Annotated in this window: 49 protein-coding genes (2 of these 49 only partly in view); 26 read left to right on the top strand and 23 right to left on the bottom strand. The window is 63.3% G+C overall.

Annotated elements, in window-relative coordinates:
• Window positions 1-510, top strand: partial view of an amidase gene (locus NKI35_RS04505; protein ID WP_352738776.1) — the 3' end only. Its footprint begins 864 nt before the window's first position; the window shows 510 of its 1,374 coding nt (coding positions 865-1,374); the start codon falls outside the window, past its left edge; the stop codon is at window positions 508-510.
• Here the strand turns inward: NKI35_RS04505 and NKI35_RS04500 are convergent.
• The gene (locus NKI35_RS04500) at window positions 504-1,577 is read right to left on the bottom strand and encodes an NAD(P)/FAD-dependent oxidoreductase (RefSeq protein WP_352738774.1); all 1,074 of its coding nucleotides are present in this window, start codon (window positions 1,575-1,577) and stop codon (window positions 504-506) included. The genes NKI35_RS04505 and NKI35_RS04500 overlap by 7 nt on opposite strands.
• Window positions 1,578-1,715: 138 nt before the next feature.
• Here NKI35_RS04500 and NKI35_RS04495 point away from each other — a divergent pair, with 138 nt between their 5' ends.
• Entirely contained in the window at window positions 1,716-3,308 is a 1,593-nt protein-coding gene (locus NKI35_RS04495; RefSeq protein ID WP_352738772.1) for a peptide chain release factor 3, read from the top strand.
• Window positions 3,309-3,487: 179 nt separating this feature from the next.
• Here the strand turns inward: NKI35_RS04495 and NKI35_RS04490 are convergent, their stop codons facing one another.
• Window positions 3,488-3,958 carry a VOC family protein gene (locus tag NKI35_RS04490; RefSeq protein WP_023672886.1) on the bottom strand — a complete coding sequence of 157 codons (471 nt, stop codon included), beginning with the start codon at window positions 3,956-3,958 and terminating at the stop codon, window positions 3,488-3,490.
• Window positions 3,959-4,228: 270 nt separating this feature from the next.
• Between NKI35_RS04490 and ilvD the strand changes: the two genes are divergently transcribed.
• Window positions 4,229-6,073, top strand: coding sequence for a dihydroxy-acid dehydratase (gene ilvD, locus NKI35_RS04485; protein WP_031246581.1), 1,845 nt, complete (start codon window positions 4,229-4,231; stop codon window positions 6,071-6,073).
• Between the two features lie 67 nt (window positions 6,074-6,140).
• On the opposite strand, the gene NKI35_RS04480 is transcribed toward ilvD, so the two are convergent.
• Complete coding sequence (locus NKI35_RS04480) at window positions 6,141-7,898, bottom strand: ABC transporter ATP-binding protein (protein ID WP_352738769.1); 1,758 nt, start codon at window positions 7,896-7,898, stop codon at window positions 6,141-6,143.
• 175 nt (window positions 7,899-8,073) lie between these two features.
• Here NKI35_RS04480 and NKI35_RS04475 point away from each other — a divergent pair, with 175 nt between their 5' ends.
• Together NKI35_RS04475 and NKI35_RS04470 are read left to right on the top strand one after the other, a co-directional pair.
• Complete coding sequence (locus NKI35_RS04475; RefSeq protein WP_352738767.1) at window positions 8,074-9,354, top strand: amidohydrolase family protein; 1,281 nt, start codon at window positions 8,074-8,076, stop codon at window positions 9,352-9,354.
• 72 nt (window positions 9,355-9,426) lie between these two features.
• Window positions 9,427-10,350: a DMT family transporter gene (locus NKI35_RS04470; RefSeq protein WP_352738765.1), complete on the top strand. Its 924-nt coding sequence runs from the start codon at window positions 9,427-9,429 to the stop codon at window positions 10,348-10,350.
• Between the two features lies 1 nt (window position 10,351).
• Here the strand turns inward: NKI35_RS04470 and NKI35_RS04465 are convergent, their stop codons facing one another.
• Window positions 10,352-11,254 carry a phosphotransferase gene (locus NKI35_RS04465; protein ID WP_352738762.1) on the bottom strand — a complete coding sequence of 301 codons (903 nt, stop codon included), beginning with the start codon at window positions 11,252-11,254 and terminating at the stop codon, window positions 10,352-10,354.
• A gap of 106 nt (window positions 11,255-11,360) precedes the next feature.
• Here NKI35_RS04465 and NKI35_RS04460 point away from each other — a divergent pair, with 106 nt between their 5' ends.
• Entirely contained in the window at window positions 11,361-11,993 is a 633-nt protein-coding gene (locus tag NKI35_RS04460; protein ID WP_352738760.1) for a class I SAM-dependent DNA methyltransferase, read from the top strand.
• Between the two features lie 12 nt (window positions 11,994-12,005).
• Here NKI35_RS04460 and NKI35_RS04455 read toward each other — a convergent pair whose 3' ends face one another.
• Both NKI35_RS04455 and NKI35_RS04450 read right to left on the bottom strand, forming a co-directional pair.
• Complete coding sequence (locus tag NKI35_RS04455) at window positions 12,006-14,459, bottom strand: GcvT family protein (protein WP_352738758.1); 2,454 nt, start codon at window positions 14,457-14,459, stop codon at window positions 12,006-12,008.
• Window positions 14,456-15,340, bottom strand: coding sequence for a phosphotransferase family protein (locus NKI35_RS04450; RefSeq protein ID WP_023732493.1), 885 nt, complete (start codon window positions 15,338-15,340; stop codon window positions 14,456-14,458). The genes NKI35_RS04455 and NKI35_RS04450 overlap by 4 nt, the downstream gene beginning before the upstream one ends.
• Before the next feature lie 420 nt (window positions 15,341-15,760).
• Here NKI35_RS04450 and NKI35_RS04445 point away from each other — a divergent pair, with 420 nt between their 5' ends.
• The 10 genes from NKI35_RS04445 (at window position 15,761) to NKI35_RS04400 (ending at window position 25,470) form a co-directional block, all read left to right on the top strand.
• Window positions 15,761-16,525 carry a DeoR/GlpR family DNA-binding transcription regulator gene (locus tag NKI35_RS04445; protein ID WP_023685103.1) on the top strand — a complete coding sequence of 255 codons (765 nt, stop codon included), beginning with the start codon at window positions 15,761-15,763 and terminating at the stop codon, window positions 16,523-16,525.
• Window positions 16,526-16,919: 394 nt separating this feature from the next.
• Window positions 16,920-17,531 carry a DedA family protein gene (locus NKI35_RS04440; protein ID WP_023755747.1) on the top strand — a complete coding sequence of 204 codons (612 nt, stop codon included), beginning with the start codon at window positions 16,920-16,922 and terminating at the stop codon, window positions 17,529-17,531.
• Window positions 17,532-17,611: 80 nt separating this feature from the next.
• Window positions 17,612-18,523: a LysR family transcriptional regulator gene (locus tag NKI35_RS04435; protein ID WP_023715588.1), complete on the top strand. Its 912-nt coding sequence runs from the start codon at window positions 17,612-17,614 to the stop codon at window positions 18,521-18,523.
• 209 nt (window positions 18,524-18,732) lie between these two features.
• Window positions 18,733-19,887 (top strand): ABC transporter substrate-binding protein, encoded by a 1,155-nt coding sequence (locus NKI35_RS04430; protein WP_031244882.1) that lies wholly within the window; start codon window positions 18,733-18,735, stop codon window positions 19,885-19,887.
• A 206-nt stretch (window positions 19,888-20,093) separates the two neighbouring features.
• Window positions 20,094-21,092 carry an ABC transporter ATP-binding protein gene (locus NKI35_RS04425; RefSeq protein WP_023745236.1) on the top strand — a complete coding sequence of 333 codons (999 nt, stop codon included), beginning with the start codon at window positions 20,094-20,096 and terminating at the stop codon, window positions 21,090-21,092.
• Between the two features lie 220 nt (window positions 21,093-21,312).
• Window positions 21,313-22,278: an ABC transporter permease gene (locus NKI35_RS04420; protein WP_023685099.1), complete on the top strand. Its 966-nt coding sequence runs from the start codon at window positions 21,313-21,315 to the stop codon at window positions 22,276-22,278.
• Window positions 22,268-23,083, top strand: coding sequence for an ABC transporter permease (locus NKI35_RS04415; protein WP_023673416.1), 816 nt, complete (start codon window positions 22,268-22,270; stop codon window positions 23,081-23,083). The genes NKI35_RS04420 and NKI35_RS04415 overlap by 11 nt, the downstream gene beginning before the upstream one ends.
• A gap of 105 nt (window positions 23,084-23,188) precedes the next feature.
• Window positions 23,189-24,616, top strand: coding sequence for a gamma-aminobutyraldehyde dehydrogenase (locus NKI35_RS04410; protein WP_023831166.1), 1,428 nt, complete (start codon window positions 23,189-23,191; stop codon window positions 24,614-24,616).
• A gap of 153 nt (window positions 24,617-24,769) precedes the next feature.
• The gene (locus NKI35_RS04405) at window positions 24,770-25,096 is read left to right on the top strand and encodes a hypothetical protein (protein WP_352738754.1); all 327 of its coding nucleotides are present in this window, start codon (window positions 24,770-24,772) and stop codon (window positions 25,094-25,096) included.
• Window positions 25,087-25,470, top strand: a complete 384-nt coding sequence (locus NKI35_RS04400; RefSeq protein WP_352738751.1) for a hypothetical protein — start codon at window positions 25,087-25,089, stop codon at window positions 25,468-25,470. Before NKI35_RS04405 ends, NKI35_RS04400 begins: the two co-directional genes overlap by 10 nt.
• Before the next feature lie 28 nt (window positions 25,471-25,498).
• Here the strand turns inward: NKI35_RS04400 and NKI35_RS04395 are convergent, their stop codons facing one another.
• The 10 genes from NKI35_RS04395 to NKI35_RS04350 form a co-directional block, all read right to left on the bottom strand.
• Window positions 25,499-25,813 (bottom strand): hypothetical protein, encoded by a 315-nt coding sequence (locus NKI35_RS04395; protein ID WP_352738749.1) that lies wholly within the window; start codon window positions 25,811-25,813, stop codon window positions 25,499-25,501.
• Between the two features lie 55 nt (window positions 25,814-25,868).
• Window positions 25,869-26,231, bottom strand: a complete 363-nt coding sequence (locus NKI35_RS04390) for a nuclear transport factor 2 family protein (protein WP_023688799.1) — start codon at window positions 26,229-26,231, stop codon at window positions 25,869-25,871.
• A gap of 76 nt (window positions 26,232-26,307) precedes the next feature.
• Window positions 26,308-26,787 (bottom strand): carboxymuconolactone decarboxylase family protein, encoded by a 480-nt coding sequence (locus tag NKI35_RS04385; protein WP_023688798.1) that lies wholly within the window; start codon window positions 26,785-26,787, stop codon window positions 26,308-26,310.
• A gap of 110 nt (window positions 26,788-26,897) precedes the next feature.
• The gene (locus tag NKI35_RS04380) at window positions 26,898-28,451 is read right to left on the bottom strand and encodes an alpha/beta fold hydrolase (RefSeq protein ID WP_352673658.1); all 1,554 of its coding nucleotides are present in this window, start codon (window positions 28,449-28,451) and stop codon (window positions 26,898-26,900) included.
• A 134-nt stretch (window positions 28,452-28,585) separates the two neighbouring features.
• Complete coding sequence (locus NKI35_RS04375) at window positions 28,586-28,900, bottom strand: formate dehydrogenase subunit delta (RefSeq protein ID WP_023688796.1); 315 nt, start codon at window positions 28,898-28,900, stop codon at window positions 28,586-28,588.
• Window positions 28,890-29,720: a formate dehydrogenase accessory sulfurtransferase FdhD gene (gene fdhD, locus NKI35_RS04370; protein WP_352738747.1), complete on the bottom strand. Its 831-nt coding sequence runs from the start codon at window positions 29,718-29,720 to the stop codon at window positions 28,890-28,892. The genes NKI35_RS04375 and fdhD overlap by 11 nt, the downstream gene beginning before the upstream one ends.
• A gap of 388 nt (window positions 29,721-30,108) precedes the next feature.
• Entirely contained in the window at window positions 30,109-33,021 is a 2,913-nt protein-coding gene (fdhF, locus tag NKI35_RS04365) for a formate dehydrogenase subunit alpha (protein ID WP_352738744.1), read from the bottom strand.
• Between the two features lie 10 nt (window positions 33,022-33,031).
• Complete coding sequence (locus NKI35_RS04360; protein WP_023703520.1) at window positions 33,032-34,588, bottom strand: formate dehydrogenase beta subunit; 1,557 nt, start codon at window positions 34,586-34,588, stop codon at window positions 33,032-33,034.
• Window positions 34,585-35,064 (bottom strand): formate dehydrogenase subunit gamma, encoded by a 480-nt coding sequence (locus tag NKI35_RS04355; protein WP_023738147.1) that lies wholly within the window; start codon window positions 35,062-35,064, stop codon window positions 34,585-34,587. The genes NKI35_RS04360 and NKI35_RS04355 overlap by 4 nt, the downstream gene beginning before the upstream one ends.
• Window positions 35,065-35,256: 192 nt before the next feature.
• On the bottom strand, window positions 35,257-36,156 hold the full coding sequence (locus NKI35_RS04350) for a LysR family transcriptional regulator (RefSeq protein WP_023688790.1): 900 nt from the start codon (window positions 36,154-36,156) through the stop codon (window positions 35,257-35,259).
• A gap of 158 nt (window positions 36,157-36,314) precedes the next feature.
• Between NKI35_RS04350 and NKI35_RS04345 the strand changes: the two genes are divergently transcribed.
• The 3 genes from NKI35_RS04345 (at window position 36,315) to NKI35_RS04335 (ending at window position 39,232) form a co-directional block, all read left to right on the top strand.
• On the top strand, window positions 36,315-36,956 hold the full coding sequence (locus NKI35_RS04345) for a DUF47 domain-containing protein (protein WP_023673429.1): 642 nt from the start codon (window positions 36,315-36,317) through the stop codon (window positions 36,954-36,956).
• A gap of 3 nt (window positions 36,957-36,959) precedes the next feature.
• Window positions 36,960-37,964 carry an inorganic phosphate transporter gene (locus NKI35_RS04340; protein ID WP_352738741.1) on the top strand — a complete coding sequence of 335 codons (1,005 nt, stop codon included), beginning with the start codon at window positions 36,960-36,962 and terminating at the stop codon, window positions 37,962-37,964.
• A 77-nt stretch (window positions 37,965-38,041) separates the two neighbouring features.
• The gene (locus NKI35_RS04335; RefSeq protein ID WP_027049316.1) at window positions 38,042-39,232 is read left to right on the top strand and encodes an Mrp/NBP35 family ATP-binding protein; all 1,191 of its coding nucleotides are present in this window, start codon (window positions 38,042-38,044) and stop codon (window positions 39,230-39,232) included.
• A 160-nt stretch (window positions 39,233-39,392) separates the two neighbouring features.
• On the opposite strand, the gene NKI35_RS04330 is transcribed toward NKI35_RS04335, so the two are convergent.
• On the bottom strand, window positions 39,393-39,851 hold the full coding sequence (locus NKI35_RS04330) for an SRPBCC family protein (protein ID WP_352738739.1): 459 nt from the start codon (window positions 39,849-39,851) through the stop codon (window positions 39,393-39,395).
• Window positions 39,852-39,994: 143 nt separating this feature from the next.
• Between NKI35_RS04330 and NKI35_RS04325 the strand changes: the two genes are divergently transcribed.
• From NKI35_RS04325 to NKI35_RS04315, 3 genes are all read left to right on the top strand, one after another.
• Window positions 39,995-41,800 (top strand): IlvD/Edd family dehydratase, encoded by a 1,806-nt coding sequence (locus NKI35_RS04325; protein ID WP_352738737.1) that lies wholly within the window; start codon window positions 39,995-39,997, stop codon window positions 41,798-41,800.
• A gap of 332 nt (window positions 41,801-42,132) precedes the next feature.
• A complete protein-coding gene (locus NKI35_RS04320; protein ID WP_023682062.1) occupies window positions 42,133-43,614 on the top strand; it encodes a flavin monoamine oxidase family protein in 1,482 nt (493 codons plus the stop codon).
• 74 nt (window positions 43,615-43,688) lie between these two features.
• A complete protein-coding gene (locus NKI35_RS04315; RefSeq protein ID WP_023725813.1) occupies window positions 43,689-44,087 on the top strand; it encodes a hypothetical protein in 399 nt (132 codons plus the stop codon).
• A gap of 17 nt (window positions 44,088-44,104) precedes the next feature.
• On the opposite strand, the gene NKI35_RS04310 is transcribed toward NKI35_RS04315, so the two are convergent.
• Together NKI35_RS04310 and pdxR are read right to left on the bottom strand one after the other, a co-directional pair.
• Window positions 44,105-45,724 carry a trimethylamine methyltransferase family protein gene (locus NKI35_RS04310; protein ID WP_023732476.1) on the bottom strand — a complete coding sequence of 540 codons (1,620 nt, stop codon included), beginning with the start codon at window positions 45,722-45,724 and terminating at the stop codon, window positions 44,105-44,107.
• 208 nt (window positions 45,725-45,932) lie between these two features.
• Window positions 45,933-47,426, bottom strand: coding sequence for a MocR-like pyridoxine biosynthesis transcription factor PdxR (pdxR, locus tag NKI35_RS04305; RefSeq protein WP_023669484.1), 1,494 nt, complete (start codon window positions 47,424-47,426; stop codon window positions 45,933-45,935).
• Window positions 47,427-47,854: 428 nt separating this feature from the next.
• Between pdxR and pgi the strand changes: the two genes are divergently transcribed.
• Both pgi and NKI35_RS04295 read left to right on the top strand, forming a co-directional pair.
• Complete coding sequence (pgi, locus tag NKI35_RS04300) at window positions 47,855-49,498, top strand: glucose-6-phosphate isomerase (protein ID WP_023746665.1); 1,644 nt, start codon at window positions 47,855-47,857, stop codon at window positions 49,496-49,498.
• A complete protein-coding gene (locus tag NKI35_RS04295) occupies window positions 49,495-50,226 on the top strand; it encodes an HAD family hydrolase (protein WP_023703515.1) in 732 nt (243 codons plus the stop codon). Before pgi ends, NKI35_RS04295 begins: the two co-directional genes overlap by 4 nt.
• A 94-nt stretch (window positions 50,227-50,320) precedes the next feature.
• On the opposite strand, the gene NKI35_RS04290 is transcribed toward NKI35_RS04295, so the two are convergent.
• The 4 genes from NKI35_RS04290 to NKI35_RS04275 are packed head-to-tail and all read right to left on the bottom strand — an operon-like array spanning window position 50,321 to window position 55,067.
• Complete coding sequence (locus NKI35_RS04290; RefSeq protein WP_352738734.1) at window positions 50,321-51,253, bottom strand: hypothetical protein; 933 nt, start codon at window positions 51,251-51,253, stop codon at window positions 50,321-50,323.
• A gap of 40 nt (window positions 51,254-51,293) precedes the next feature.
• The gene (locus NKI35_RS04285) at window positions 51,294-52,283 is read right to left on the bottom strand and encodes a hypothetical protein (protein ID WP_352738732.1); all 990 of its coding nucleotides are present in this window, start codon (window positions 52,281-52,283) and stop codon (window positions 51,294-51,296) included.
• A gap of 56 nt (window positions 52,284-52,339) precedes the next feature.
• On the bottom strand, window positions 52,340-53,047 hold the full coding sequence (locus NKI35_RS04280) for a class I SAM-dependent methyltransferase (RefSeq protein ID WP_352738730.1): 708 nt from the start codon (window positions 53,045-53,047) through the stop codon (window positions 52,340-52,342).
• 28 nt (window positions 53,048-53,075) lie between these two features.
• A complete protein-coding gene (locus NKI35_RS04275) occupies window positions 53,076-55,067 on the bottom strand; it encodes a long-chain fatty acid--CoA ligase (protein WP_352738728.1) in 1,992 nt (663 codons plus the stop codon).
• 475 nt (window positions 55,068-55,542) lie between these two features.
• Between NKI35_RS04275 and NKI35_RS04270 the strand changes: the two genes are divergently transcribed.
• Window positions 55,543-57,141 (top strand): ABC transporter substrate-binding protein, encoded by a 1,599-nt coding sequence (locus NKI35_RS04270; RefSeq protein ID WP_023669491.1) that lies wholly within the window; start codon window positions 55,543-55,545, stop codon window positions 57,139-57,141.
• Window positions 57,142-57,188: 47 nt separating this feature from the next.
• Window positions 57,189-57,671, top strand: the beginning of a protein-coding gene (locus NKI35_RS04265; RefSeq protein WP_023669492.1) for an ABC transporter permease subunit. It continues 525 nt past the right edge of the window; only the first 483 of its 1,008 coding nucleotides appear in the window; it begins with the start codon at window positions 57,189-57,191; the stop codon falls past the right edge of the window.

Here is a 57,671-nt window from a genome sequence, read left to right as displayed (position 1 = left end):
AAGCGGTTGCAATCAGCAGGGGTGATTGTGGAAGAAGCGAACTTGCCTGAGATCGATCTGCATGACGATCTGGAGCAGGGCGGCGATCTGATCGGCATGATGCTGGAGGCAGCGCAGCCCGAACCGCCGGAGCAGCCAACGCCGATCACCAATTGGTTCGAGGCGCTCGCTCGCCGCGACCGCTCGATCCTGGCCTGGGACAGGTTCTTCGAAACCTGCGATGCCTTGCTGTGCCCGGTCGCCATGACCACGGCCTTCGCGCATTGTGAGCCCGGCACGCCGATCGAAGTCGACGGCAAGGAGCAAAGCTATTGGATGCTACCGGCCTATGGCGCGGTCTTCAATTATTCCGGCCATCCGGCACTCTCGCTGCCCTGCGGGCAAGACCGCGACGGCCTGCCTATCGGCCTGCAACTGGTCGGCAAGCGCTGGTCGGAATCGCGGCTGCTCGGCATCGCCAAGGCGATCGAAGCGCTGACCGGCGGCTTCAAGCGTCCGCCGGGCTACTGAGCAAACCGACCCAACCCATAAGGCGTCAGCAGCGGATCACGCTCGCCGTCGAGAATTTCGCGCGTGGCGAACAGCCCGACCGCGGGCGCCAGCGTTATGCCGGAATGCATGACGGCGACATAGAGACCTTCCGTGCCCTCGGCGCGGCCGATGATCGGAAAGCCGTCGATCGGCGTCGGCCGGTAGCCAACCGTGTGGAAATCGAATTCCAGTTCGTCGGCGCCGCGCAAAGCCGCCTTCATTGCTGCAAACAGCTCGCGCGCCGTGGCGTCGGGATTCTCACCGGGATCGCTCCCCGCGAAATCCGAGCCGGCGATGATGCGGCCCTCCGCCGTCTGGCGCATATGCAGCTTTTCGGCATGCACCAGCCCGTTGAGGAGCTTCTTGTAGGGCTGCGAGTGGACGATCAGACCGGGCGGCGTCTCGATTGGCAGCTTCATGCCGGCGGTAGCGGCAATATCGGGCGCCCCGACACCGGCTGCGATCACCACCTCTTCGGCTGGCATCAGCCCATGCGATGTATCGACACCGGCAATCCTGCCATCGGTCTGGACAAGTGCGGTTACAGAACTGGAGAGAACGCGCGCACCTTGCCGTTCTGCGTGGGCCAGCAGCGCCTTGGCCGCTGCGACCGGTTCGGCCACGCCTTCCTCCGCGACATAGACAGCGAATTCCGGCGGCTCGACGAGATTGGGCTCGATTTGCGCTGCCCGCCCGGCGTCGACGCGTTCGATGCCGTAACCCCAGCAAGCGTGCTCAGCCGCGTAGGCTTCGAGCCTGTCGGCCTGCAGATCCCAGCACAGCCCGCCGCACCAGGCGAGCGGCAGGCCGGGCAGCTCGTTTGCCAGCCGCTTCCATTCGGCCATCGCACGGATGCGCAGCCGGAAATAGATTTCGGGATTGCCCCAGCTGGCGTTGATCCAGGCAAAGGAGTTTGGCGTGGCGACGCCGCCGGCACCACTATCGGAAATCACAGTCACCCGCGCCCCGGCCTTGGTCAGGTGCCAGGCGATGGACGCCCCGATAATGCCGGCGCCAATGACGATGACTTCTTTAGCGCTGCTCATACCGGACCTCTCAGAATGGGCTCCTCTGATGCCACCGTAACGATTCAAGCTCAAGTGTGGTCGGCCTGCCGGCCCGAAACTGTCGACAGGCCAGCAATGCGCTGCTAGAAGCCCGCGCCACAGACAGGATTCCAGAAATTGGCTGAAGACATCGAACAGGCGGTATCGCGCCGCCGCACTTTCGCGATCATCGCCCACCCCGACGCCGGAAAGACGACGCTCACCGAAAAGCTGCTGCTGTTCGGCGGCGCCATCCAGCTTGCCGGCGAGGTCAAGGCCAAGAAGGATCGCATCCAGACCCGGTCCGACTGGATGAAGATCGAGCGCGAGCGCGGCATTTCGGTCGTCACCTCGGTGATGACCTTCGAATATGAGGACAATGTCTTCAACCTGCTCGATACGCCCGGCCACGAGGATTTTGCCGACGACACCTACCGCACCCTGTCGGCGGTCGATAGCGCCGTCATGGTCATCGACGCCGCCAAGGGTATCGAGCCGCGCACGCTGAAACTGTTCGAAGTCTGCCGGCTGCGCGACATCCCGATCATCACCTTCATCAACAAGATGGACCGCGAAAGCCGCGACCCCTTCGAGATTTTGGACGAGATCGAGCAGAAGCTGGCGCTGGACACTGCCCCCATCACATGGCCGATCGGCCGCGGCAAGACTTTTGCCGGCACCTACCACCTGGCGCTCAACGCTGTGCGCAAGGGCGATGCAGAGAAAGACCGCACACCGGTCAACGGCCCCGACTCCAACCGCGTCGCCGGCCTGTTGCCGGAAAACGAGCGCGAGGCCTTCATAGAGGAGCTGGAGCTCGCGCGCGAGGCTTGCCGCCCGCTCGACATCGACGCCTTCCGCGAAGGCCATCTGACACCGGTCTATTTCGGCTCCGCGCTGCGCAATTACGGCGTGCGCGACCTGATCGAGGCGCTCGGCGCCTTCGGCCCGCCGCCGCGTGCGCAGGACGCAGACACCCGCAAGGTCGAGGCGGCGGAGGAGAAGATGACCTCCTTCGTGTTCAAGATCCAGGCCAACATGGACCCCAACCACCGCGACCGCATCGCTTTCGTGCGTGTCTGTTCGGGCAAGCTCGAGCGCGGCATGAAGGCCAAGCTGGTGCGCACCGGCAAGCCGATGAGCCTGTCGGCGCCGCAGTTCTTCTTTGCCCGTACCCGCGTCACCGCCGACGAAGCGTTTGCCGGCGATGTCGTCGGCATCCCCAACCACGGCACGCTGCGCATTGGCGACACGCTGACCGAAGGCGAGGAGATACTGTTCCGCGGCGTACCTAACTTCGCGCCGGAAATCCTGCGCCGTGTGCGCCTCGGCGACGCGATGAAGGCGAAAAAACTCAAGGAAGCGCTGCACCAGATGGCCGAGGAAGGCGTCGTGCAGCTGTTTTCGCCGGAAGACGGCTCGCCGGCCATCGTCGGCGTTGTCGGCGCGCTGCAGCTCGACGTCTTGAAGGAAAGGCTGAATTTCGAATACACGCTGCCGGTCGAATTCGAAATGTCGCGCTTCTCGGTCTGCCGCTGGATCTCTGCCGACGACAAGGCCGAAACGCTTCGCTTCATTGAGGCGCATCGCGGCGACATCGCCCGCGATCTCGACAACGACCCGGTGTTTCTGGCCCAGAACGCCTTCTCGCTGAACTACGAAGCCGAACGCTGGAGGGCGATCCGCTTCGCCACCATCAAGGACTACCAGGTCCGCGACAAGGCGGCGTAAGGCGCCCCTTTTCCTTCTGCCCGCTTACGCGGAGAAGGTGCCCGAAGGGCGGATGAGGGGCAGCGCCGACCTTGAAGGGTCAATTGGCTCCAACGCGCGCCGGCCGTTCGCATGGCTCAGGGCGTTCGAAGCTCGAAAAGCCAAGCAATTGGCTTTTCGTCCGCTACGCGGACCCCTTCTCACCCCTCCGCAGCTTCCTCGATCTTGGCAATATCGATCTTGCTCATCTGCATCATCGCCGACATCACCCGCCCGGCCTTGGCCCGGTCCGGATCCAGAAGCAGGCGCGGCAGTTGCTCCGGCACGACTTGCCAGGAGACGCCGAACTTGTCCTTCAGCCAGCTGCATTGCGACGGTTCGCCGCCGCCTTCGATGAGCTTGTCCCAGAAATAATCGACCTCTTCCTGGGTCTTGCAGTCGATCGACTGTGACATCGCCTCGTTGAACTTGAATTGCGGTCCGCCGTTGAGTGCCTGGAACTGCACGCCGTCGAGTTCGAACGTGGTCACCAGCGCCTTGCCGGCATCGGCATGGCCTTCGGGCCAACGCAGCACGCTCAGTACCTTCGAGTTCTTGAAGATGGAAACGTAGAAATTCATCGCCTCTTCGGCCTGGCCATCGAACCACAGGCAGGTGGTGATCTTTTGCATGTCATGCTCCTCGGTTGTTTGGTTGCGGTTACAGGTGAAGCTGCTGACTTATTGAAATGGTGCCATTCCCTTGCCGTCGTCCCAAGGACGGATGCCGGGCTAGCGATCCGACACTGGCCGGCAATCTTTTTCGAAACCCTGATTTCAGCGAGACTCTGGCGCATTGCAAAAATGTGGCCAGACCATACTTGCCGGTCTATAAACCCTGCGATCCAAATCCAGCGCCGCCACGCTCCGCGTTGAGCGCAGCCAGCCAGCCAAGGAAAATTTATGCCTGCCTATCGCTCCCGCACCACCACCCACGGCCGCAACATGGCCGGCGCCCGCGGCCTGTGGCGCGCCACCGGCATGAAGGATTCGGATTTCGGCAAGCCGATCATCGCGGTGGTCAATTCCTTCACCCAGTTCGTGCCGGGTCATGTCCATCTCAAGGACCTTGGCCAGCTGGTGGCGCGCGAGATCGAGAAGGCCGGTGGTGTCGCCAAGGAATTCAACACCATCGCCGTCGATGACGGCATCGCCATGGGCCATGACGGCATGCTCTATTCGCTGCCGTCGCGCGAGCTGATCGCGGACTCGGTCGAATATATGGTCAACGCGCATTGCGCCGATGCCATGGTCTGCATCTCCAATTGCGACAAGATCACGCCCGGCATGCTGATGGCCTCCTTGCGCCTCAATATCCCAAGCGTCTTCGTCTCCGGGGGGCCGATGGAAGCCGGCAAGGTGGTGCTCGCCGGCAAGACACAAGCGCTCGACCTGGTCGACGCCATGGTTGCCGCCGCCGACGACAAGATCTCCGACGAGGACGTCAAGGTCATCGAGCGCTCGGCCTGCCCGACCTGCGGCTCGTGCTCGGGCATGTTCACCGCCAATTCGATGAACTGCCTGACCGAAGCACTGGGGCTCTCGCTGCCGGGCAACGGCTCGACGCTGGCAACCCACGCCGACCGCAAGCGGCTGTTCGTCGAGGCGGGTCACCTTATCGTCGATCTCGCCCAGCGCTACTACGAGCAGGATGATGAGACGGCGCTGCCGCGCAGCATCGCCTCGAAGGGCGCCTTCGAGAACGCCATGACGCTCGACATCGCCATGGGCGGCTCGACCAATACGGTGCTGCATATCCTGGCCGCCGCCCACGAGGGCGAAGTCGATTTCACCATGGAAGACATCGACCGGCTGTCACGGCGGGTTCCGGTGCTATGCAAGGTCGCACCGGCCAAGTCCGACGTGCATATGGAAGACGTCCACCGCGCCGGCGGCATCATGGCGATCCTCGGCCAGCTCGACAATGCCGGGCTGCTCAACCGCGACCTGCCCACGGTGCACACGGCGAGCCTCGGCGAAGCGCTCGACCATTGGGACATTTCCCGCACCTCCAGCCAAAGCGTCCGCGATTTCTTCCTCGCCGCTCCGGGTGGCGTGCCGACACAGGTCGCCTTCAGCCAGGACCGCCGCTGGGACGAGCTCGACCTCGACCGCGAGAAGGGCGTCATCCGCTCAGCCGAGACGCCGTTCTCGAAAGACGGCGGCCTTGCCGTGCTGAAAGGCAATCTGGCGCTCGACGGCTGCATCGTGAAGACGGCCGGGGTCGACGAGTCGATCCTGAAGTTCACCGGCCCGGCCCGCGTGTTCGAAAGCCAGGACGCTTCGGTGAAGGCGATCCTGTCCAACGAAATCAAGGCCGGCGATGTCGTCGTCATCCGCTATGAAGGGCCGCGTGGCGGCCCCGGCATGCAGGAAATGCTCTACCCCACCAGCTATCTGAAGTCGAAAGGCCTCGGCAAAGCCTGCGCGCTGGTCACCGACGGCCGCTTCTCCGGCGGCACATCAGGCCTGTCGATCGGCCATGCCTCGCCCGAAGCAGCGGAAGGCGGCACGATCGGACTGGTGCAGGAAGGCGATACGATCGAGATCGACATCCCCAACCGCACGATCCGGCTTGCTGTCAGCGACGCTGAACTCGACGCGCGCCGCGCGGCCATGGAGGCGAAGGGCGCCATGGCCTGGAAGCCCGAGGAAAAGCGCAAGCGCAAGGTGACGACCGCGCTGCGCGCTTACGCCGCCTTCGCCACCAGCGCCGACAAGGGCGCGGTGCGGCACGTACCGGAGTGAGGGGTGCGGCGCCGACCCCCACCCCGCTGCTGCGCAGCGACCCTCCCCACAAGGGGGAGGGTAAAGCTCACGGCATCAGCTGATATTCGTAAAGCTTCTGATACAGCCCGCCCTGGTTGAGCAGCGTGCGATGCGCGCCGCTTTCCACCACCTTGCCGGCCTCCAGCACCACGATCGTGTCGGCCTGGTGCACGGTCGACAGGCGGTGGGCAATGACGATGGTGGTGCGCCCGACCGTCAGCTGCTGCAGCGCGTCGCGGAAAAGCGCCTCGGATTCGGCGTCGAGCGCGCTGGTCGCCTCGTCGAGCAGCAGGATTTCGGCATTGCGCAGCATGGCGCGCGCGATCGAGATGCGCTGGCGCTGGCCGCCTGACAGCAGCGCGCCATTCTCGCCGACATCCGTGTCGTACCCTTTCGCCTGGGCGCTGATGAAGTCATGTGCATTGGCGGCCCTTGCGGCGGCCATTACTTCCTCGTCCGTGGCGCCCTCGCGCCCGAGCCTGATGTTGTGCATGATCGTGCCGGCAAACAGGAACGTGTCCTGGCTGACATAGGCGAGCTTTTCCCTGACCGAGGTGAGCGTGGCACAAGAAATGTCCTGCCCGTCGAACATCACCCTGCCGCTCTGCGGGTCGTACATGCGCATGATCAGGTTGAGGATGGTCGACTTGCCACTGCCCGAGGGTCCGACGAGCGCCGTCATTTTGCCTGCGGCAAGCGTCAGGTCCAGTCCCTCGAACACCGGCGCGCTTTCGGGGTAGGCGAAGCTGACATTGTCGAAATGGATCTCGCCCGGCCCGGCCCGCAGCGGCTTTGCATCCGGCTTTTCGGCCAGCGTCAGCGGCCGGTCGGCGAGCTGGAACATCATGCGCACGCCGACAATGCCGGTTTCAAGCGAGATGCGTACGCGGGCCAGGCGCTTGGCCGGCTCATAGGCCAACAGCAGCGCCGCGATGAAGGCCATGATGTTGCCCGGCATCTGACCGCCGCCGCCCAGAACCAGGAAGCCGCTGACAAAAACGGCGCCAGCGATGGCCAGCCCCGCAAGCGTTTCCATAACCGGGCTGGTGGCGGCCTCCAGCGTGGCGATGTTGTTGGCGCGGCTCTCCACGTCCGACACGGCCTTGTACATGCGCTTGCGCATGGCGCCTTCCAGACCGAAGGATTTGACGACGCGCACGCCGATCGCAGTTTCCTGCATCACCTGCACGATCTGGCCGAGCGAACGGAATTCTTGCGAGGCAATTTTTCGGACGCGCTTCAGGATACGATTGACGCCGTAAATGGCGATCGGCCCGATCACCAGACAGATCAGGGACAGCGCCGGCTGCTGCCAGACCATCACACCCACCAGCGCAGCCAACGTCACCAGGTCGCGAACATAGGACGTGACGATTTGGTCGAGCACGCTGCGCGCGGCCTGGGCATTGTTCGTCATGCGCGAAATCAGTTCGGACGAAGAGGTCGAATGATAGAATTCGATGCCTTGCGCAAGAATGCTGTCATAGATCTTGCGCTGCCGGTCGGCGATGATGGCATTGCCGACCCTGCTCATGAAGTAGGCCTGGATGAAGTTTGCGAAGCCCTTGAGAATGAAAATCGCTCCGGTCGCCGCCGCGATCAGATTGACCTGCCCAATCCGCTTGTAAACCACGAATTCATTGGTGATTTCGCGCAGCATATAGGCGCTGGCTGCTGTCGTTGCCGCCACCACCAGCATCGACAGAATGGCCACAGCGTAGCCAAATCTATGCGCGTGAAAGGATTCCCGCAAAAGCCTTGCGATAAGGCGCTGGTTTTCCGTCGAACGGAAGAAGCGAAACAAATGGCCGATCCCATGCCTGACTGACGAATTTCGGATTCGCCACCAGGGCGAAAGGCGGCTTATAGAGCGAGTTGTGGCCGGATGGAACCTTTCGCTGTCGCGGAGACAATCGGCTGCGGCACGGTGTCTTTTGCGCCACGATTGCGGCGATTGATCTGCGGGGAGATGACGACAGATGGATTTCGACCTTGTTGTGCGCGGCGGAACGCTGCCCGACGGCACCGTCGCCGACCTCGGCATCATCGGCGAGACGATCGTCGCCATCGAGCCCGAACTGCATGTCAGCGCCGGCACGTCGATCGACGCCCGTGGCAATTTGATCTCGCCGCCCTTCGTCGATCCGCATTTCCATATGGATGCGACGCTGTCCTACGGCATTCCACGCATCAACGCTTCGGGTACGCTGCTGGAAGGCATTTCGCTATGGGGCGAGCTGAAGCCGCTCCTGACGCATGACGCGGTTCGCGAGCGGGCGCTCGCCTATTGCGACTGGGCGGTCTCGATGGGCCTGCTCGCCATCCGTACCCATGTCGATGTCTGCGACGACCGGCTGCTGGCGGTCGAGGCGCTGCTCGACGTCAAGAAGATTGTCGCGCCCTATATCGATCTGCAACTGGTCGCTTTCCCGCAGGATGGCTTCTACCGTTCGCCGACGGCGCGCCAGAACACGCTGCGCGCGCTCGACATGGGCGTCGACATCGTCGGCGGCATCCCGCATTTCGAACGCACCATGGCCGACGGCACGCGCTCGGTGACCGAATTGTGCGAAATCGCGGCTAAGCGCGGGCTGATGGTCGACCTGCATTGCGACGAGACCGACGATCCGCTGTCGCGCCACATCGAGCAGCTTGCCTATGAGACGCAGCGCCTTGGCCTGCAGGGCAAGGTGGCCGGCTCGCACCTCACCTCGATGCACTCGATGGACAATTATTACGTCTCCAAGCTGCTGCCGCTGATCGCCGAGGCCGGTGTGTCGGCGATCCCCAATCCGCTGATCAACATCATGCTGCAGGGCCGCCACGACACGTTTCCCAAACGGCGCGGAATGACCCGGGTGAAGGAGATGCTGGCGCTCGGCATCCGCGTCGGTTGGGGCCAGGATTGCGTTCTCGACCCCTGGTATTCGCTGGGCACCGCCGACATGCTCGACGTCGCCTTCATGGGGCTTCACGTCGCTCAGATGTCGAGCCCTGCCGACATGGCACGCTGCTTCGACATGGTCACCAATGTCAACGCCGCCATCATGGGCCTCGATCATCTCGGCCTTGCCGTGGGCAAGCGCGCCAGCTTCGTCATCCTCGATGCCGGCAACCCGATCGAGGCCTTGAGGTTACGTGCCGAACGGCTGCGCGTCGTCGCCAGGGGCAAGGTGGTGGCCGAGCGCACGAAGCAGGAGACACGGCTGTCGATCGCCGGCCGTCCCGGACAGGTGAACCGGCGGCACAAAACTGCGTAGAAACAGCCGATTTCCGCCGCTGGTCTTACCGATTTGCCTCGTCAAAGCGGCCGCTTGCAGCTAGGGAGCCGCATGGCCCAGTCGCTCGTCCGCACCTTTACCATCAGGAACGTGCTTCTGGCCGGCATCCTGTTGATGCTGGCCGGCGACTTCATGTTCGCGCTGAACGACGCGATGGGCAAATGGCTGGTCGCCAGCTTCTCGGTCGGTCAGGTGGTGCTGATCCGATCGATCGGCGCCTTCATCGTGCTCGGCCCGATGATCGCCAACCAGGGCGCCGGCAGACTGTTCCGGATGGAGCGGCCGGTCCTCCAGATTCTGCGCGTGTTGGCGACCACGGTGGACACAGCCTTGTTTTACGCGGCCGTCGTCTATCTGCCGCTGGCCGATGTGATGAGCTTCTACATGGCCGGGCCGATCTATGTGGCGGCGCTGTCGCATTTCCTGCTCGGCGAAAAGGTCGGCTGGCGCCGCTGGGCCGCCATCCTGGTCGGCTTCTGCGGCGTGCTGATCATCTTGAAACCCTCTTCGGCGGCGTTTTCGCAGTCCTCGCTGTTCGCGCTGGTCGGCAGCATTGCCTTCGCCTTCGCCATCATCCTCAGCCGCCGCCTGCGCGGCACCAGCGACACAACGTTGGTCACCTGGCAGACGATCGGCACGCTGCTGGTCGGCGGCGTGATGACCATCGGCGCCTGGCAGACGCCCTCGGCACTCGATTTCGGCGCCATGCTCCTGCTCGGCATCGTCTCCTGCAGCGCGCATCTGATGATTACCAGGGCGCTGAAACTGGCCCCTGCCTCGACGCTGGCGCCGCTGCACTACAGCCTGCTTCTATGGGCGGTGATCTTCGGCCTGGCCTTCTTCGGCGACGTGCCGGGACCGCGCATCCTGATCGGCGCGGCCATCGTCGTGCTCGCCGGCCTGTTCATCTTCCACCGCCAGAAGGTGGTCGAAACAGTCGTGCCGCCGGAGAACGTGCCGAAAGGCGTGAATTGACCTAACCTTGGCGCACCGCCGCCAGATGCCGTGAAAACTCAGGCGTTTCCATCAGCGCCTTGCAACGGGCGAAGCGGCCGTCGGCATAGGCGCGGAAGTCCTCGACCGGGTTGTTGTTGGCAAGCTGGATCAGCCCCCACAGCGTCCACAACAGGTCGCACATCGCCTTGTAGATAACGACGCGGCCGCGCTCGGCCGGTTTCGCCTCGCCGCCGAAATAGGCGCGCATCATCTCTTCCTCCTGCGCGGTGTCGAACCGGCCTTCGACCGAGAGGTCGCCGAGGTCCCAGAGCGGATCGTTCATCCCCGAATATTCCCAGTCGACGATCCACATCCGCTCGCCCGTATCGAGAAAATTCTCGCACAGCGGATCGCAATGGCAGGCCGCAAGCGGCAGTCTATGCGCGGCAAGGGACGCACGCACGGTGTCGGATTCGCGCACCACGTCGTGGTAGCCCGGCGGCAAGGCAACGTCCTTGGTCGACAAAACCTTGAGATAGTCGTCGATCATCGCAAACAGCTCGAAGCGGAACGGAAACACGGCGCCGGACGCGTGCAGCTTGCGGAAGGCTTCGCCGGCGCGGGCCGGGCTGCCGGCGCGCAGCTTGAACTTTTGCGGCGACATCGTCACTGCGCCGGCAACGAAGCGGCTCGCCAGCACGCCTGTCGCGGGGTCGACATGCAGCACCTCGGGACTGACGCCGGCTTTGGCCGCCTCACGCGCCGCCACCGCTTCATTGGCGCGGTTGATGTACTCCTCCGTGCCTTTGCCGGGGATACGCAGGCAGATATCACCGGCCCGGAAGACGAGATTGGTCATTCCGCCCAGTCGTTCCAGCGGCCCATCATAGCCCGCCAACGCCGGAATCGCCGCAAGTGTTGCGCGTGCCTCGTCCGTCCCCATGCCTGTTGCCCCTGGCGTGCTATTTCTTGCGACAACGGTTCCACAGTTTTCGCCGTTTGGCTATCATCGGTTCCAGGGTGAGCAGCGAGCTGGCGGAGAAACAGCCATGGCGGACGACAAGGATCATGGCGGGCTTGGCGCCGCCTATGCGGCGCAACGGCCCGAGGACGTCGCCGCGATCTATGACAATTGGTCGGAAACCTACGATGCCGATATGTCGGCCGCCGGCTACCGCCATCCGACGATCTGCCTGGCCCTGCTCGCACGGCATCTGCCGCGCGGCGCGGCCCCGCTTCTCGATGCCGGGGCCGGCACCGGGCTGATCGGCGAGTGGCTGGCCATCACCGGCTATCCCCAGGTCGAAGCGCTCGATATTTCGCAAGGCATGCTGGCCAAGGCGGCGGCAAAGGGCGTCTATTCGGCGCTGCATTGCCTGGCGCTCGGCGGGCCGCTCCCCTTTGCCGACAATGCCTATGCCGGCATCGTCTCGGCCGGCGTTTTCACCTCCGGGCATGTCGGCGCCGAGGGACTGGACGAACTGATCCGCATCTGCCGGCCGGACGGCATCATCGTGCTGACGGTCAAGAACACGCTGTGGAACGCCGGCTTCGCCGAACGCATCGCTGTACTCGAAGCTGAGGGCAGGGTCGTCCGCGCCGAGGAGACGGCGCCCTATGTCTCGATGCCGGGCGAGGCTGACACCGTGCCCAGCCGCGGCCTTGTACTCCGTGTGAGCTAATCCAGGTTTCGTCTACGCCTTGATCCTGCTCATTGTAGGATCATACATCGGTTCGAGATGGATTTTGGCCGGCGTCCGTTCCATTGCCACCACCAGCTCATAGTCGCCCGAGCCGAGGAAATCGTCGCTGACGCCATCGGCGTTGCGGACATAGCCATAGCCGATGTTCTTAGCCAGCGTGTAGCCATAACCGCCGCTGGTGAGATAGCCGACCGGTTCGCCATTGCGCAAAATCGTCTCGCGCCCGACCAGCACGATATCGGGATCGTCGACCGTGAAGCCGGCAAAGCGTTTCTTCAGGTCGGCGCCGCTGATCTTTTCGAGCGCCCGCCGGCCGACGAAATCGGTGTTCTTCCTCAGCTTCACCGCCCAGCCGAGGCCGGCCTCCTGAGGCGTGTCGTTGGGGGTGATGTCGGAGCCCCAGGCGCGGTAGCCTTTCTCCAGCCGAAGTGATTCCAGCGCCCGGTAGCCGATCGGCCGGATGCCGAGCGGCTTGCCGGCGGCCATCAATGCGTCGAAGATTTCGCCGGTGGCGGCGATTGGCACATGCAATTCCCAGCCGAGCTCGCCGACATAGGTGACGCGCAGCGCCCGAACCGTATGACCGGCAATGGCGATCTCGCTGACATGGCCGAACGGGAAGGCGGCATTCGAGACATCCGCGTCGGTGACGGCCGAAAGCACATCGCGGGCGCGCGGCCCCATCAGCGACAGCGTGCCGAAATCCTCGGTGACATCTTTCAACGTCACGTCGAGGCCCTTGCCGACATGGTCGCCGATCCAGGAGAGATCATGCGTGCGGAAGCCGGTGCCGGTCACGATGTAGAATTTGTCTTCGGCGAGCCTGGCCACCGTCAAATCGGCCTCGATGCCGCCGCGCGTGTTGAGAAGCTGCGTGTAGGTCAGCCGTCCCACCGGCTTGGCGACATCGTTGGCGCAGATCCAGTCCAGCGCCTTGGCTGCATCGACGCCTGTCATTTCGTATTTGGCGAAGGAGGACTGGTCGAAGATGCCGACCTTTTCGCGCACATGCCGGTGCTCGTCGCCGACGGCTGAGAACCAGTTCTGCCGGCCCATCGAATAGACGTCTTCGGGCTTGGTGCCCTGCGGTGCGAACCAGTTCGGCCGTTCCCAGCCGAGCTTGGAGCCGAACACCGCGCGGTGCTCTTTCAGCCGGTCATAGAGCGGCGAGACGATGCGCGGCCGGCCCGACAAATACTCCTCATGTGGAAAGCCGATCGTGTAATGCTTGCCATAGGCTTCCAGCGTGTGATCGCTGACCCATTGCCGATCGCGATGCAGGCCGGAAAAGCGCCTGATGTCGACCACCCAGAGGTCGAGCGGCGCTTCGCCGTCGACCACCCACTGCGCCAGCACCCAGCCCGCGCCGCCGCCCGAAGCGATGCCGAAGGCGTTGAAGCCGGCGCCGACGAACATGTTGGCGCATTCGGGCGCGACACCGAGGATGAAATTGCCGTCCGGCGTAAAACTCTCCGGCCCGTTGATCATCTGCTTGACGCCGACCGTCTCCAGCGCCGGCACGCGCGCGATCGCCTGGCTCATATGCTGCTCGAAATGATCGTAGTCGTCGTCGAACAGCCGGAACTCCCAGTCATCGGGGACATCGCCGCCCGGCAGGCCGGTCGTCCAGGCTTGTGGGTTCGGCTCATAGCCACCCATCACCAGCCCGCCGACCTCTTCCTTGAAATAGGTGCGGCGGTCGGGATCGCGGATTGTCGGCGCGTCGGTCGCCAGCCCGTCGACCTTCTCGGTGATGATGTACTGGTGCTTGACCGGTTGCAGCGGCACGCAAATGCCGGCCATCGCGCCGACCTGGCGTGACCATTGCCCGGCGCAGTTCACCACCTTGTCGCAAGCAATGTCGCCCTTGTTGGTCTTCACCGCGGTGATGTGCCCGTCCGTCACGTCAAAGCCGGTAACGCGGACGTCCTCGAACAGCTTGGCGCCATGCATGCGCGCGCCCTTGGCCAGCGACTGCGTGATGTCGGAGGGGCTGGCCTGCCCATCGGTCGGCAGCCAGGAGGCGCCGACGAGGTCGCCGGTCTCCAGCAGCGGCCACATCTTTTTGACCTCCCCCGGCGACAGCAACTGCATGTCCATGCCGAAGCTCCTGGCCGTCGTCGCCAGCCGTTTATATTCGGTCCAGCGGTCGGCATTGGTCGCAAGCCTGAGGCACCCGGTCATCTTCCAGCCGGTAGCGAGCCCGGTTTCGGCTTCCAGTCCCTTGTAGAGCTCGACCGAATATTTGAGCACGCGGGTGATCGAGGCCGACGAGCGCAGCTGGCCGACCAGCCCGGCCGCATGCCAGGTCGAGCCCGAGGTCAGCTTGCCCTGTTCCAGCAGCACGACATCGGCCTTGTGGTCGCGCGCCAGGTGATAGGCCGTCGAACAGCCGATAATGCCGCCGCCGATGACGACGATGCCGGCATGTGTGGGCAATGTCATGACTGGGTCCCGTACTTCGTGCGGTAATTGCCCAGCGCCGCGTCAAGCCGCGTCAGGTTCTCTGCGGTGTAGGCGACGTAGTCGATGCCGGGCGCGTCTAGGTAAAGTTCGGAAACCATGCTCCACATCGCCTCGCGCAGCAGCGAGGCGCATTGCATGGCCGCGTGCGAGCGGCGGATCGCCTCATCCGGCTCGCGCATGAAATACGCCGTGAGGAAAGTGAAGGACTCCGCGTCGCTCATCTCGGCGTTGGAGGCAACGCCGGCAAGATCGAACATCGCGGTGTTGAAACCGGCATATTCGAAATCGATGAGCCACAACCTGTCGCCATCGTCGAGAATATTTGCCGGCAAAAGATCATTGTGGCCGAAGACGATCGGCAGCAGTTTCTGGGCCCGCTCCAACTCGTCGGCCAGAGCCAGCAGCCTGGGCAGCTCGTCGCGCTTGCGGCTGCCGCCTTCGCTCAGCGTTCGCGCATAGTCGCGGATGACATGGAAGACCCAGAACATGAAGCCGGCGCCGGAGATGTGATTGGGCATCTCGCGATGGAACCCGCGCATAAGGGCCGCGACGCGGCCGATATTGGCGCGCACGTCCTCGGCAACATAGGTTTTCGCGCCGAGAAATTCCGTGACCATGATGCCGGGTTCGGAATGGTGGACCGCCGGCGCGAAGCCTGCGGCGTGCGCCGCGCGGGCCGTCATCACCTCGCGGTCGCGAAAGACGTGGTGAAATGGATAGTCCTGGCCGAAGCGCACGACATGCCGCCCGGCCGCGTCCTTGACCAGATAGTTGGCGTTGCTGAGGCCGCCCGGCAGCGGCGCAATGTCGATGCTGCCATTCCAGCAAGGCAAGGCCCGGATGCGGTCTTCAGCAGTCACGGGGCCATCCCTGACTTTTGCGGAGCTTTCCTGGGCGCCATGCGCCGCGCAACGAGCGTTGGGAAACGCAAAAAATCTCGTCGGTGCGGGACGCAGGAACTCCTATCCCGCGCCGCACCGACGAGCCCCTCTGGCCAGGTTTTGATACCTGGTCTCCGCCCCCGCGGATTTGAGAAACTTTTGTGCCAGTTCAAACCCAGACGGTCTGGCCAGACGGTCCGGTCCGTGAATTGCGGCTCTGCCATCACCCTCCCGTGGCAGTTCCGAAGCTGTCACGCCGTCAATGTCACGCCAGTGCTACCTAACTGTCAATGAAATGTTGTGACTTTTTTTGGGTGTTTTGCCCGAAACCACGAGCAATTCCTTTAAAAACGGCGGCATTGCCCTAAAACCGGGCAGGCCGCAAATTGAGGAAGCCAGATGATCCATTCGAAACGGCATGGCGAAATCCTCCGCCTCCTCAAGGAAGAGGGCACCGTCACCATTGCCAGCCTCGCCGACCGGCTGGGGGTTTCGCTTGAAACGGTGCGCCGGGATGTCAAGCCACTGACCGGCAATGGCTCGGTGCTCAAGATGCATGGCGCCATCGGCCTGCCGTCGATGGCCGGCGAAGCGCCCTTCGAGCGGCGCATGCGCGACAACGCCGAGGCCAAGCGGCTGATCGCCCGCATGGTCGCTGCCACCATTCGCGACGGTGAATCGGTCATGCTGGACACCGGCACCACGACCTCGTTCCTGGCCCGCGAACTGCTCGGCCACAGGCGGCTGACGGTGGTCACCAATTCATCCGACATCGCCCGCACGCTGGCCACCGTCAACGGCAACAAGGTCTATATGGCCGGCGGCGAATTGCGCAGCGATTCCGGAGCCGCCTTCGGCGCCTCGGCGATCGATTTCGTCAGCCGCTTCTCGGTCAGCCATGCGGTGATTTCGATCGGCGCCGTCGATGCCGCCGCAGGCCTTGCCGACTACGATCTGGAAGAGGCGGAGTTCGCCCGCATGGTGCTGTCGCGCGGCCAGCGCTCGCTGGTCATCACCGACCACACCAAGTTCGGTCGCCAGGGTCTGGTCCAGGTCTGCGGCTTCGACGGTTTTTCCGAACTCGCCACCGACCAGCCGCCGCCGCGCGACATTGCCTCGGCACTTGCCGAGGCTGGAGCGCGCCTCAGCATCGCTGCGGCCTAGCCAAACACCAGCGACTGGCGCGCCGCGATCCCGGCCCATGCCGCCACCCGATACCACGAAGGCGATGTTGTGCATCATGCGCGCCGCGTCGCCGGCCGCATAAGATGTCGTTCTGGTGAAAAATTGTTTTTCAATCATCCCGCTCTTCGCAATGTCCATGCAACTTGGCAGCCGCAAACAGCGCCTCGTCGAAATGCGGGCCGGGCGAATCGCCCGCATCAGCAATGAGGCCACCATGCTGCAAACGATGCCTTGTCTTTCCTACGGCCTGGACGCTTGCGCGCTCCGACCTGGAAGCGGACCCGGCTGGCCGGACATTCCGCAACTTTCCGCCGGCGACGGTGTATAAGGTGTCCAGGATCAAGAACCTCAAAACTTATGACTGGCGCTTCGCATGACTGATCCACTGTCGGCGATCCTGGGCTTCGGCCTGCTCGGTGTCGGCTGTCTCGCCTTCACAGAAAAGATCCTGCCGCTGCCGCCCTCGCATGTGCTGCTGCTGTTCCTCGGCATGACGGCAGCCCCCGATCTCCCGGCGCTCGCTATCCTGCTCCTGGTGACGACGCTGTCCGCCATCACAGGCTGCCTTGTCTGGTATAGTGTGGGCCGTAGGATTGGATTGGATCGTGCCGACAGGCTGGTCGAGCGGTTCGGCAAATATGTCTGCCTGCGCTATGCGACCTACAGCAAGCTTGGTCAGGCCTATCGCCGCCATCATGTCCGGGTCTCCTTGCTGGCGCAGTTCATCCCGACGGTTCGCAACTATCTGCCGATCGCGGCCGGCGCGCTCCGTCTTCCACTCTTGCCCTTCGCGGCGGCGACGCTGCTCGGCGCCACGCTATGGAACACCGGCTTCCTCGTCACCGGCTACCTTATGCGCGGCAGCGGCCGGGATTCCTATGCCATCGGCTTTCGCATCATCGTCATCGTTTTGGCGCTGGAGACGGCGTTTATGCTCGCGCTGCGCTACGGTTCAGCCTGCCGGCGGCGCCTCGGATTCCGCTGACCAGGAGGCGCCTCAAGCCGTATGGGTATAAGGCCCGCCTTCGGCTTTCCTTCCCCGTCGCGCCGGTGTTTAGTCCGGCCATGGCTTTCACCATCCGCCAGTTGCAGTTCTTCATTGCCGTCGCCGAGCAAGGCACGGTGTCGGGCGCCGCACAAAACCTCTCCATCTCGCAATCCTCGGTCACCGAGGCGATCAAGGAGCTGGAGAGCGATCTCGGCGTCGAATTGTTCGAGCGCCATCCACGTGGCCTCAACATTACTCACAAAGGCCACCAGTTCCTGCGCCATGCGACCAAGATCCTGGCCGACGTCTCCGACGCGCGCCGCGCTTTTTCCGACGACCAGGTGGTGGCCGGCGGGCGGCTGCAGCTCGGCGTCACCTCGCTGGTCGCGGGCTATGTGCTGTCCGATCTGCTGGCGCGCTACCGCCGCGCCTATCCCGGCATTGATGTCTCGGCTATCGAGGACAATGGCGACTATCTCGAACATCTGCTGATCGGCGGCAAGCTCGACATTGCCGTCATGGTCACCTCTAACCTGCGCGACCGCACTGCCCTACAGTCGGAAATCCTTGAGGTCTCGGCCTACCGGCTGTGGGTCCCGCTCGGCCACAAGCTGGCCAGCGCCGACATTATCGGCATAGGCGACATTGCCGGCGAGCCGCTGATCATGCTGACCGTCGACGAGATCGAGGAGAACACCGGCAAGCTTCTGGCGGCGATCGGCGCCAGGCCGCATGTCGCCTTTCGCACCCGCTCGGTCGAAGCCGTTCGCAGCCTCGTCGCCACAGGAGCGGGCGTGGCGTTGCTGCCCGACCTAGTCTACCGGCCGTGGTCGCTGGAAGGCGACCGCATCGAATCGCGCGACATTTCGGGTTCCCTGCCGGTCGTCCAGGTCGGCATGGTCTGGCGCCGCGGCTCCGGTCTGCCGCAGGCGTCGCGCGACTTCATCGGCCTTGCCCAGTCGCAGCGTATGGTACGCCAGCAGCGTTGATACGGTGTGTGCTTATCTATCGGAAAAACCGATATCGCGTTTCTGATAAATGAATTTGCGAAACCGGAATTTTCCGAGCACTTTTCATCTGGGACGAAAGCCGCCATCAGAGCGGCAACGTGCCATCGGATGAACTGACGCTTTTCAGCCTGCGGCTGACTGCGGCGGCGACTCGCTTCGCAGTCAGGCGCCAAAATGGGAGATTGACGATGTACTCATTTCTGAAGACGTGCACGGCCTTGACGGTCGCGCTGACCTTTTCCGGTCAGGCTGTCGCCCAGGTCAAGGAGCTCGGCAAGGGCGAAGGCGAGGTCAGCATCGTTGCCTGGCCGGGCTACATCGAGCGCGGCGAAACCGACAAGGGCTATGACTGGGTGACCTCCTTCGAGAAGGAGAGCGGCTGCAAGGTCAACGTCAAGACCGCCAACACCTCCGACGAGATGGTCTCGCTCATGAATGAGGGCGGCTTCGATCTGGTCACCGCTTCGGGTGATGCCTCGCTGCGCCTCGTCGCCGGCAAGCGCGTGCAGCCGATCAACACCGATCTCATCCCGAGCTGGAAGGCGGTAGACGACCGTCTGAAGGATGCGCCCTGGTTCACCGTCGACAAGGTGCATTACGGCGTTCCCTATCAGTGGGGCCCGAACATCCTGATGTACAACACCGATGTCTTCAAGGAAGCGCCCAAGAGCTGGAACGTCGTCTTCGAGGAAATGAACCTGCCGGACGGCAAGTCCAACAAAGGCCGCGTCCAGGCCTATGACGGCCCGATCCACATCGCCGACGCCGCCAACTATTTGATGTTCCACAAGCCGGAACTCGGCATCAAGGACCCGTACGAACTGAACGAAGACCAGTACAAGGCAGCGCTCGAGCTGCTGCGTGTTCAGCGGACGCTGGTCGGCCGCTACTGGCATGACGCCGCCATCCAGGTCGACGATTTCCAGAACGAAGGCGTCGTCGCTTCCGGTTCGTGGCCTTACCAGGTCAACACGCTGGTTGCCGCCAAGAAGCCGGTCGCCTCGACCGTGCCGGAAGAAGGCGTCACCGGCTGGGCCGACACCACCATGATGGAGGCCGACGCCGCGCATCCCAACTGCGCCTATATGTGGCTTGAGCATTCGCTGTCGCCCAAGGTCCAGGGCGATGTCTCGGCCTGGTTCGGCTCGCTCCCCGTGGTGCCCGCTGCCTGCAAGGGCAACGAGCTGCTCGGCGAGGAAGGCTGCAAGACCAACGGCTACGAGAACTTCGACAAGATCAAGTTTTGGAAGACGCCGGTCTCGAAGTGCGCCACCCAGAACGACCAGTGCGTGCCCTACTACCGCTGGGTGTCCGACTATATCGGCGTCATCGGCGGGCGGTGAGCTCCCTTAACCCTCCCCCTTGTGGGGAGGGTCGACGCGCAGCGTCGGGGTGGGGGCAACGCTGACGTCCAGTGCTAGTCACCCCACCCGCGGCTTCGCCGCGACCTCCCCCATCGAGGGGGAGGTGAAGTGCCGTGCCCGCTGGCCTGATTGGTGGCGGCAAGAGCTATTTCGACGAACACAAACCGGCAACAGACGGACAGCCCATGACATCGGCCGTTTCCTTCCAGAAAGTCTCTCGCCATTTCGGCAGCGTGCGCGCTGTCGATGCGGTCGATCTCGATATCGTGCCCGGCGAGTTCTTCGCCATGCTCGGTCCGTCGGGGTCCGGCAAGACGACCTGCCTGCGCCTCATCGCCGGCTTCGAGCAGCCGACCTCGGGCTCGATCTCGATCTTCGGCGACCGCGCCGAGGGCATGCCGCCCTATCGTCGCAACGTCAACACCGTGTTCCAGGACTACGCGCTGTTCCCGCATCTGAACGTGCTGGACAATGTCGCCTACGGGCTGATGGTCAAGGGCGTCGCCAAGCCGCAGCGGCAGAAGGCGGCGGAAGAGGCGCTGTCATTGGTGCGGCTTCCAGGCTATGGCGCCCGCCGTCCCGGCCAGCTCTCCGGCGGCCAGCGCCAGCGCGTGGCGCTGGCCCGTGCGCTGGTCAACCAGCCCAAGGTGCTTCTGCTCGACGAGCCGCTCGGCGCGCTCGATCTCAAACTGCGCGAGAACATGCAGGAAGAGCTGAAGTCGCTGCAGAAGGCGCTCGGCATCACCTTCGTCTTCGTCACCCACGACCAGGGCGAAGCGCTGTCGATGGCCGACCGCGTCGCCGTCTTCAATGACGGCAAGATCATGCAGATCGGCACGCCGGAAGACATCTACCAGCGGCCGAAGACCCGCTTCGTCGCCGATTTCGTCGGCTCCTCCAACGTACTGCCGCCGGACTTCGTCCAGCGCTATTCCGGCCAGCACCGCTGGGGCAGCCTGCGTCCCGAATCCATCCGCATCGGCCGCGCCGCCAAAGGCGAGGGCGTCGCCGCGCGCCTGGTCGGAACCAACTATCTCGGCGCTACGACCAAGCTGGCGCTCGACGCCGACGGGTTGAGGCTGCACGCCATCGTGCCGGCCGGGACAAAGCTGCCGGCGGAAGGCGAAGCGGTGGTGCTGACGTTCAACCGCGAGCATTTGCATTTGATGGACGAGCCGGCATGATTGAGGTTTGCGCCAAGCACCCCCCTCTGTCCTGCCGGACATCTCCCCCTCAAGCGGGGAGATTGGCTGTTCCTCCCGGTTTCGCCAATCTTCAACGTTGGGGATTTGGCGAGGTAGCGAAACTGCTGATCTCCCCCCTTGAGGGGGAGATGTCCGGCAGGACAGAGGGGGGTGTGAAGGAACGCGGCTTCTCAGGGTTCCTTCAGCACGCGGTCGCCCCATGACCATCGCCGCGCTCAACTCAACCTCCGCCCCCGCCATCCTGCCCGGCAGCGGTGGCATGCGCGGCGCACTGTCGGACCTTTTCTGGCGCAAGCCGCAACTGCTGCTGTTCCTCATGCTGCTGCCGCCGGTTCTATGGCTCGGCGTTGTCTATATCGGCTCGTTGTTCGCACTTCTGGCGCAGAGTTTCTTCTCGATCGACGAGTTCTCCGGCCTCATCAACCACGAATTCACGCTGAAGACCTATGGCGACCTGTTCCAGCCCGCCAATCTCGACATCATCCTGCGCACGGTGACGATGGCGGTTCTGGTCACGCTGGCCTCCGCCGTCATCGCCTTCCCCATTGCCTATTACGCGGCGCGCTATGCCCGCGGCCGGTGGAAGGCGCTGTTTTATCTCGGAATCATGCTGCCGCTATGGTCGAGTTACCTCGTCAAGATCTACGCCTGGAAGCTGATCCTCGCCAAGGAAGGCATTTTGACCTGGCTGCTCGCCAAATTGCATCTGCTCTGGGTGCTCGATGGCTGGCTGTCGCTGCCGGTCGTCGGCGGCAACTCGCTGTCGGTCTCCGCCACCGGCACCTTCATCGCCTTCGTCTATGTCTGGCTGCCGTTCATGATCCTGCCGGTGCAGGCGGCATTGGAGCGCGTGCCCGGCAATCTGGTCGAGGCGTCCTCCGATCTCGGCGCATCGCCGGGCCAGACCTTCCGCAACGTGCTGTTCCCGCTGGCGCTGCCCGGCATCGTCGCCGGCTCGATCTTCACCTTCTCGCTGACGCTGGGCGACTACATCATCCCACAGATCATCGGCACATCGCGGCTGTTCATCGGCCAGGCCGTCTATTCGCAGCAAGGGACAGCCGGCAACATCCCGCTCGCCGCAGCCTTCACCGTCGTGCCCATCGTCATCATGGGTTTCTATCTCTGGGGCGCCAAGCGCATGGGGGCCTTCGATGCGCTCTGACGGTTCGCAATCCGCTCCGCTCGGCCTCAAGATCGCTGCCGCCTGCGGCCTGCTGTTCCTGCATCTGCCGATCTTGTTGATCTTCGTCTACGCCTTCACCACGGAAGAGAAGAGCTTCGTCTGGCCGCCGCCGGGGCTGACCACACAATGGTTCGCCGTCACCTGGAACCGGCCGGATGTCTGGCAGGCGCTGTCGCTTTCGGTCCGTGTCGCCGCCATCTCGACCGCGATTGCCTTGATACTGGGCACGCTGTGCGCCGCCGCCGTGTCACGGACGAAATTCTTCGGCCGCGAGACGATCTCGCTGCTCGTCATCCTGCCGATCGCGCTGCCCGGCATCATCACCGGCATCGCGTTGCGCTCGGCCTTCTCGCTAGCCGACATCCCGTTCTCGTTCTGGACGATCGTGCTCGGCCACGCCACCTTCTGCGTTGTCGTCGTCTACAACAATGCGGTCGCCCGTTTCCGCCGCACTTCCGGCTCAATGATCGAGGCCTCGATGGATCTCGGCGCCGACGGCTTCCAGACCTTCCGGCACGTCGTGCTGCCCAACATCGCCACCGCTCTGCTTGCCGGGGGGATGCTCGCCTTCGCGCTCTCCTTCGACGAGGTCATCGTCACCACCTTCACGGCCGGCCAGCAGCAGACCGTGCCGATCTGGATGCTGGAAGAGCTGATCCGCCCACGCCAGCGTCCGGTCACCAATGTCGTCGCCATGGTCGTGGTGCTGGTGACGCTGCTGCCCATCCTTGCCGCCTATTACCTGACCCGCGACGGCGACCAGATCGCCGGTTCGGGCAAATGAAGAACAGCGAATAGGGAGTAGCGAATAGCGAATAGGGGAGATTGCACGACCAGCCCTATTCGCTACTCGCTATTCGCTACTCGCTCCTGACCGAGGAGAACCTGCATGGACACCCAGATGCTGATCGGCTCGAAGTTCGAGAACGGCACCGAGACCGAGGAGCCGATTCTGAATCCAAAGACCGGGGCGACCATTCTCAACCTGCCTGAAGCAAGCCAGGCGCAGATCGAGGCGGCTGTTACTGCCGCCGGGCGAGCATTCGTTTTGTGGTCACGCACAACGCCGGCGCAGCGCTCCGGCTATCTCCTCAAGATCGCCGACCGCATCGAGGCCAACGCGCGGGAGTTCGCGGCGCTCGAGGCGCTGAATTGCGGCAAGCCGATCAACGCCGTGCTCAATGACGAGATCCCGGCGATCGTCGACTGCTATCGTTTCTTTGCCGGCGCTGTGCGTTCGATGCCGGGCGTGGTCGCCGGCGAATACATTCCCGGCCACACCTCGATGGTGCGGCGCGATCCGATCGGCATTGTCGCTTCCATCGCGCCGTGGAACTATCCACTGATGATGATGGCCTGGAAGCTGGCGCCGGCCATTGCCGGCGGCAACACCGTCGTCTTCAAGCCGTCGGAGCAGACGCCGCTGACGGCGCTGAAGCTGGCCAGGATCCTGGCCGAGGTTCTGCCCGAGGGCGTCGTCAATGTCGTGCTCGGCCGCGGCGACAGCGTTGGCAACACGCTGATTAATCACGCCAAGGTCAACATGATTTCGATCACCGGCGACGTCGCCACGGGCAAGAAGGTGCTGCAGGCCGCCGCCAAGTCGGTCAAGCGCACGCATCTGGAACTCGGCGGCAAGGCGCCGGTCATCGTTTTCGACGACGCCGACCTCGGCGCCGTGGTCAACGGCCTGCGCGCTTTCGGCTACTACAATGCCGGGCAGGATTGTACAGCCGCCTGCCGCATCTATGCCGGCAAGAAGATCTACGACAAGCTCGTCGCCGATCTCTCATCTGCCGTCTCGACCATCAAATACAACCAGCCCGATGACACCGAAAACGAGATCGGGCCGCTGATCTCGCGCCGCCAGCGCGATCGCGTGTCGAGCTTCGTCGAGCGCGCTTCGGAACTGAAGCACATCGAGATCACCACCGGCGGCAAGCCGGGCGCAGGCTCCGGCTTCTACTACCAGCCGACGGTGGTTGCCGGCGCGCTGCAGGAAGACGAGATCGTGCGCCGCGAAGTGTTCGGCCCGGTCGTTTCCATCACCCGCTTCTCCGAGGTCGATGAAGCTGTGAACTGGGCCAATGACAGCGACTACGGCCTGGCATCCTCGGTGTGGACCAAGAACGTCTCGCGCGCCATGGCGACGGCCGCCCGTCTGCAATATGGCTGCACCTGGATCAACACCCATTTCATGCTGACCAACGAGATGCCGCATGGCGGGCTGAAGCAGTCTGGCTATGGCAAGGACATGTCTCTCTATGCGCTGGAGGATTATACCGCCGTTCGTCATGTGATGGTGGCGCATGGGTAGAGGCCGCCACTATCTCTAAAATATTCGCCAACCCGTTTTCTGTACATTAAGCGAGAGTTACTTTTGCGGTACGGCGGGAGTTCACGATTTACTGAATATTCAACCTGAACGAGCAGCCTCTTGCCGGGAAACCGCGCGGCGAGGGGTTTGCGCATGAACACGACCAAGATCAAGCTGGTACTCATTGGCGGCTTCTGTCTGCTGATCGCTGTGTTCGGCGGCAAGGACATGATCAAGAAGAGCGGCTGGCCCGAGGCGCCTGCTGAAATCCTCGCGGTCAATGTCGAATGCGACATGGAATCGACCGCCCACAAGATTGTCTACAAGACCGTCAGCACCGCCACGATCCCGTGCGAACTGGTGGATGCGTTCAAGACGGTTCATGCTGACAAAGAGTGGAAGGTGACCCAGAAATTCACCGGCACCTTGCGCGTCGGCACCGGCGCCGACGCCGTCGAGGCCACGATGGGATGGAGCTGAACAAGAACGGTGCCCGCGAACCGCAGGTCGGCGACAAGCTCACCGTCGTCCAGAACCCCGCCAACCCCACCCAGATCGAACGCACCGGCATGACCGGCACGCGTTTGACGATCGTCATTGGCGCTGGACTGCTCGGCGCGTTGCTTCTCTATCTTGCTTTCAAACCCCGCCGGCGGATGTCGACCTCCGTGGCGGGCAACCCTGCCGGAGATGCCGGCGCGGACCAGCGCGCGCGCCAGGCCGACGCCTTGATAGCGGCGGCCCTGGCCAAGCAGGCCACATTGCCCAATCAGCCGGCACGTGTCGCGGCTGCCGGATCGGCCAGGGAAGGGCGGTTTTCCGGGCAGCGGACGAGTTTCGGCCGCCGCAACTGATGGCCGAAAACTGCTGCACCTGCCATGGCTACTCCACGATGCGGTAGATGTTCCAAAGGCTGGTGCCTGAAACGACGTAGGGCTCCATCTCCTTGCCCCATTTGGCGTGCGCGTCGATCTTGCCGATCCTGGCGAAGAATCCCTCCAGCTGGGCAAGGCTTTCGACCTGCTGATGCGATTCGACCGTCGCTTCCCGAGCTCCGACCGAACCGGTCATGATCTGGAACTCGAGATCGGCAATGCCGACCTGAGAGCCGATCTCGCGTTCCCATTTCTTCAACAGGTCGAGCACGGTCTGCTTGTGCCCGAACTTGGCGTCGATCTGCCATCTGGCGCTGAACATTTTTGTCTCCTCCAGTTTTGCGGCCCAAACCGCGGTTGATCTTTCCGCGGTGGAACTACTCGTCCCAGGCCTGCACGACGGTCTGTCGTGCAATCCGCCCATTCTTCAGCTCCAGCATCGCCGCGCAGAACACTTTCGTTCCGTCCGGATAGGCGCAGGCCTGGGTGAAGGCGAGATTGTCGCCATCGGCGATGGTGGTGTCGACCTTGTGGGTCATCGCCCGGCTGCAGATGTCGTCCCAGAAGGTGCTGATCGCCGCCCGGCCGCGGATCTCGCGCGGCTTGCTCGGCGGATTGTTGCGGTCGATCACCCGCACCAGTGCGTCGTCGGCATAGAAGCTAGCGAGCATCCTGCCGTCCCGTCCTTCGATCGCTTTCTTGATCGCCGCGCCGTCCACGCTCTGCGTCTTGGTCAGCATCTTCTCCTCCATGGCCCGTTGATCGGGCGGTTGAATGATCACAAGCAATGCCCGGCGCACCGCCCGGCATTTTCTTTCACTGCGACTTGGCTTTGACGGCTGCGAACACGCCGTCGGTCTGTTGTTTGAAGGTCGCGAAATCGACCTGGCTGCCGTTGAGCATCGTCGACCAGTGGCGCACGATGGCCGCCATCGCGATCGCCTCCTTGATCTCCTCATCGGTCGCGCCATTGAGCTTGGCGGCCTCGGTGTGGAAATAGATGCAGTACTGGCAGGGGATCTGCGAGGCGACGGCCAGCCCCAGCAGTTCCTTGGTCTTGCCGTCGAGCGCGGTCTTGGGGTTGAGCTGCACACCCTTGATCTCGGCCCAGGCGCCGGCAACCGCGACATCGGGCAGCGTCTTGAACATGTCCGGCACTGAGCCGAGCGTCGCCTCGATGTCCTTGTAGGCGGCGGCCGCCGAGGCATCCTCGGCCCTGGCGGGAGCGATCGTGAACAGCGCGCCAACGCCTGCCGCTATCACCAGCGATTTGATCGACCTGTTTGACTTCAGCATTGCATCCTCCATCCGCAGTGCCTTTCCCGGCGACATCCGCCTGGCCTGCATGGAGAGAATTGGTACGCCTCGACCCCACCTGGCCGCTTCGCCCGAAAGCGCCATGGTCCCTATGGCCCGTCCGGGCCAGCCTGCCTGGCGGAAAATGCCGCTGCCGCGGCCCGTGACGGCAAATCGAGCTTCAGCAATATGTTGGCGACATGACGCTTGACCGTATGCTCGCTGAGCCTCAGCTCGGCGGCGATCGCGGCATTGCTCTTGCCGTCGGCGATCAGGATCACCACCTCGCTTTCGCGCGCCGTCAGTTGAGCCGGCTCGGCGGGTTTCGCCTTGGGGCGGCAGGCCGGCTCCAGGTGCTGTTCCGACGTCGCCTGGACCAGCGCCAGCGGGTCGTCCAGCTCATCCACCGTGACACGCCCGGCATCGATGAAATACAGGCCGGAGCCCGCCGCCAGATCGGCCGCCAGCCGCGAGGCCAGAATGTCGCCGCGCCCGGCATGGGCGGCGATCTGCATCGTCACCCGTGCCATCAGCCCCACCGGCGGCCCGCGCATTTCGACCTCGCCGACATGGGCGCCCTGGGCGCTTGCAATGCCCATATGTTGCGCCGCATCGCGCAGTGCCGCCGCGCAGCGTATGGCCCGCGCCGGCCCGTCGAAGCGCGAGATCATCAATTCGCCATGGATGCCGGCAACGCGTCCGCCATGACGGCCGACCAGCTGCCGCCAGCTCTCCTGGAAGCGCTCGCTGCGCTCGCTCCACATGCGGTCGCCAACCCGCGCCGTGTCGTAGATGCGTGTCGCCAGAAGAGCGGCAAGCACGCGCTCCGCTTCGGCCACGGCACGCTCGCCGGTCAGGAATTCCTCGATCAGGTCGGCCACCCGGTCGACATCGCCGGTCCAGATCGGGTGGTCGCGCCCGGGGACCTCGACCAGTCGCGCATTCGAGATGTTTTTCGCCAGAAAGCGGCTGGCTCCGGGGTCCACCCGCGCGTCGTTGCGGCGATGGATGAGCAGGGTCGGTGCGCCGATCGCCGAAAGCACGCCGCGCACATCGATTCCGGCATTCATCCGGGCAAGGGCTGCCGCTGCCGTCGGACTGGCCGACAGCCGCTCGAAGCGGGCCCACCACTGGGTGAAATGCGCATCATCTACCCGGCCGGGAGCGAAGTTGGGCAGTGTGGCGCCCGTGCCCCATTCCGTGCCGGCCGTCGCGATGAAGGCCTCGAGGCGCTCCGGCGACATCACCCATTTGTGGAAATGCGCATAACCGCCATAGAGCGCCAGCGCTCGTGTCCGTTCCGGATAGGTGGCGGCAAACAACATTGCCATCGGCGCACCTTCCGAAGCGCCGAGCAAGGCCGCGCGGCCGCTGCCGGTGGCATCCATCACCGCGCGCACATCGTCCATGCGGGTTTCGAGGCTGGGCAGGTGGCGTGGGTCGACGCGGTCGGACAGGCCGGTGCCGCGCTTGTCGAACAGGATCAGCCGCGAGAACGCCGAGAGCCGTTTCAAGAGCCTGGCGTAGCCCTCGTCTTCCCAATGCAGGTCGAGATTGGAGATGAAGCCGGGCACGAAAACCAGGTCGAACGATCCCTGGCCGACCACCTGATAGGCGATCCGCACGTCGCCGCTGAGGGCATATCGCGTCTCGATCGGCCTCACGTTGCTATCCCGTCCGGCCAGACGATTTCTAATCGCCGACCATAGCAGACGCCCGGCGGATGCGGCAGCCAAACTTTAGAAGACAGGAATATAGCCCGCGGCGAACCGTGTTCGCCCGCCATTTCTGGGGGAGGCTATTTCTGGGGAGCGGCGCTCTCTGCACCCGTGGGTTGGACGTAGCCGATGCTCACATCGGCCTGCTCCTCGGTCTTCGGCCGCTTGATCCTGGCCGAGGCCACGACGACGAGTTCGTCAAAACCTTCGCCGCCGCTGTCCAGCATCTCGAAGAACTGCCGGCGCATCCTGGGCTCCCAGAACTTGTTGATGTGCTCGGCCACGCCCGCCACACCTTCCTCGCGGGGCCTTGAATGGAAGAAGGCGGCGATCTGGTTCGCCATGCGCACCAGCTTTTCCCCGGTGCTCGTGATGTGTTCTTCGTCATGCGACATGCTGGGCAACTCCCAAGACCACCCGTTCCGGGTGGGTGAAAACATCGAAATCGTCGCCGCGCACCAGCGCCACCATCGTCATGCCGGCCTCTTCCGCGGTGCGGATGGCAAGGGCTGTCGGCGCCGACACGGCGATGATGAAGGCGGAGCCGATCGCCGCCGTTTTCTGCACCATCTCCACTGAGACGCGTGATGTCACCACCACCGCGCCGGATGCACCGTCAATGCCGGCCTTGGCCAGCGCGCCGGCCAGCTTGTCCAGCGCATTGTGGCGGCCGACATCCTCGCGCGCCATGACGATGCCCTTGCCGGGGATGTAGAAGCCCGCTGCATGAACTGCGCCGGTTTCCGAATGCAGTGGCTGCACCTTTGATAGAAGTTTCACCGAGCGGGTGATGTCATCGGCTTCAAGCGTAGGTTTTGACGCACCAACCTTGTCGACCGAGCGCATCGCTTCCTCGATGGATTCTATGCCGCACAGCCCACAGCCAACCGGCCCGGCCAAGCGCCTGCGTCGCGCCTCGAAGCGGGTGTTGGCCTGGTCTTTCAACCGAATCTGGATGTCGATGCCGGCGCCATGGTCCTCGACCTCAATCGCTTCGATTTCGCTGGGCAACGCGATGATGCCTTCGGTCAGCGAAAAGCCGAGCGCGAAATCCTCGAAATCGGCCGGGCTCGCCATCATCACCGCATGTGTGGTGCCGGCAAAGGAGAACGCCACCGGCGTCTCCTCCGGCACCATGCGGTTGGCCGCCGCAGTGCCGCTGGCGCGGTGGGCAAGGCGAGAGATTTGGGTGGTGGCTTGGCGTTTTCGGGTCACGAGGCGCGCCCCTCTGCCCTGTTCGTCCTTAGCAGTAGCTGTGGAGGCTCGCGCCTTTCCTCTCCCCCGTCGATTGGGGGAGAGGTGTCAAGCGAAGCTTGACGGAGTGGGGGTCGACTGCTCGCCAGATAGGCCGGTTTGCCTGCTCTTTGGGTTGTGCGCGACTTTCGACGGCTGCGTGTTGCGGGGCCGGCTTCCCCCACTCCGTCGCCGCTTCGCGACGCCACCTCTCCCCCCTCCGGAGGGAGAGGAAAGGCGCCAGGCGGCATAAGCTCGCGTCCTTCCTCTCCCCCGTCGATCGGGGGAGAGGTGTCGAGCAAAGCTCGACGGAGTGGGGGTCGACCAACCGTCAAGATTGAAGCTCTCATTGTCGAACGCCGTGGCAAGACTACTCCGCCGCCTGTAGCGGAGCGATGCGGCGGCTCTGCTCGGCCTGCTCGTTATAATCGCGCTGCCAGTCCGAAGGCCCGTTGGAGGCGCCGACCTGCACCGCGGTCACCTTGTACTCCGGGCAGTTGGTCGCCCAGTCGGAGAAGTCGGTGGTGATGACGTTGGCCTGCGTGTCGGGATGGTGGAAGGTCGTGTAGACCACACCCGGCGACACCCGGTCGGTGATCAGCGCACGCAGCGTCGTCTCGCCCGAACGGCTGGTCAGCCGCACCCAGTCGCCATCGCGCAGGCCGCGGTTCTCCGCATCGTGCGGATGGATCTCCAGCCGGTCCTCCGAGTGCCACATGACGTTTTCGGTGCGCCTTGTCTGTGCACCGACATTGTACTGGCTGAGGATGCGGCCGGTGGTCAGCAGCAACGGGAAACGCGGCCCGGTCCGCTCGTCGGTCGCCACATATTCTGTGCGGATGAACTTGCCCTTGCCGCGCACGAAGCCGTCGATATGCATGATCGGCGTGCCGAGCGGCGCCTTCTCGTTGCAGGGCCATTGCACCGATCCGACACGGTCGAGCAGATCGAAGGAGACACCGGCGAAGCTCGGCGTCGTTTTGGCGATCTCGTCCATGATTTCGGAGGGATGCTGGTAGTTCCAATCCAGCCCGATCGCGCGGGCAAGCTCCTGTGTCGCTTCCCAGTCGGCATAGCGCGCCTTCGGCTCCAGCACCTTGCGCACCATGTTGATGCGGCGCTCGGCATTGGTGAAGGTGCCGTCCTTTTCCAGGAAGGTCGAGCCCGGCAGGAAGACATGCGCGTAGTTCGCTGTCTCGTTGAGGAACAGGTCGTGCACGACGACGCATTCCATCGCCGCCAGGCCGGCCGCGACATGCTTGGTATCAGGGTCCGACTGCAGGATGTCCTCGCCCTGGATGTAGATGCCCTTGAAGGAGCCGTCGACGGCGGCATCCAGCATGTTGGGGATGCGCAGGCCCGGTTCGTCGTCGAGCTTCACCCCCCACAACGTCTCATAGATGTCGCGCACCGCCTCGCCGGAGATGTGGCGGTAGCCCGGCAGTTCATGCGGGAACGAGCCCATGTCGCAGGAACCCTGCACGTTGTTCTGGCCGCGCAGCGGGTTCACGCCGACGCCGGGACGGCCGATATTGCCGGTCGCCATGGCAAGGTTGGCGATAGCCATAACCGTGGTAGAACCCTGGCTGTGTTCGGTGACGCCGAGGCCGTAATAGATCGCGCCATTGCCGCCCTTGGCATAGAGCCGTGCAGCACCTCGGATCAGTTCAGGATCGACGCCGGACAGCTTGCCCACGATTTCGGGGCTGTTTTCCGGCAAGGCGACGAAAGAAGCCCAATCCTGGAACTCCGCCCAGTCGCAGCGATCGCGGATGAAGGCTTCGTCGAAAAGCCCTTCGGTGATGATGACATGCGCCAGCGCCGTCAGCACCGCCACGTTGGTGCCGGGCTTCAGCGGCAGGTGATAGTCGGCCTCGATATGCGCCGACTTGACCATTTCGGTGCGGCGCGGATCGAGCACGATCAGCTTGGCGCCCTGACGCAGCCGCTTTTTCAGCCGCGAGGCGAACACCGGGTGCGCGGAAGCCGGATTGGCGCCGATGATGACGGCGACATCGGTGAAGTCGACGGAATCGAAATCCTGCGTGCCGGCCGAGGTGCCATAGGTCTGGCCGAGGCCGTAGCCGGTCGGCGAGTGGCAGACGCGCGCGCAAGTGTCGACATTGTTGTTGCGGAAGCCTTGGCGCACCAGCTTCTGGACGAGATAGGTCTCTTCATTCGTGCAGCGCGAGGACGTGATACCGCCGATCGAGGTGCGGCCGTATTGATACTGGATACGGCGGAATTCCTTGGCCGTATGGGCGATGGCCTCTTCCCAGCTCACCTCGCGCCAGGGATCGCTGACCTTTTCCCGGATCATAGGCGACAGGATGCGGTCCTTGTGGGTGGCATATCCATAGGCGAAACGGCCCTTCACGCAGGAGTGGCCGTGGTTCGCCTTGCCGTCCTTATAGGGCATCATGCGAATGACTTCGTCGTCCTTCACTTCGGCCTTGAACGAGCAGCCGACGCCGCAATAGGCGCAGGTGGTGACGGCGGAGCGCTCGGGCATGCCCTTCTCAAGCACGGTCTTTTCACGCAGCGCATCGGTCGGACAGGCCTGCACGCAGGCGCCGCAGGATACGCATTCGGAGGCGATGAAATCCTCGTGCATGCCGGCGACCATGCGCGATTCGAAACCGCGGCCCTCGATCGTCAGCGCGAAGGTGCCCTGCACCTCCTCGCAGGCCCGCACGCAGCGCGAGCAGACGATACATTGCGCCGGATCATAGGTGAAATATGGGTTGGACTCGTCGCGGGCGATGTAGTCGACCGCCAGCGAGCCATGGCCGGGCGCGACGCCGTTTTCCTGCTTGACGTGGTTGCGGCCCTCGATGCCGAAGCGGTTCTCGGTCAGGCCGACCGATTTCGCCACAACGTCGAACTCGCTTGCGCCGGTGCCGGCCTTCTCGTTCCAGCCGGTCGGGTGGTCGGAGACGTAAAGCTCCATGACACCGCGGCGGATGGCGTCGAGCCGCTCGGATTGCGTGCGCACCACCATGCCTTCGCCGACGGGCGTCGTGCAGGATGCCGGCGTGCCGCCGCGCCCGTCGATCTCGACCAGGCAGACGCGGCAGGAGCCGAACGAGTCCAGCATGTCGGTAGCGCAGAGTTTTGGGATCTCGACCCCGCCTTCCATCGCCGCGCGCATGATCGACGTACCCTCCGGCACGCTGATGCTGCGGCCGTCGACGATCAGCGTAACCTGCTTTTGCGCCTTCGATTCCGGGGTTCCGTAATCGAGTTCTTCGATGAGTGTCGGGAAGTCGGCCTTGATATTCATCTGCCAGCTCCTATTCAGCAGCCACGCGCGCCGGCGCGGGCTTGAAATCTTCGGGGAAATGGGTGATCGAGCTCATCACCGGGTAGGGCGTGAAGCCGCCCAGCGCGCAGAGCGATCCGAACTTCATCGTGTTGCAGAGATCGGTGACCAGTGCCAGGTTCTTCTCCGGCTCGATGCCGGCGGCAAGCCGGTCGATGGTCTCCACCCCGCGTATCGAGCCGATGCGGCAGGGCGTGCACTTGCCGCAGCTTTCGATGGCGCAGAACTCCATGGCAAAGCGCGCCTGCTTCAGCATGTCGGCCGTGTCGTCGAACACGGTGATGCCGGCATGGCCGATCAGCCCGTCGCGCTTCGCGAACTCTTCGTAGTCGAACGGCGTGTCGAACAGGCCGCGCGGGAAATAGGCGCCGAGCGGGCCGCCGACCTGCACCGCCTTCACCGGGCGACCTGTGGCCGTACCGCCGCCGATATCGTCGACGATCTCGCCCAGCGTCATGCCGAACGCCGCCTCGAACAGGCCACCGAACTTGACGTTGCCGGCGATCTGTATCGGGATCGTGCCGCGCGAGCGGCCCATGCCGAAATCCTTGTAGAAGGCAGCACCCTTGTCCATGATGATGGGCACGGAGGCTAGGCTGATGACGTTGTTGATCACCGTCGGCTTGCCGAACAGACCCTGGATTGCCGGCAGCGGTGGCTTGGCTCGGACCACGCCGCGCTTGCCTTCAAGGCTGTTCAGCAGCGAAGTTTCCTCGCCGCAGACATAGGCGCCGGCGCCGACGCGGATTTCCATGTCGAAGGCGTTGGGCGAACCCAGCACGCTGACGCCGAGCACGCCTGCCTTGCGGGCGACCTCGACAGCCTTGTTCATGACAGCCACCGCATGCGGATATTCCGAGCGGATATAGACGAACCCCTTGGTCGCGCCGGTGGCGATGCCGGCAATCGTCATGCCTTCGATGAGCACGAAGGGGTCGCCCTCCATGATCATGCGGTCGGCAAAGGTGGCGCTGTCGCCCTCGTCGGCATTGCAGACAATGTATTTGCGGTCGGATGTCGTATCGAGCACCGTCTTCCACTTGATGCCGGTCGGGAAGCCGGCGCCGCCGCGGCCGCGCAAGCCCGATTCCGTGACCTGTTTGACGATGTCGAGCGGCGCCATGGCCACCGCGTTCTGCAGGCCCCTCAGCCCGCCCAGTGACTTGTAGGCGTCGAGCGATAGCGGGTCGTTGATGCCGCAACGCGCGAAGGTCAGGCGCGTCTGCTTGGCGAGGAACGGGATTTTGTCGGGCGCGCCCAGCCAGCGCTTGTGATGCCCGCCGGTCAGAAAGCCGCTGTCGAACAGGCTCTTGACGTCTGAGGGCTTGACCGGCCCGTAAGCGACGCGGCCCTTTTCGGTCGCGACCTCGACCATCGGTTCGAGGAAATAGGCGCCGCGCGAGCCGTTGCGGACGATCTTGGCCTCGACACCCCGTTCGGCCAGTTCCGCACGAACAGCCTTGGCGACTTTTTCGGCGCCGAGCGCCAGCGCGCCGGAGTCACCTGGAATGTAGATGCGCGGGATCATGAGCGTACCTCCGCGACGATCTCTTCGATCTTCTCGTCATCGAGCCGCCCGATCACCTCACCATCCAGCATCGCCGACGGTGAACAGGCGCACAGCCCGAGGCAATAGACAGGCTCAAGTGTAACCGATCCGTCGCGGGTGGTCTCATGGAAATCGATGCCGAGCAACTGCTTGACCTTTGCGGCGATCGCATCGGAACCCATCGACTGGCAGGCTTCCGCCTGGCAGAGCTTGAGCACGTGCCGGCCGGCCGGCCGGGCACGGAAATCATGATAGAAGGTCACAACGCCGTGCACCTCGGCCCTCGACAGGTTCAGCCCATCGGCGATGACGGGCACGGCGTCCTGCGGCACGTGGCCAAATTCTTCCTGGATCTCGTGCAGGATCGGCAGCAGCGGGCCTTCGAGGCCCTTCAACTCCTGGATGATCGCCGCCGTGCGCGACTGTATCTCGGTACTTGCTGGCTGCATCGTCACGCAGCGCCCTCCCTATCGTAGCGATCGATGCATATATCGTCCAAAGCATGAAGCGGTTTTGGAACAACGACATGCCTACGCCGCTTAATCGCTAAGTGCTTAAGAAATCAGAGAAAACCTCTGAAATCAATAAAGCGGTTTCGTTGCACGATAGAAAATTTCTATCGCGCCGGTTGACCAGTTATGACTAGCTCAGCGATTGGCGCGGAAATCGTCTGCCAGCGCCATCGCCTCGTCCAGCAGCGCCTGCACCAGCGGCGTGTGCGGTTCGCGCGGCGCGGCGACCAGCCCGACAGTGTGGCTGGCATCCGGTTCGACGATCGGAATGGCCCGGATCGGCTCGGAAAAACCGAATGTTTCCGCCAGGTTGAGCGGCATGATCGACGACCATTTGCCTGTCCGTATGTGGGAGAACAGCACGATCATCGAGTTGGATTCCAGTGTCGGCCGCACCTGCACGCCGGCCTCGGCCAGATGCTGGTCGATGATGCGGCGGTTCTGCATGTCCGGCGTCAACAGGCAGAGCGGCAGCTGGCTGATTTCGGCCCATGTCACTTTGTCGCGATCCGAATAAGGATTTCCGACCGCCGTGATCAGCTGGTAGCGCTCGTCATAGAGCGGCACGCTCGTCACCCGTCCGAGAGGCTCGTTGTCGAGATAGGTGATGCCGGCATCGACGTCGAAATTGCCGAGCAGCGACAACACCTCGATCGAGGTGCGCGACAGGATAGAGAAGGTGACGCCCGGGTGCTTCTCGCGAAATGGCGTCGTCAGCCGCGCCACCATGGCGAGGGCGGTTGGGATGGCGGCAATACGGATACGCCCGGACAGGCCATGTCGCGCCGCCCGCATCTCTTCGCGCATGGTCCTGGAATCGCCGACGATGCGACGCGCCCACACCAGCACCTGCTTGCCTTCCGGCGTCAGCCCCTGAAAGCGCGAACCGCGATTGACCAGCATGACGCCGAGCTGGCCCTCCAGCTGCTTGATCCCGGCCGACAAGGTCGGCTGCGTGACGCCGCACGCTTCCGCCGCCCGGCCGAAATGCTCCTCCTTGGCCAGCGCGATGAAGAATTCGAGCTTGTCGATCATGCCATCCGTCCGTTCGTTGCGCGCAAGGTCGGGGAAATTGCCTTTCGCCGCAAGCTCTACCCGCAATTGGCCATGCATCCACATCTTTGGGCCGGCTGGCTGTTTCCCCCGGCCGAACACGGCGCTATGTGGTTGGATGGAATACGAGGAGATCGGACATGCTGGGCTGGTTCCGCAAGCTTTTGCCGCGCGAAGATCGCTTCTTCGACCTCTTTGAACGGCATTCCCGCACCGTGGTCGGCGGCGCCGAGGCGCTGGAGCAGCTTCTGCAGGGCAAGGACATCGATCGCTGGTGCCAGAAAATCATCGATCTCGAGGACGAGGCCGATCATATCACGGCCGAAGTCCTGCTGGCGGTGCGGCGTTCCTTCATCACGCCTTTCGATCGCGGCGACATCAAGGACCTGATCCAGTCAATGGATGACGCCATCGACATGATGCACAAGACCGTCAAGACGGTGAAGCTGTTCGAAAAGAAGGAATTCGACCCGCTGATGCAGGAGATGGGCGGCGTCATCGTTGCCGCCTCCAGGCTGGTTGCCGAAGCGATCCCGCTGCTCAGCAAGGTCGGCACGCACACGGTACGCCTCAACGCCATCGCCGAAGAGGTGATGCGCGTCGAAAGCCGCGCCGACGATCTGCATGAGCAGGGATTGAAGGACCTGTTCAAGCGGCATGGCCGCAGCGATCCGATGGCCTACCTGATCGGCTCGGAGATCTACGGCCAGCTGGAGAAGGTGGTCGACCGCTTTGAGGACGTCGCCAACGAGATCAGCGGCATCGTCATCGAGAACGTTTAGGCAATGGAAGCCACCATCGCCTTTCCCGTGCTGATCGGCCTTGTCGCCGTCGCGCTGTTTTTCGATTTTCTCAACGGCCTGCACGATGCAGCGAACTCCATCGCCACCATCGTCTCCACCCGCGTGCTGAGACCGCAATATGCGGTCCTGTGGGCGGCTTTCTTCAATTTCATCGCCTTCATGTTCTTCGGCCTTCACGTGGCTGAAACCGTGGGAAAAGGTATCGTCGACGTCAGCATCGTCACGCCGGCGGTGATCTTCTCGGCGCTCGTCGGCGCTATCGTCTGGAACATCGTCACCTGGATTGCCGGCATCCCGTCCAGCAGTTCGCATGCCCTGATCGGCGGGCTTGTCGGCGCCGGCGTTGCAAAGGCTGGGCCCGGCGCCATCGTCTGGACCGGGCTTGGCAAGACGGTCGCCGCAATCGTCGTGTCGCCGGCGACAGGGTTTGTTCTGGCGCTGGTCCTCATCCTGGCCGTTTCCTGGCTGTTCGTGCGCCAGACACCGTTCGCCGTCGACAGCACTTTCCGCGTCATGCAGTTCTTTTCGGCCTCGCTTTATTCGCTAGGGCACGGCGGCAACGACGCCCAGAAAACCATGGGCATCATCGCCGTGCTGCTCTATTCGCAAGGCATGCTCGGCGGGACGTTCTACGTGCCGCTGTGGGTCGTCCTCACCTGTCAGACAGCACTGGCGTTCGGCACTTTGTTCGGCGGCTGGCGCATCGTCCACACGATGGGCTCGAAGATCACCCGGTTGAACCCGATGCAGGGCTTCTGCGCCGAGACCGGCGGCGCCATCACCCTGTTTGCCGCCACCTGGCTTGGCGTTCCCGTGTCGACCACCCATACGATCACCGGGGCCATCATCGGTGTCGGCGCTGCCCGTCGCGTCTCGGCCGTGCGCTGGGGCATTGCCGGCAACATCGTCATCGCCTGGATCGTCACCTTGCCGGCCACGGCTGCAATTTCGGCGCTCACCTACCTTGCGGTTGGCCTGGCAAGGTGAGGCGGACACCGTGGTGCTTGGAGTCGCTGCCAATCTGCACTATCTGAGCCGCAGCCAAACGCCTTAGGGAACAATGCATGTCCGTCACCAAGGAAATCGTCACCGAGCGTCTGAAGACGGTCAACGGGCCGGACTTCACCGGCAACATCGTCGACCTCGGCATGGTTTCGGAGATTTTCATCGCCGATTCGAAAGTGTTTTTCTCGATCACCGTTCCCGCCGCCCGCGCACAGGAGATGGAGCCGCTGCGCGCCGCAGCCGAGCGTGTCGTCAAGGCGATCCCTGGTGTCGCCGGCGCCGTCGTCGCGCTGACGGCGGAGAAGAAGGGCGGCGGCATGGAGGCTCCGGTTGCGTCGCGCCCGGCGCCCAGGCCGGCACCGACGGCCGCGCCCGCCGCGCCGCGCCCAGCTCCACACTCCCCAGCCCCGCACGCCCCGGCCTCGCAAAGCTCGGGCAAGCGCGGCGTGCCCGGAATCGAGGCGATCATCGCGGTGGCGTCCGGCAAGGGCGGCGTCGGCAAGTCGACCACCGCTGTCAACATCGCGCTTGGCCTCGCCGCCAACGGTTTGCGTGTCGGCGTGCTCGATGCCGATATTTATGGCCCGTCCATGCCCAGGCTGCTCAACATCCATGGCCGGCCGCAGACCGTCGACGGCAAGATCCTGAAACCGATGGAGAATTACGGCCTTAAGGTGATGTCGATGGGCTTCCTCGTCGACGAGGAGACGCCGATGATCTGGCGCGGTCCGATGGTGATGTCGGCGCTGACGCAGATGCTGCGCGAGGTCGAATGGGGCCGCCTCGACGTGCTCGTCGTCGACATGCCGCCCGGCACCGGCGACGCGCAGCTGACCATGGCCCAGCAGGTGCCGCTGGCCGGCGCCGTCATCGTCTCGACCCCGCAGGACCTGGCGCTGATCGACGCCCGCAAAGGATTGAATATGTTCAAGAAGGTCGACGTGCCGCTGCTCGGCATCGTCGAGAACATGAGCTATTTCATAGCCCCCGATACCGGCAAGCGCTACGACATCTTTGGCCATGGCGGGGCGCGGCGCGAGGCCGAGCGACTCGGCGTGACCTTCCTCGGCGAAGTGCCGCTGGAAATGGGCATTCGCGAAAGTTCTGATGAAGGTGCTCCGGTGGTAGCGTCGAAGCCAGACAGCGCCGAGGCGAAGATCTATCGCGGCATTGCTTCGAAGGTCTGGGACCGGGTCAACGAAGAACGCGGCGCGGCCGAAGCGGCGGTGCCGAACATCGTGTTCGAGTAGCTCGGATATCCCTTCCCCTTGAGGGGAGGGTGGCCCGAAGGGCCGGGTGGGGTCCGCGGTGACACGCTCGACGCTATTTCTTTACAAGTCGAGGCAGCTCAACTTACGTTGAGGCAGTTGAGGCGACCCCACCCGCCTCGCTTCACGAGGCACCCTCCCCTCAAGGGGGAGGGGAGCCCACCTTCTCGCCAAAGCTTGAAAAAAACTGCCCGGCCAGCTTCTTCGAAGTCGATTCGATGAGCCGGCTGCCGAGTTGGGCGATCTTGCCGCCGACTTCGGCTTTGGCCGCGTATTTGAGGACCGTCGCATCCGGCCCGTCCGCCGTCAGCGTCACGTCGGCGCCACCCTTGGCGAAGCCGGCAATACCGCCCTTGCCCTCGCCCTGGATGGTGTAGGAGTGCGGCGGCTTCAGGTTCTTCAGCGTCACCTCGCCGTTGAATGTCGCCCTGATCGGTCCGATCTTCAGGACCACCGTCGCTGCCATTTCGGTCGGCGATTTCATCTCCAGGTTCTGGCAGCCGGGAATGGTCGCCTGCAAAACCTTCGGATCGTTCAGCGCTTCCCACACTTTCTGCAGGGGGGCGGCAATGCGTTCCTCGCCTTCGATCACCAAAGCCATCGATACCTCCCGGACAGACTTCGAAGGCCTAACGCACGGTCTGGTCTGTGTCTATCGCACCAAAGTCCGGTTGCGACGGTGCGCCCTCTTGCCTGCTTCCGCGCGTTGCCATATCGATTTGTCTTACAAATACGGAGACCATGATGGCAGGCGCCCCCACCGGAAAGAAGAAGTTTCGCTCGCAGGAGTGGTTCGACAATCCCGACAATCCAGGCATGACCGCGCTTTACCTCGAGCGCTACCTGAACTACGGCCTGACGCGGGCCGAGCTAATGTCGGGCAAGCCGCTGATCGGCATCGCCCAGACCGGCTCGGATCTGTCGCCATGCAACCGCCACCATATCGAGCTCGCCAAGCGCGTGCGCGAAGGCATCGTCTCGATGGGCGGCATCACCTTCGAATTCCCGTGCCATCCGATCCAGGAGACCGGCAAGCGCCCGACCGCGGCACTCGACCGCAACCTTGCCTATCTCGGCCTGGTCGAAGTGCTTTACGGCTATCCGCTCGACGGCGTCGTGCTGACCATCGGCTGCGACAAAACCACGCCGGCGCTGCTGATGGCGGCGGCCACCGTCAATATTCCGGCCATAGCACTTTCGGTCGGACCGATGCTCAATGGCTGGCACAAGGGCAAGCGCACGGGATCGGGCACCATCGTCTGGGAGTCGCGCCAGCGCCTCTCGGCCGGCGAGATCGACTATGACGAGTTCATGGACATCGTCGCCTCATCGGCGCCGTCGACCGGCTATTGCAACACCATGGGCACCGCCACCACGATGAACTCGCTGGCCGAGGCGCTCGGCATGCAATTGCCGGGCTCGGCTGCCATCCCGGCGCCCTATCGCGAGCGCGGCCAGATCTCCTATGAGACGGGCAAGCGCATCGTCGAGATGGTGCATGAGGATCTGAAGCCGTCCGACATCATGACGCGCAAGGCCTTCGAGAACGCCATTGTCGTCAATTCGGCGATTGGCGGCTCGACCAATGCGCCGATCCACCTCAACGCGATTGCCCGCCATCTCGGCGTGCCGCTCACCAATGACGACTGGCAGACGGTCGGCCTCCATGTGCCGCTCATCGTCAATCTGCAGCCATCTGGCGAATATCTCGGCGAGGACTATCATCATGCCGGCGGTGTGCCGGCTGTGGTTGCCGAACTGATGAAGGCCAAGCTGCTGCCCTATCCCGAAGCCATGACCGTCAACGGGAAATCGATCGGCGACAATTGCAAGGGGGTCGCCAACGAGAATACCGATGTCATCCGCACTGTTGCCGAGCCGCTGAAGGCCAATGCCGGCTTCATCAATCTCAGCGGCAATCTGTTCGATTCCGCCATCATGAAGATGAGCGGCATCTCGCCGGAATTCCGCGAACGCTATCTCTCCAACCCGAACGACCCGGAAGCCTTTGAAGGCAACGCCATGGTCTTTGACGGGCCGGAGGACTACCACGCCCGCATCGACGATCCGGCGCAAGGCATCGACGAGCACACCATCCTGTTCATGCGCGGCGCCGGCCCGATCGGCTATCCCGGCGGCGCCGAGGTCGTCAACATGCAGCCGCCGGCCTATCTCATCAAGAAGGGCATTCACGCGCTGGCCTGCATCGGCGATGGCCGCCAGTCGGGCACATCCGGCTCGCCCTCTATCCTTAACGCTTCGCCGGAGGCCGCCATTGGCGGCGGCCTGGCGCTGCTCAAGACCGGCGACCGTGTGCGCATCGACTTACGCAAAGGCACTGCCAACATCCTCGTTTCCGACGAGGAAATCACGCGCCGCCGTGCCGAACTGCAGGTCGATGGCGGCTATCATTATCCCAAGCATCAGACGCCATGGCAGGAGATCCAGCGCTCCATGGTCGACCAGTTCTCGGAGGGCATGGTGCTGAAGCCGGCGGTGAAATACCAGGACGTCGCGCACACCAGCGGCGTGCCGAGGGACAACCACTGAGCACCCGCTTGATATGAAAATGCCGGCCTGATCGGGCCGGCATGAAAGCCTTGGCGTAAGCTTGTTTGGATGGCGGCCTCAGGGTGGAGGCGGGCCGGACGAAGCGGCGATGGCTGTGATGCCGGAGAGTCGTCCTGCCTTGCGGATGACTGGTGTGTGATACTGTTTCTTCATAGGACCCGTTGCCCGTTTTAGATCACTGCTCGCACGCCAACTGATCCCACCTGTCAGTATGACATTGCAGTCCTCGTCAGTTTCGGGTTTTTTGACACGAAATCAAGAGGGGTCCAGAGCGTCGTCCATGATGATGGTTTTCCGCCACGGGCGTATCCTTGCCGCCTAGCCCGATTGACATTGCCCCGGTCGACATTGCTATTGTCGGCGCGGGCATGGCCGGTCTCTTCCTGGCGTGGCGCTTGTCCCAAAGTGAAAAGCCCGCAAGGATCGCAGTTTTCGAATCCGCCGGTCGCGTCGGCGGTCGGGCCTCCACGGTCTCATTTCCCGGAGAGCCGAACTTCGGCATCGATCTCGGCGCGATGATGCTGATGCCGCAACATCGGCTGCTCAAAAAACTCATGGCGACGCTGGATGTAAAGCTGTCGGGTATGGACGTCGTCACCGGCGCCAACCGGCTCCATCTGCGCGGTAGGAGCCTGCCCTACGCCGCTATATCGCGCTTTGCGCCGCGCCGCCTGTTTGCCTATGACGTGACGCGTCGGCTGCAGGAAAAAGGCCCGTCCCGCCTGCTGCGAAAGGCGGCAGCACTGATCCTGCCGGGTTCGGAGGCCTTCGGCAGCGCCGAATGGAACGGCGCCGCAGGCTTCGTTTATCGCGGCCGCAAGCTGGCGGATTGGGCGACTTGGGATGTGCTGGCGACGGTCTTGACCCCGGAGGAAATGGCTTTTGCCGAGGACGCGGTGGGCTATTCGTTGCTCCTGCGCGGACCCAACGCCGCCGAGACGTTCAGGCTTGCGCTCGGCGAGCTGAGCGGCGGCCGCTCCTATTGTTCCCCCGATGGTGGGTTCCAGCCGGTTGCGGAGCGAATGGCCGGGCGGATCGCTGTCAGCGGCGGCGCCGTCCATCTCGATCACACCGTGACCGCCATCGCCCGCTCGGCGCAAGGGATGGTCTTGTCTGTCGAGGGGCAGGGCGGGACGGTCGAGGCGCGCAAGGTCGTGCTGGCGTTACCGGTCCGCCCCCTGCGGACCCTGCTGGAAAAGTCCGGCATCGAGCAGCCCAGCGATCTGCCGGCACCGGAACCCTGGCCGATGCTCACGCTGGCCGCCTGCTATGCCAGCCCATGGTGGGCTCGAAACGGCATCGCGGCCGGCCACAGCGTGACCGATCTGCCGGCTCGCCAGATATGGCAGTTCACAAAAGCGGACGCGCGCGACGCGACGATTCGGCGGAGCGTCGCCATGGCCTATTGCGATGGCAGGCACATGGTATTCTGGCGCTCACTGCTGCCTGAGCTCGCTCGGCGCCACGGTTTTGCGGTTTTGGCCGAGGGACATTCCGCGCTGGAGGCCTTTCACGGCCAGATGGTCGAAGTCCATGGCAAACACGGCGCCATCTCGAAACCCATCGGCGGGTTTGCGCAGGATTGGGGTGCGCCGGCCTATGGCGGCGCGTCGCATGTCTGGGACCGTGGCATAGATATCTCCGGTATAAAACTGGCGAGCCATACGCTTGCTCCGGGCATTCATGTCTGTGGCGAAGCGTGGTCCAACAATCACGGCTGGATCGAGGGCGCGCTGGAAAGTGCGGAAGACCTGTTGCAGCGGGAATTCGGGCTCGACGCCTGGCTTGCCTGAGACTCCGCAAGGGCGATGAAAAACGATCCTACATTCCCATATGAGTGGTCGGCTATCGGACGGAAAGTATCAACGTGACTAAACGGCGCTCTTCAATCGGTTTCCTCGGCATGTTCGGTCGCTCCGGCGATTTGCGGGAACTCGACACCGCGCTGCGCGGCGCCGATCTGCATCCGGCGCTTGTCCCTGAGGGGGTAAAGCTCACCATCGTCAATTTGATGAAGGATTATTGGCCGGACGAGCCGCCGCCGGACGCCTACCGGTCCGTGGCGCAGCTGTTTGGCTATTGCATCGCGGGCCCACAAACCTTCGAGCAGGCCAATGGGCCGGAGCGGCGGCTGGACGCTGAGCGCCGCATCGAGGCTGCGCTTGAAACCGGCGACAGCCTGGATGCCCAGATCGTGTTGATGGCGCTGCATGGCAAGCTGATCAGCGCCGAAGTGGTCGAGCGCTTTGGGTTAAGTGCGGACTGACCTACGTAAGGTGAAGCTTACCCGCCCATGCCGCTGCGTGGCAGCTTGATCATCTCGCCGAAGCGGGCGCGCAATTTGTCGTCGAGCAGCTTCGGCACATGGCGCGGGAAGCGCTCGGCAAGCACGCGCTTCTTTTCGATGATCGCCCGCTGCAAGATGTCGGGCCGGCCCTTCTCGTTCCATTCCTTGGGCGAAAAGCGGTCGCCGACGGCAGGATAGAAATACTCCGTCTGCATCAGGCGCAGCGTCTGCTCGTTGCCGAGATAGTGGCCTGGGCCATTCATGCAGACTTCGGTGATGGTGTCGATCGACAGCGCTTCGTCGGTCACTTCGATGCCGCGCACGCAGCGCAGGCAGTGGCCCAGCATGTCATTGTCAATGATCAGGCTCTCCAGGCAAAAGCCGAGCAGCGAGGCATGCATACCCGCCGATTCATAGACCAGATTGAGGCCGGCAAGACCGGCCATCACATCGGTGATGCCCTTTTCATAGCCGGACTGGATGTCGGGCAGTTTCGAATCCGTCATGCCGGCGGCCGAACCGCCCGGCAGATCGTAGAACTGCGCCATCTGCGCACAGGCCGAAGTCAACACTGCCTGCTCGGCCGAGCCGCCCGACATGGCGCCGGTCCTGAGGTCGGAGACGAACGGCCAGGTGCCGAAGATCGCCGGATGCCCGGGCTTGATGGCGTTGACGTAGATGAGGCCGACCAGCACTTCGGCCACCGCTTGCACCACAGCGCCGGCAATTGCCGCCGGAGCGGTGGCGCCGGCCTGGCCGGCCGATAGAAGCAGGATCGGAATGCCGCCTTCGACGCAGGCTTCGAGCACGCCGCAGGCGTCCTCGGCAAACTTCATCGGCGGTACGACGAAGCAGTTGGAGTTCGACACGAACGGCCGGGCGCGGAAATTCTCCTCGCCGCCGGCGATCGCATAAAGCATGTCCAGCGCCGGCTGCACGTTCTCGCGCACCGTGAAGGAGGTGCCGACATGCTTCGACGTCCCCATCACGCAGGCGTAGAGCGTGTTGAAGTCCATTTCGAGCGGATCGGGAATGTCGCGCGGCACCATCGGCCGCTGGAAGAAATGGATGTTGTCGAGCCCTTCGACGAGGCGGGCGGCGTCGTAAATGTCCTGCACCAGCGACTCGCGGTATTCGCGCTTTTCGACATCGACCAGATGCACCGCCGCACCCGCCGTGCCGTAATGCACGCGCTTGCCCTGGATCAGCATGTCATGCCTGGGGTCCTGGCCGTGCAGCGTAAAATTCCGCGCGGCTCGTCTGATCGTGTCCATCACAAGCCCGCGTGGGAAACGGACGCGGCCGTCATCGCCATAGACGGCGCCGACCCCGGTCAGCGCCTCGATGCAGGAGGGAATGGCATTGGCGAAGCCGACGGTCTCCAGCAGCGTCAGCACCGCTTCATGGATGCGCTCCTGGTCGTTCTGGTTGAGCGGCCCGTAGCTGCCGCCTTCGAGGCCGGCGCGCACCGGCCGGATATCGTCGGCAAGCGGTGCGGCGCGCATGGCGCGGCGCGCTTCGCGCCCGCCGGATCGTCGCGAACGCTGGTCGGCTGATGTATCTTTAGGAGCCGCATCCTTAAGAGCCGCATCCTGCTGCTCAACAGCCACTGACATGGGGGGACACTCCACCTTTAGCTTGCGAAACACGGCGCGGTGATTGGTCCACCGTCGGCTTGCTTCGTCCCTCTGTCAGCCGACTATGCCGTTGCCATTGGCCCAGCCTATGGGCCAGTCAACGCAGCCGAGTATGCCAGAGAGCTAATGCAGAATGTTGGTGATCATGCCAAGGGCCGGGGCTGTTCAAAGCTCCGGCACAGGCAAATCAGGCTGCCGCGGGCCTGCGTCCGGCCGCAGTCGCGAGCTCGCGAATACCCGGCTCGATGTGCTGCAGCGCGATCGAGGAAATGCCCAAGCGCATGAAACGCGAGGGCTTTTCGGTGCGATCGAAGAAGCGGTCGCCCGGCTCGATGATGACGCTGCGCGAGGCCGCGGCCTCGGCCAGTCCACGTGAATCGGTGCCGCGCGGGCCTTCCAGCCAGAGCGATGTGCCGCCGGCCGAATCGGTCGAGCGCCATTCCGGCAGGAATGCGGAAATCGCATGGACCAGACGCTTGCGCCGCTCGTCGAAGGCCGACGACAGCCGCCGCACCAGGGCTTCGTGATGGCCGAGCGACAGGAACAGCGCGACCGCGCGCTGGTTGTTGGCCGGCGGGTGCCTGAGCATGAAGCGACGCAGCGCCCTGAGCTCGGAGATTAGTCCAGCCGAAGCGACGATGTAGCCAAGCCGCAGGCCCGGAGCCAGCGTCTTCGACATCGAGCCGACATAGACGACGCGACCCGAGCGATCGAGGCTCTTCAGCGCCTGCTGCGGCGCCTCGTCGAGAAGCTGGCTGTCATAGCCGTCCTCGATGATGATCTGGTTGTGGCGGTTGGCGCGCGCCAGAAGGTCCTGCCGCCGCTCCGCCGACAGCGGCACCATGGTCGGGCAGTGGTGGCTGGGGGTGACGAAGACAAAGCCGGAATCGTTGGGAATGGACGAGGTGACGATGCCGGACTGATCGACCGGAACCGGCTGGATTTCGGCGCCTGCCAAGCGGAAGATCGAGCGCGCGTCGGGGTATCCCGGGTCTTCCATCGCGACCTTGGAGCCCTTTGTCATCAGCAGTGTCGCCAGCATATAGAGCGCGTTCTGGGCGCCCAGCGTGACGATGATCTCGTCCGGATTGGCGAAGATGCCGCGCCGCGGCAACAGCCGCGCCTGGATCTGCTCGATCAAGAGCGGATCGTCACGATCGACCATGTCGGAGGCCCAGTTGCGGATTTCGAGCACGGCCAGCGCCATGCGGTTGCACTCACGCCATTCGGCGGTCGGGAACAGCGCCGGGTCGAACTGGCCATAGACGAAGGGGTAGGACGACTTGATCCAGTTGTCGTGCTTGGCCGGCGGCGGCATGTCGCTGGCGGCGATCTGCCGGCGTGCCTTCCAGTCGATCTCGTTCTGCTGGTCGGGCGCCTTCTGGTGCGGCTTGGCCGGGGTGGCCAGCACATCCGGATTGACGAAATGGCCGCGCCGTTCACGCGCCACCAGGAAACCCTGATCGACCAATTGCTGGAACGCCAGCACCACAGTGCCGCGCGCGACGCCGAGTTTTTCAGCCAGGATGCGGCAGGACGGAAGCGGCATCGAAGCGGCAATCTGCCGGTCGAGAATGGCGGCGACGATCGCCTGACGGATCTGCGCCTGCAGGGTCTGGCCCGATTCCGCCGAAATCCGGAACAGGCCGGACCATATGGCCGTGTCGTTACGCTGTGGCATGGAAGGTGTTCCTCGATGGCCAGTCTTTTTTGCTTGGCTGGACCAGCGGAAGGTAACCGTGGCACAAGGGGTTGCGCCAATCAATTTTTCTGATCGCTGGGATTTATGCCAGTGATCTATGCGCGACGCGCAGCGTCGTCGCATCCCCGGGTGACGCTTGCGTCATCCCGCAGCGCGGACGCCCGCGCGACGCGCAGCGTCGTCGCGCCTCATTATCCCCAGCGCGATGCGAAGCGTCGTCGCTACTCCCATCACATCATCCAGCGCGACGCGCAGCGTCGTAGCTCCATCACATCGCACTATGCTGCACTGCGTCATCCCCACGCATTGAAACATGCGGAATTCGGCTCGATAACGTCACCCCGACGACACGCGCCGGAAACATCCGGTCTGATAAGATGTCGTGAAAAAACGATCAGGAGCCGGCAGTGGATCATTCCTCCTTCGACAAACAGCTTGTCGCCTTGCGTGCTGCGCGCGCGGCGGCATCGGGCACGATGCGCGAGGCTTTTGCCGCCGACCCCAAGCGCTTCGAGACATTTTCGGCCAGCGACGGCGACCTTTTGCTCGACTGGTCGAAATGCGCGGTCGACCAGCGCACGATGGAACTGCTCGAGAAGCTCGCCGCCGCCGCCGATCTCGAAGGTCGCCGGGCCGCAATGTTTTCCGGCAAGAAGATCAACATCACCGAGGATCGCGCCGTGCTGCACACGGCGCTACGGAACCTCTCGGGCAAGGGCGTCACGGTCGATGGCCAGGACGTCAAGGCGGATGTGCTGTCCGTGCTCGACGCCATGGGCGCCTTCGCCGATGCCATTCGCTCCGGCAAGGCCGCCGGCGCCACCGGCAAGAAAATCACCGACATCGTCAACATCGGCATTGGCGGCTCCGATCTCGGCCCGGCCATGGCGACGTTGGCGCTGGCGCCCTATCACGACGGCCCGCGCGCGCACTACGTCTCCAACATCGACGGCGCCCATATCCACGACACGCTGAAGGGCCTGTCGGCCGAAACCACCCTGTTCATCATCGCCTCGAAGACCTTCACCACGGTTGAGACGATGACCAATGCCGAGACGGCACGCGAATGGGTGCAGAAGGCGCTCGGCAAGGAAGCAGTCGGCAAGCATTTCGCCGCCGTCTCGACCGCGCTCGACCTGGTTTCCAAGTTCGGCATCGAAGCGGATCGCGTGTTCGGCTTCTGGGACTGGGTCGGCGGCCGCTATTCGCTGTGGGGCGCCATCGGCCTGCCGGTGATGATCGCCATCGGCCCGCGCAACTTCCGCGCCTTCCTCGATGGCGCGCATGAGATGGACGAGCACTTCCGCACCGCACCCCTGCAGAAGAACCTGCCTGCGCTGCTTGGGCTGGTCGGCTGGTGGCATCGCGTGATCTGCGGTTATCCGGCGCGTGCCGTCATCCCCTATGACCAGCGACTGTCCAGGTTGCCGGCCTATCTACAGCAGCTCGACATGGAATCGAACGGCAAGGGCGTCACCCTCGACGGCACGCCGGTGACGACGCCGACCGGACCGCTGGTCTGGGGCGAGCCCGGCACCAATGGCCAGCACGCCTTCTTCCAGCTGCTGCACCAGGGCACCGATTTCATCCCGGTCGAGTTCCTTGCCGCTGCCGTCGGCCATGAGCCTGATCTCAAGCACCAGCACGATCTACTGCTTGCCAATTGCCTGGCCCAATCGGAAGCGTTGATGAAGGGCCGCACGCTGGACGAGGCGCGCGCGCAGATGCTGGCCAAGGGCATGAAGCCGGCCGATGTCGACAGAATAGCCCCGCACCGCGTCTTCTCCGGCAACCGCCCATCGGTGACGATCCTCTACCGCAAGCTCGACCCGCGCACCTTCGGCCGGCTGATCGCGCTTTACGAGCACCGCGTCTTCGTCGAAGGCACTCTGTTCAACATCAATTCCTTCGACCAATGGGGCGTCGAGCTCGGCAAGGAGCTGGCGACCGGCCTGTTGCCAGTCGTGGAAGGCAAGGAGAGCGCCGCCAAGCGCGACGCATCGACGGCCGGGCTGGTGGCGCGCATCCAGCAACTGCGGGGGGCGCAATGAAAAATCCGGCCGACATCAAGGGCATATTGTTCGACAAGGACGGCACGCTTGTCGATTTCAACGCGACCTGGCTCGGCATCGCCGATTTCATGGCCATGGATGCTGCCGAGGGCGATCGCTGGAAAGCCGACAGGCTGCTTTCAGCGGCGGGCTTCGATTTTGTCGCCAAGCGTTTCAAGCCGGATTCCATCTTCGCCTCGGGCACCAACATGGATGTCGTCGAACTATGGTTCCCGCGCCTGTCCGACGAGGACCAGATGCTGGCCGTCGCCCGTTTCAACGAGATCACCTCGGTGCAAGGCTCATCGATGGCGGTGGCCTTGCCCGGCATCGTCGCGGCGCTGACGGCTCTGCACAAGCGATCCTACCGGCTCGGCGTCGCCACCAATGATTCGACTGCCGGTGCCGAAAAGACCATGGTCACGCTCGGCGTCGCGCAGCTGTTCACCGCGGCCTATGGCTATGACGCGGTCGCCAATCCGAAACCGGCGCCGGACACGATCGTCGCCTTTTGCGACCTGACCGGGCTGAGGCCGTCAGAGATCGCCATGGTCGGCGACAACCGCCACGACCTGGAGATGGCGCGTGCCGGCGGCTGCGGTCTGGCGGTCGGCGTGCTCTCCGGCACCGGCACGCGTGAATCGCTGTCGGCGATCGCCGATGTCGTTTTGGATTCGGTCGCCGATTTGCCAGACTTTCTCTCGGCGCGGGTCAAGGAGACGGTCTGACGGGGAGAAGGGCGGGGGCAAAACGAAAGTCAACCTGGGCCTTCCCGCCGATGGGTCGAGCGGACCACCAGGCCGACGATGCCGTCGCGATTTGCTATCTCCCAGCCAAATAGGGAAGGTCTGGGTAAAGCCGCGCTATAACTGCCCGCCGCATGGCTATGGCCAAGGGATCGTGGAAAATTTCCAGCGCCCGTTTTGCCTGATCGGTCGATAGCCATCCGTCGTCGAGACGCCAGCGGCGAAAAAACAGCCAATCGAGTTCGTACGACCGTCCGGCCTCTATGCTCTTTCGTGCTTGTTCGCTCGTGGTGTAGGCATGTTTTGCTGCCTTCAGCCCGTATTTGCCGAGCATCTCTTCGTACAATGCGGCACTTTTGGCCAGTACCGCTTCAACATCCTTGTCGGTGACTGTCGCAAGCCGATCCATTATCTCGCGGACGTCGCCCGGTACATCACTGGAGGCGCGTTCGACAGCGGCGGCGAACCGGTGGTCGGCTTCGAACTCCACGAACCACTCCCGGTGGTTGACGCGCCAGAAGATGGTTTCGGCAGCTTGGTCCATCCTCCATCCTCCATCGTCTATCAGCTCCAACGCGCGCAGGACGGGTTGGACGTCGGGGAAGACATAGGCAGGTCCTAGACCTCGGGCGGCATCGATATTAGGCCCTAGCCGCGGCGGTGTGCCGTTCGCTGGGATGATTGTCCAGGTTCCGCCTAGGGGGGCGAGCACGCTGCCGTCCGCAAGCCGATATTCCAGCCCACCTCTTTGATCGGCCAACTGAACGACTGCGACACATATATCATCCCAACGCGGAAGGATGTCGGGCAATTTGGGATCTTTCAGCGGTATGGCGCCCCACTCGGTTTCTTCCGCATGTCCAAGAGCCGCCAATGCCTCGCAACTGATTTCGTAGGCAGTCACAAACCCGTGCTGCCAGTTCTTGCCATCAATCGTGTACGTCTGGTTCCGTGACATATACTCGGCTGCGAGGGTCGCCCAATCTGAAGGCAGGCTGTCTTTGGTCATCGGACTTTCTTCCGTCGTGATGGCGAGCTGTTCTTCTTTGCTACCTCTCGGACAAATAGGGCAGGTCTGGGTAAAGCTGCCCCATCACTGTGCGCCGCATTGCCATCGCCAAGGGATCGTGGAAAATTTCCAGCGCCCGCTTTGCCTGGTCGGCAGATAACCATCCGTCGCCAAGACGCCACCGGCGAAAGAACAACCAATCGAGATCGTGCCGACGACCGGACTCGAGACTCCTTCGTGCCTGTTCATTCGTGGTGAAGACGTGGATTTTTGCGTTCGGCCCGTATTGGCTGCGCAGCTCTTGATACCGTGCTGCATTTTTAGCCAAGGTCGTATCGATATCCTTGTCGGTCACTGTCGAGAGTCGATCCAACTCCTCGCGGACATCGTCAGGAATATCGGCGCAGGCGCGCTCGGCAGCGGCGGAGAACCTGCGGTCAGCTTGAAAATCCACAGCCCATCCCGGAGGATGACCGGCTCGCCAGAAGATGGTTTCGGCAGCTTTCGTCCATCCTGCATCGCTTGTCAGCCCTAGCGCCAGCAGGACGGATTGGACGTCGGGGAGAGCATAAGCGAGCCCAAGGCCTTGGGCACCAGCGATATTGGGCGTCGGCGGCGACCATCTCTCTGCGGGTGCGACGATTGTCAGGGGCCGACTCAGCGGAACCCCAAGGTACAAGCTCCCATCCATAAGCCGAAGTTGCAGTGCCCCTCTTTGGTCGGCCAATTTGACGACAGCCACGCATACATCGTCCCAACGTGGAAGATCGTCGGGTAATTTTGAGTTCTTCAGCGGTATTGCGCCCCATTCGGTTTCGTCGGCGTATCCGAGAGCCACTAAAGCCTCGCAGCTCATCTGGTATGCGCTGGTGAATGTGTGCTCCCAAGCCGCGTCGTCAAAGCACTGCTGATTTCGCGACATATATTCGGCTGCAGCGGTGGCCCAACCTGGAGGCAGGCTGTCCTCGGTCATCGAACTTTCTTCCGTCATAATGGCGAGTTGTTGTTCTTCAACAATGCTGTGGAGCAAAGCTGTTTCGTCTGCAATGGGTCGAACTCGGCCACTCAGCGATAGGCTTTGTCGCGTCAGCGCTCTTCCGCCTCGAACCAAAACACCCCGCTCGGCCTCGTCGCAGCCCCCTTTGCGTCGCCGAAATCCGGCACCTGATATTCGGCGAGCAATCGTAGCCGCGACAGCGGCAGATCGGCGCGGCGGGGATCGCCGACCAGCACCTCGATGCCGGCTGCCAGGCAGCGGTCGAGGAACGGGATCACCCGCAGAGCAACCTCGCGGCCGTAGAACACGTCGCCGGCAAGCACGAGGTCGACGGCCGGCGGCGGGCCTGTGGTGATGTCCTTGTCGACAATGGTGATCTCGACGCCGTTGGCCGCGGCATTGATGCCGATCGCGGCGACGCCGTTGCGGTCGATCTCGGCCGCGATCACCGCGCTGGCGCCGGCCTTGGCGGCGGCGATGCCGACAAGGCCCGAGCCGGCGCCGAGGTCGAGCACGCGGCGGCCGGCCACGCTTTGCGGATGGTCGAGTATATAGCGCGCAAGCACGGCGCCGCCGGCCCAGGCATAGGCCCAGTAGGGCGGCTGCGGCTCAGCTTCGTGCTCCTTGGTTTGGCTGCCGTCTTCCGGTCCATGAACTCGCCACTCGACAAGCCGCCTCAGGCCGCTGCCGGAATGAGCCGTATAGAGCTGGATTTCACGAAGGGCGGGAACGGGCGCAAGCCGCAGGTTCGCCTTGATGAACACTACTGCATCGGGACGCCGACTATCGTCCGCCATCCCGCCGTCGCCAGGCTCGCCGTTCAAACTATTCCCGCAGCGCCCGGCGCAAAATCTTGCCCACCGGCGTCTTCGGCAGCTCGGTCCTGAACTCGATGTATTTGGGTCGCTTGTAGCCGGTCAGGTTCTCGCGGCAATAGGCGGTCAGTGCCTCGACGGTCAGCGCCGGGTCCTTCTTGACCACGAACAGCTTCGGCACCTCGCCCGAATGCTCGTCCGGCACGCCGACCGCCGCCACTTCGAGCACGCCCGGATGCTGGGCGACGACTTCCTCGAGTTCGTTGGGATAGACGTTGAAGCCGGAGACCAGGATCATGTCCTTCTTGCGGTCGACGATCTTGGTGTAGCCGCGCTCGTCCATGAAGCCCATGTCGCCGGATTTGAAGAAGCCGTCCTTGGTCATCACCTTGGCGGTCTCGTCCGGCCGGTTCCAGTAACCGGCCATGACCTGCGGCCCGCGAATGCAGATCTCGCCGACCTCGCCGAGCGGCAGGTTGTTGCCGTCATCGTCGCGGATGACGATCTCGGTCGACGGCAGCGGCAGGCCGATCGTGCCGGTGAAATTGCTGTCGCTGAACTTGTTGGCGGTCGCCACCGGCGAGGTCTCCGACAGCCCGTAGCCCTCGGTGATCGAATTGCCGGTCAGCGCCTTCCAGCGCTCGGCAACCCCCTTCTGCACCGCCATGCCACCACCCAGCGTCATGATCAGCGGCTTGAAGTCGAGCTTGCGGAAATCCTCGTTGTTGAGCAGCGCGTTGAACAGCGTGTTGAGGCCGGGGAAAATGTGCATCGGGTATTTCTGCAGCTCCTTGACGAAGCCGGGAATGTCGCGCGGGTTGGGAACGAGCACGTTCTGGGCGCCCTGCTGCATGCCCATCAGCGCGTTCACCGTCAGCGCGAAGATATGGTAGAGCGGCAGTGCGCAAATGAAGTTGAGATGCGCCGGTTTCGGCTTGATCGCATAGGCGTCCTGCAGCCACAGCGTGTTCTGCGCGACATTGGACAGCACATTGGAGTGCAGCAGCACAGCACCTTTGGAAATCCCCGTGGTGCCGCCTGTATATTGCAGGAAGGCGACGTCGCTGGCTTCCATCTTGGCCGGCTTGAAGGCGATGCCGGCGCCGGCCTTCACCGCCGCATTGAATTTGACATGGCCGGGCAGCGACCAGGCCGGCACCATCTTTTTCACCCGGCGCACGACCAGGTTGACGATCGTGCCCTTGAGGCCGCCGAGCATGTCGCCCATCGCCGCGACCACCACATGCTTGACCGCCGTCCTGGCAATCACCGCGTCCAGGGTGCTGGCGAAATTCTCCAGAATGACGATCGCCTGCGCGCCGGAATCCTTGAGCTGATGTTCGAGCTCGCGCGGCGTGTAGAGCGGATTGATGTTCACCACGACATAGCCGGCGCGAAGCACGGCCATCATCGCCACCGGATATTGCAGCACATTCGGCATCATCAGCGCCACGCGTGCGCCCTTCTGCAGGCCCTTCAATTGCAAATAGGCGCCGAAGGCGGCCGATTGCCGCTCGAGTTCGGCATAGGAGATCGACTTGCCCATGCAGACGTATGCCGGCTGGCCGGAAAACTGCTTGCAGGCGCCGACGAGGAAGTCGCCGATCGAACTGTAGGGCAGGGCGCCGATCTCCGCCGGCACGACTTTCGAATAGCTTTTTAGCCATGGCTTTTCCGGCAAGCCCGCGGCAAGCGCCGTCAGCGTATTCGGCAGTTTTTTGGCCACGCCCGTCGACGGCTTCGAGGCGGGCTTCGCCGCGGCTGTCTTGGCGGCTGGCGGCTGGGCGGGCTTTGCAGCGGGTGCTGTCTTCGCAGCGCGGTTGACCGCAGGTTTCGCTGCCGGCTTGGCGCTTGCCTTCGCCGGCGTCGAGGTTGCCGTTGGCTTGACGGCGGGAGTGGCTTTGGCCGGTGGCGCTTTCGACTTGGCGGCAGCGGCGGCCGGTTTTGAAGCTTTCGCCGCTTTTGCTTTCGCCGGGGCCGTTGACTTTGTTGCTTTCGCCACCTCTAGCCTCCCTAAGTCGTTCTGTTGCCTGCTCCATGCTGCGCCGCCTCGATGTGGTGAGGCGTCCTCCGCTGCAGCGATGTCGCGGATCCCGGAAAATCCAGCGTGTCATCTATCTATTGCGACTATCGGCGGCCGTGCAAGTCTTGCCCCAGCGGCAGGACGGCAAAGATTTGCCGTCGAAATCCTTCCCGCGACGCCGGCTCGGCAATGCCGTCCTGTCATCTCGGTGGCGAAACCCAGGCTTGTGGATTTTTGGCTTACGATTGCTGCGATCAATGAAAAAATGCGGTCGTTAACAATCCCGTGATTAGCAGATTTTGCTATTTGTTTCTGCAGTTCGTCAAAGACCGAGAAATATTTTCTGCTTACGGTGGGGTAGGCAAACAGGGTGTTCCAAAGCCGGAAAAACGGTGCTTATATGCGCGCTTCGCGAGCCTATAGAGGGGCTTGGAAGAACATCAGGGAGTGCTCAATGAAAAAGAAACTGACTTTTGCAGCCGCGTTGCTGGCTGCAAGCGTCCTCGGCGGTGTGGCCAATGCCAAGACGCTGGTCTATTGCTCGGAGGCCTCGCCGGCCAACTTCGACCCGGGTACCACGACGGGCGGCAACGACTTCGACGCCTCGTCGCGCACCGTCTATTCGCGCCTGGTCGAGTTCAAGCATGGCGGCACCGAAGTTGTGCCCGGTCTCGCCGACAAATGGGAGATTTCGGACGACGGTCTGGTCTATACTTTCCACCTGCATCCGGGCGTGAAGTTCCAGACGACGGATTTCTTCAAGCCGACGCGTGATTTCAATGCCGACGACGTCGTCTTTTCGTTCGATCGCCAGTTCAACAAGGAAAACCCCTGGAACGGCGAGAAGTACCTGCCGAACCTGACCTGGGACTACTACACCGGCATGGACATGCCGAAATACGTCGCCAAGTGGGAAAAGGTCGATGACCTGACCGTGAAGCTGACGCTGACCGAGCCGAACGCGCCGATGCTGGCCAATCTCGGCATGGACTTCGCCTCGATCGTGTCGAAGGAATATGCCGACCAGCTGGAAAAAGACGGCAAGATGGCCGACTTCTCGACCAAGCCGGTCGGTACAGGTCCGTTCCAGTTCGTCGACTACCAGCTGGATTCGGTCATCCGCTATGCGGCCAACCCGGACTACTTTAAGGGCAAGGAAAAGATCGACGATCTCGTCTTCGCGATCACGCCTGACGCCACCGCCCGCATCCAGAAGGTGCTCGCCGGCGAATGCGATATCGCGCCCTATCCGAATCCTGCCGACATCGGCACGATCAAGGCCAACGCCGACGTGACCCTGATGGATCAGGCTGGCCTCAACATCGGCTATATGAGCTACAACACCACCATCCCGCCGCTCGACAAGCCTGAAGTGCGCCATGCGCTCAACCAGGCGATCGATCGGGAATCGCTCATCAAGTCGCTGTTCCAGGACGCCGGCGCCACGCCGGCCGTAAACCTGATCCCGCCGACCATGTGGTCGTGGAACAAGGACGTGAAGTCCGACGCCTATGATCCGGAAGCAGCCAAGAAGGTGCTGGCCGATGCCGGATTGAAGGAGATCCAGCTTTGGGCCTCCGACCGCGTCCGTCCCTACAACCCGAACTTCCAGCGCGCCGCGGAACTGATCCAGGCTGACTGGGCCAAGGTCGGCGTCAAGGCGGAGATCGTCAGCTACGAGTGGACGAAGTACCGCGAAGAAGGCAAGAAGAAGGAGCGCCCGGGCGCCTTCCAGATCGGCTGGACCGGTGACAATGGCGATCCGGACAATTTCTTCGCCACGCTGTTCGCCTGCTCGGCCATCGGCGTGTCGAACTACTCCAGCTGGTGCGACAAGGACTTCGAGGATCTGATCCAGAAGGCCAAGAAGACCAGCGACCAGGCCGAACGCACCAAGCTCTATGAAGAGGCGCAGGTTGTCTTCCAGAAGCAGGCTCCGGCCTTCCTCATGGCACACAGCCAAGTCTACGCAGTCGTGCGCAAGAATGTCAGCGGCTTCATGATGGACCCGCTCGGCATTCATCGCTTCGACGGCGTCGACAAGGCCGAATAGAACTGTTAGGCGGGCGGCGCGCAATCAGGCGCCGCCCGCTTTTCAAGATGCTCCGATATCTCCTAAACAAAATCGTCTTGGTGCTGCCGACGCTGATCGGCATCACCATCTGCGCCTTCGCTTTCGTCAGGCTGCTGCCCGGCGATCCCATTCTTGCCATGGCCGGCGAGCATGGCGTGTCGCCCGAGCGTTACGCGGAACTGAAGGAACAGTTCGGCTACAATTTGCCGATCTGGCAGCAATACGCGCATTATGTCCGCGATGCCGCGACCGGTAATTTCGGCGTGTCGATTTCGTCCAAGCGGCCGGTCATCGAAGATTTCATGACGCTCTTCCCGGCAACCATCGAGCTCTCAGTCTTCGCCATGATCTTCGCCATGGTGCTGGCCATCCCGGCCGGCATCATTGCTGCGGTCAAACGCGGCTCCTGGTTCGACCAGGGGCTTATGGGCACCGCCCTCGTCGGCTATTCCATGCCGATCTTCTGGTGGGGCCTGCTGCTGATCATCTTTTTCTCCGGCTATCTCGGC

It is taken from the genome of Mesorhizobium sp. M0676 (assembly GCF_040320535.1).
Classification (GTDB): Bacteria; Pseudomonadota; Alphaproteobacteria; order Rhizobiales; family Rhizobiaceae; genus Mesorhizobium.
Note: the sequence above shows the minus strand (reverse complement) of the source record. Positions and strands in the feature narration are given on the sequence as shown.

Excerpts from the sequence above, each read along its gene's own strand:
- NKI35_RS04460 (WP_352738760.1), top strand. The coding sequence starts at position 11,361 with ATGGCGGACGACAAGGATCATGGCGGGCTTGGCGCCGCCTATGCGGCG.
- fdhF (WP_352738744.1), bottom strand. The coding sequence starts at position 33,021 with ATGAATATCAAGGCCGACTTCCCGACACTCATCGAAGAACTCGATTAC.
- NKI35_RS04280 (WP_352738730.1), bottom strand. The coding sequence starts at position 53,047 with ATGGCGGACGATAGTCGGCGTCCCGATGCAGTAGTGTTCATCAAGGCG.
- NKI35_RS04445 (WP_023685103.1), top strand. The coding sequence starts at position 15,761 with ATGATCCATTCGAAACGGCATGGCGAAATCCTCCGCCTCCTCAAGGAA.
- NKI35_RS04350 (WP_023688790.1), bottom strand. The coding sequence starts at position 36,156 with ATGATCGACAAGCTCGAATTCTTCATCGCGCTGGCCAAGGAGGAGCAT.
- NKI35_RS04385 (WP_023688798.1), bottom strand. The coding sequence starts at position 26,787 with ATGCTGAAGTCAAACAGGTCGATCAAATCGCTGGTGATAGCGGCAGGC.
- NKI35_RS04310 (WP_023732476.1), bottom strand. The coding sequence starts at position 45,724 with ATGTCAGTGGCTGTTGAGCAGCAGGATGCGGCTCTTAAGGATGCGGCT.
- NKI35_RS04330 (WP_352738739.1), bottom strand. The coding sequence starts at position 39,851 with ATGGCTTTGGTGATCGAAGGCGAGGAACGCATTGCCGCCCCCCTGCAG.
- pdxR (WP_023669484.1), bottom strand. The coding sequence starts at position 47,426 with ATGCCACAGCGTAACGACACGGCCATATGGTCCGGCCTGTTCCGGATT.
- NKI35_RS04290 (WP_352738734.1), bottom strand. The coding sequence starts at position 51,253 with ATGACCAAAGACAGCCTGCCTTCAGATTGGGCGACCCTCGCAGCCGAG.
- NKI35_RS04405 (WP_352738754.1), top strand. The coding sequence starts at position 24,770 with ATGAACACGACCAAGATCAAGCTGGTACTCATTGGCGGCTTCTGTCTG.
- NKI35_RS04435 (WP_023715588.1), top strand. The coding sequence starts at position 17,612 with ATGGCTTTCACCATCCGCCAGTTGCAGTTCTTCATTGCCGTCGCCGAG.
- NKI35_RS04390 (WP_023688799.1), bottom strand. The coding sequence starts at position 26,231 with ATGCTGACCAAGACGCAGAGCGTGGACGGCGCGGCGATCAAGAAAGCG.
- ilvD (WP_031246581.1), top strand. The coding sequence starts at position 4,229 with ATGCCTGCCTATCGCTCCCGCACCACCACCCACGGCCGCAACATGGCC.
- NKI35_RS04325 (WP_352738737.1), top strand. The coding sequence starts at position 39,995 with ATGGCAGGCGCCCCCACCGGAAAGAAGAAGTTTCGCTCGCAGGAGTGG.
- NKI35_RS04415 (WP_023673416.1), top strand. The coding sequence starts at position 22,268 with ATGCGCTCTGACGGTTCGCAATCCGCTCCGCTCGGCCTCAAGATCGCT.
- NKI35_RS04440 (WP_023755747.1), top strand. The coding sequence starts at position 16,920 with ATGACTGATCCACTGTCGGCGATCCTGGGCTTCGGCCTGCTCGGTGTC.
- NKI35_RS04345 (WP_023673429.1), top strand. The coding sequence starts at position 36,315 with ATGCTGGGCTGGTTCCGCAAGCTTTTGCCGCGCGAAGATCGCTTCTTC.
- NKI35_RS04455 (WP_352738758.1), bottom strand. The coding sequence starts at position 14,459 with ATGACATTGCCCACACATGCCGGCATCGTCGTCATCGGCGGCGGCATT.
- NKI35_RS04410 (WP_023831166.1), top strand. The coding sequence starts at position 23,189 with ATGGACACCCAGATGCTGATCGGCTCGAAGTTCGAGAACGGCACCGAG.
- NKI35_RS04395 (WP_352738749.1), bottom strand. The coding sequence starts at position 25,813 with ATGTTCAGCGCCAGATGGCAGATCGACGCCAAGTTCGGGCACAAGCAG.
- NKI35_RS04270 (WP_023669491.1), top strand. The coding sequence starts at position 55,543 with ATGAAAAAGAAACTGACTTTTGCAGCCGCGTTGCTGGCTGCAAGCGTC.
- NKI35_RS04420 (WP_023685099.1), top strand. The coding sequence starts at position 21,313 with ATGACCATCGCCGCGCTCAACTCAACCTCCGCCCCCGCCATCCTGCCC.
- NKI35_RS04360 (WP_023703520.1), bottom strand. The coding sequence starts at position 34,588 with ATGATCCCGCGCATCTACATTCCAGGTGACTCCGGCGCGCTGGCGCTC.
- NKI35_RS04470 (WP_352738765.1), top strand. The coding sequence starts at position 9,427 with ATGGCCCAGTCGCTCGTCCGCACCTTTACCATCAGGAACGTGCTTCTG.
- NKI35_RS04475 (WP_352738767.1), top strand. The coding sequence starts at position 8,074 with ATGGATTTCGACCTTGTTGTGCGCGGCGGAACGCTGCCCGACGGCACC.
- NKI35_RS04340 (WP_352738741.1), top strand. The coding sequence starts at position 36,960 with ATGGAAGCCACCATCGCCTTTCCCGTGCTGATCGGCCTTGTCGCCGTC.
- NKI35_RS04400 (WP_352738751.1), top strand. The coding sequence starts at position 25,087 with ATGGAGCTGAACAAGAACGGTGCCCGCGAACCGCAGGTCGGCGACAAG.
- NKI35_RS04335 (WP_027049316.1), top strand. The coding sequence starts at position 38,042 with ATGTCCGTCACCAAGGAAATCGTCACCGAGCGTCTGAAGACGGTCAAC.
- NKI35_RS04500 (WP_352738774.1), bottom strand. The coding sequence starts at position 1,577 with ATGAGCAGCGCTAAAGAAGTCATCGTCATTGGCGCCGGCATTATCGGG.
- NKI35_RS04295 (WP_023703515.1), top strand. The coding sequence starts at position 49,495 with ATGAAAAATCCGGCCGACATCAAGGGCATATTGTTCGACAAGGACGGC.
- NKI35_RS04465 (WP_352738762.1), bottom strand. The coding sequence starts at position 11,254 with ATGGGGACGGACGAGGCACGCGCAACACTTGCGGCGATTCCGGCGTTG.
- NKI35_RS04425 (WP_023745236.1), top strand. The coding sequence starts at position 20,094 with ATGACATCGGCCGTTTCCTTCCAGAAAGTCTCTCGCCATTTCGGCAGC.
- NKI35_RS04490 (WP_023672886.1), bottom strand. The coding sequence starts at position 3,958 with ATGCAAAAGATCACCACCTGCCTGTGGTTCGATGGCCAGGCCGAAGAG.
- NKI35_RS04430 (WP_031244882.1), top strand. The coding sequence starts at position 18,733 with ATGTACTCATTTCTGAAGACGTGCACGGCCTTGACGGTCGCGCTGACC.
- NKI35_RS04375 (WP_023688796.1), bottom strand. The coding sequence starts at position 28,900 with ATGTCGCATGACGAAGAACACATCACGAGCACCGGGGAAAAGCTGGTG.